Raw genomic sequence first — 57358 nt, forward strand, 5'->3', positions numbered from 1 at the left:
CCTTAACGCTTCCTCGCCGCCAAGATAATGCACCAGCGGTAAGAAAAGGGCCATCAGCAGGCATACCCCCGCCAGGTATACGGCCAGCAACAGCAAGGTAAATACCCCATACCGCCTGGCGCTAAAATATTTTGGCACCAGCCAGTAGGCAGCCGCGTAAGAGGTGCCTCCCTGGCTCACAAACCAGATCAGCGCGCCAAGCAATGCCCACCCCGGCGGCGTACCATAACTATACATGGTATAGCTGGTCCAGAAGGCCAGGTATATAACCCAAAATAGTACATGATATAATTTATAGCGGAGAAAGACGGTCATCATAGCTGGCAGGTTTACCGGTGGCGAATTTACCGGCTATCTCATAAGATAGCAATATTTATTGATGAAATAAGGCCCCATAAGGACGAAAGCCGGCCTTTGCTACACTTGTATAACCCCAGGTGGGGAATAACGCTAATTGAAGCCTTAAAAGGCTTTTCATCATATCAACCCGGCGTTATGTCAAAACATTTTTGACGCGCCGCGGCAATGCCTTCATTTTGCATCAAACACGCTTAAATCTATCATCTTATGAAACAGTTATGCGCTTCTGTTCTTTTACTACTACTGTCCATTGCCTTACATGCGCAGGATTGCCACCCCTCCTTCCGCGTACAGCAAACCGGTAAAGGCCAGCCTATGATCCTCATACCCGGCCTTTATTCCTCCGGCAAGGTATGGGACAGCACTGTGGCCCGCTTTGCCGGTAGGTATGAATGCCATGTGATCACCCTGCCCGGATTTGCGGGGCAGCCGCCTATACACTCAGATACCCTTCTGCGCACGGTAGCGCATCAGCTGGCCTGTTATATACGGGCGCATCATCTCAACAAACCGGTGATCATCGGGCATAGCCTGGGCGGTACGCTGGCCCTGCAGCTGGGCATACTCTACCCGCAGCTTACGGGCGATATTATCTGCGTAAGCGCAGTGCCGTTCCTGCCGGCTATGTCTATGGGATCCGCTATCACCGTAGACAGCGCCCGCGCCATAGGTGACAAGATCCGCCAGGCGATGGCCACCCAGCAGGCAACACAGGTAAGGGCCAGCCAGAATTATACGCTAAAGACCATGATACGCGACTCCATAAAGATCGCGGAGGTAATGGAAATGGCAGTAAGATCAGATCCTGCTACCCAGGGGCAGGCCATGTATGAGCTGTTCAGCACGGACCTGCGGCCCGCATTGTCCAATATCCACAGCCGTATACTGGTGCTGGGCGACTGGATCGCTTACCGGCAATTTGGCGCCACGCATGATAATACGCTGGCCAATTTTCAACAGCAGTTTAAACAAGCCCCTAAAGTAACGATCGCCCTCTCCGATTCCGCCAGACATTTCATCATGTTTGATGAGCCCCAATGGTTCTATAAAGAGGTGTCACAGTTCCTGCAGCTGTGATACAGTAATATGCTGCAGCATATTTGAGGCAACGCTGCAATAAAAAGGCTCCGGAACATTATTTCCGGAGCCTTTGTTATATGGGAACGGTGTGGTTCTCAGGTACGTGAAAAAAGATAAATACCAATAGCCATGCTGATCAGGATCATCAATATAATGATCATAAGCGCCCCGCTCTTAGGCTTACTGATACTATTACGCAAGCCCCTGGCATCCAGTAAAGCTTCTACTTCCCCCTTGGCAGCTTTTAAGGAATAGCTGCTGCCCTGCTCCTTTGTTTTCTCGTCCTTATAATATTTAATACCGGCAATGAGGCCTTGTTGCAGACAGATCTGCGCCGTTTTTTCCTCCAGGCTACCGCCGATAACTGTTGAACGTTGTTGCATACACTTATGTTTATGAAGTTAAAGCATACGGCCGGCGGCACGTATACAGTAACCAGTCTGATTAATAAACCATCTCCCGGTTAAAATGATTACGATAACCCAGCGGCGACATACCCGTAATGCGTTTGAACACATCGCGGAAAGACTTCGTATCATTATACCCGGTATCATACATCACTTCATTAATATTACGCACGCCGCTTTCCAGTAGCTTCTTGGCCGCTTCCACTTTTACCATCTGGATGTATTCCACCACAGACGTAGCAGTGGCCACCTTAAACCGGCGCTCAAAATTGCGGCGGCCCAGGTTCACCATACCGGCCAGCTGGTCTACCGTAAGCTTTTGCTGATAATTGGTCTCAATAAATTCCTGCACCTGCAGCACGCTTTCGTCCTTATGATTTTTATACCCTTCAAAGATGATAAAATGTGATTGCTTCTGACGGTCCACATCAATCGCAAATACCTTGGCGATAAACACCATCACCTGGTGGCTGGTGTATTTATTGATCAGGTACAGGATCAGGTTCAGGTACGAGTAGGCCGCGCCGCTGGTATAAATCCCTTTTTCGTTGGTCATGATCTCATCCTTTACCAGCTCCGCATCCGGGAACAAACGCCGGAAATCGTCTGCATGCGCCCAATGCGTGGTGCATTTCTTACCATCCAGCAAACCAGTAGAGGCCAGCAGGAACGCGCCGGTACAAAGGCTGATGACCTCTGCCCCATTGCGGTATTGCGAAATTATCCAGGGGATAAGGTCTTTATTGTGCTCCATATTCCCCAACACATCGCCATGCAGGGCGGGTATGATCAGCAGGTCCGTTTTAAAGTCTTCTGTAATAAGGCGGCTGGGGTGTATGCTGAAGAAGTTCTCCTTTAGCTGGTTATTGCTCCGTTTCCCTACCAGCTGAAAGAAAAAGGCCGGGGGTTTGCCCTCTTTCATCACAGCTTTATTGGTCTCTGCGAAGATATGATGGAGCCCTTCCACGTTACTGAGGCTGATATCCCCCTCGGGGATAAGGACGGATACGTATTTCATGTTATAAAGATAATAAAGTACGCGTAGCTTTTTAGCGTTCCGTCAGAACGCCTCGCCCAGGTTAATGTAGAAGATACGGGCGTCTTTGCTGATACCATAATCCAGCGCAATATTGGTATTGGAGCGTTTGTTGAATTTAATGCGGAGCCCTGCGCCAGCGGCTGGGTGGAAGGCCGTAAACCGGTATTTATCCGGCTGCGTTACGGTGTTCATATTCATAAATACGGCAAAACCCAGTAAACCATTATTGGTAATATCGCGGCGGTATTCCGCCTCCAGGTTAATAAGGCCCTTGCCGCGGTACCGGTTCTGATCTATCCCCCTGCCGCTCCGGTTATTAGGGTCCCAGCCTATGCTGGGCAGATCCAGGTATGGGGTTTTATTGCCGATGGCAGTCCAGTAAAAGCCCCATAAGGCCAATACATTCTGCATCCACGCAGGCCCGAAATGGAAATACCGGCGGTAGTCTACATACAATGATTGCCAGTTATCATTGCTGCCCAGGAAAGTAGGATTAAAACGCAGCACTGCATTTACATAATAGCCAGATTGTGGGTTGATGGAATTCTGCCGCGTATCATTCAGCACGTTCAGGGATACCCCGGAAGACACCGAGTGTTTGCCGGGCGTAGTGCCATACTTATATTTCACAAAAGTAGGCAGGTCCATGGAATCATTATCCCTGATCCTGATGGCAGAATGCCAGTCCAGATGATAGCCCAAACCAGCCAGTAGCCCTGGCCTTATCCTGCGTAAAAAAGTCTGGTAAAGGCGGAAATAGTTATTCCCTACCAGCTCCCGCTGACCATCCGGCACACCCTGGCCCAGGCCCCAGGTATACATTGGGTTTACTATAAAGCGCATATCCCCTACTATGTTACGGTTGTTGCCCTCCAGCCACAGATTGGAGTGAAAGGAGAACGAGAACCGGCCCTTAAAGGAAAAAGAGGGCGCAAATGACACATTGGATAAGCGGGTGGTGCGCCGGGGCCCCAGATAAAAAGCCGCATTGGTAGAGGTAATAAGCGCATTACCACCACCGGGAATATTAGTTGGCACGGGAATCAGCGAATAATAGATCTTTCCCCGCTTGGTGGGGACTTTTTTAGACTTAATGTGGAGTATATCCTTCGCCAGGTCAATAACATCCACTTTAGGCACTGTATCTTCATCCGTATCGTAAAAGGGACGCCTGACCGTATCCGTGCGCTCCTGCCCCCAAAGGTAGCAGGGCAACAGGAGAAGCAGCATCAGCAGCCATTTACTTATTTGTGGTAACAGTTGTTTGCGGGTGGTCATGCTCCGGGTATCAGTCAAATTTTTATTATTGATTAATAAAATATTGTGCCAGAGCACTAGAGGGATTGCCGTAATTTATTTATATTCATACATCCTTTACAACACGTTATTCACACGTCCATAAACTTACACTACCATGAACATCTCCAGAAGAAATTTCCTGCGTAATGGCGCGTTTGCGCTGGCAGGTACCACGTTATTGACCAACAAGCTCTTAGCCGCCCGGGGCGCCGCAAAGGAAGTACTGGGCATCCAGCTATATTCCATACGGGATGACATGAAAAAAGACCCCTCCGGCACCCTTAAACAGCTGGCCAATATGGGGTATAAATATGTAGAACATGCCAACTATGTAGGCCGTAAATTCTATGGCTATTCCGCGCCGGAATTTAAAAAGCTGCTGGCAGACCTGGGCCTGTCCATGCCCAGCGGCCATACCGTTATGGGCAAACAACACTGGGACGCCGCCAAAAAAGACTTTACAGACGAATGGAAATATACCGTGGAAGATGCCGCCACCGTTGGCCAGCACTATGTGATCAGCCCCTGGCTGGATGAGAGCCTGCGCAAAACATATGACGACTTTAAAGCGTATATGGATGTGTTCAACAAAAGCGGAGAGCTGTGTAAAAGATCCGGCATGAAGTTCGGTTACCACAACCACGACTTTGAATTCAGCACACAACTGAACGGACAGAAACTCTTTGACCTGATCCTCCAGAATACAGACCCTTCCCTGGTGGCACAACAGCTGGACATTGGCAATATGTACCATGCCGGCGGCATTGCGCTGGATATCCTTAAAAAATATCCTAACCGCTTTGAGCTCATGCACGTAAAGGACGAGATCAAAACAGACCATAAAGAAGGTGGTATGTCCGGCAACTATGAAAGCACTGTGCTGGGCGCCGGTATCATCCCTGTAAAAGAAGTGATTGACCTGGGCCGTAAATCCGGCGGCACCAAATACTTTATCATAGAACAGGAATCTTACCAGGATAAAACACCCCTGGAAGCCGTAAAGATCGATCTGCAGAAAATGAAGCAGTGGGGTTACTAACCTGCTGCCATTAAATAAACAACATGGCCTGGAGATAACTCCGGGCCATGTTGTTTTACGCAATATGCGCATGGCACGGTTTTTTATCTCCGGAGTAGGACCAAACTCCTGTTACTATGCAGCCAACCGATAAAATAGCGCTGGCCCGTAATTATATGGCCGTCTGGAATGCAGGCCAGGACAACCGGCTCGATACTTATGCGCACCCCAACATCAGCATTTATTATTCGCATTACCCCCAGGCTTATGAAGGCCTCGAATCCTGCCGGCAAATGCTATTGGCCACCTATTCTTTTTTCCCGGATCTTAAAATAGAACTGCTGAATATTATACCCGCAGATAGCGCGGTAACAGTATACTGGGAATACACCGGCACGCACAAAGCAGGCAACCTGTTTGGCAAGACCGCCACGGGGAAAACGGTACAGGTAAAAGGCATGACGGTATTGGAAATAGACGGAGAACGGGTGATAAAGGAATATGGCGTGGTAGATAACCTGGCGGTGCTCACAGGGATTGGCGCACTACAGGTATAACAGCGTATTTATGGTAGCGCCCGCAGGCTAAACGAATTATACAAACATCCCCCAAACCTCCGGCGACCGCTACAGCAGCGGGCTGGCACAGTTTTTAGTCCCTATCCATAGTAAACCATTGCTATCATCCTAAAAAAATTTTTATGGAAAATCTATTCAATGAGACGCACGAGGAAGGCAAAGTAGCAAAAGCCATTGAGGAGCAAACTGCCAAATTACCTTCTGATACTTTTCTGTGGGCTGCCGTGGCTGCTATGGGCGTATCACTGGCTTTCCAGTGCCTGCGCAAAAAACATACTAGCCTGTTCATTGGGCAGTGGGCGGCGCCTTTCCTGCTTATGGGCATCTACAATAAAATTGTAAAAACAGAAGGACATGATTGATCCTGGCTGCTGAGATGGCACATAGGGGGATAAAAAAGGCTGCTGCAGTATGTTTTCTACATGCTGCAGCAGCCTTCTCTTTTATTGGCCGTTTCGGCCATGACAGCATTTATGCCGGCCTTTCTATTAGTTCTCCGGCCCCATCAGCATCCGGAACTTTACCCCGGGGTCATCCCTTTGTTGCTCCGTAAACACGTGCAGCACATAATACTTACCCTGCGACCAATCCGTTACTGCGTTATCATAATACGGGCTGCCAGGGTTACCGCTTTGTCCGCCGGGATAGATACCATATGCTTCCGTTGTAGGGCCCAGCTGCACTACCATCCGCCAGGAAGGGCCATGCGTTTCCTTGGTAGCGTTTACAATATGCGTGCCGCCGCCGGTGCGCAGGTGCATGCGGCTAAAAGCAGGCAAGCTGCGGGTCAGATGGCGGATATCCGTACCGCGGAAAGATCCCCATTCCAATTGCAGGTGCTGGTCCAGTTTCTGGGCGGAGTCTGCCACCCAGGCAAAGGATTGTTGCACCAGCTCCGTTAATGTTTCTTTTTGCGGTGTATGTACATCATCTATAAAATGCATGGAGGAATCGCGGATCAGCCATAACAGGGAGGCATTATCCTGGGGATATACCAGTGTGGCGCTGTCCGTACGGTTCATCAGCTCATCGTCCCAGATCCGGTGTTTAAGATGCTCCCATAACAGGTAAAACAAGGTAGCGCCTTTACTGTCCGGGCTATTGGTCTGGTTCCAGCTCTTCAGCTGCTGCCAGTACGGTTGTTCTGCGGCTGTAAGGCTTTGCTCCGGCAGGTGCGCGCGCAGCAGCGGCAGGGCCGCCCTGGCAAAAAGATTGGCGTTATCGTTCTGCAACTGCATCATATCCTGCGGCGTGATCTGGTTCATGGCGCTTAGCCGTTCGTTAATACGCTTGCCACGGAACATATCATAATATCCAAAATAATAATAAGGATAAGTGCTGTCAGTAGGCTGCTGATTAGCGGAGCTCACAAACCCACGGGCCGGGTTCCTGATATGCGGGTTCTCTGTTTGCGGTACATAACCCTGCCAGGCAAAACTACTGTCGTCCCCGGGCATGACCCATTTACCCTGGTCTTTCCAGCGCATGGGGTACTGTCCGTTATGCCACAGGGCTATATCGCCGGTCTTGGATGCGTAGATGAAGTTCTGCGCCGGACAGGTGTAATGCTGCAACGCGTCCAGGTAGTCTTCATAAGTACGGGCATGGTTCAGTTTATAGAAAGTAAGTATTTCGTTAGAGGGATCATGGGCCTTCCAGCGCAGGGCCAGCGTAGGCTGACCAACAATACCGGCGCCGGCGGGATAGCGGTCTTCATACATCACCGGGCCCCAAACGGTATAGGCAACCGTATCATAATAAGACTTTTCACCACGTACTTTGATCTCTTCTATCCTTAGCTGCGCATCGTGGTACTGCCCATTGAACAGGTATTGTTTAACGCCGTTGCGGCACTGCACGGCGTAATAATCCTTCACATCTTCAGAGCCATTGGTAACGCCCCAGGCGATATTATCATTAAAGCCTATCACTACGCCGGGCGCACCGGGCAGGCTTGCGCCGTACACATTCATAGTAGGCGTATGCAGCTGCACTTCATACCAGAGGGAAGGCAGGCTAAGGCCCAGGTGGGGATCATTGCAGAGTATGGGCGCGCCGCTGCGGGTTTTGCTGCCGCTCACCGCCCAGTTATTGCTGCCATTGTCCGGGTCTGGTTTGTCCTGTTTAAAATGCAGCAGGCTGGCCACATGGCGGATAGCGCTGTCAGAAGGCATCACGGCGTTCTTCACCGGCTTGTCAAAGGCAGTGCCTTTGGGGATCACCGGGTCCAGGCTGTCGTTCCGGTCCGGGTACATATTATTGAAATCCGCCGCGCTGAAAAGCCGGCGTGCATTGGTATATTCCAGGTCGTCTACGCCCCCGGCCAGGTCGTAAGACATATATTTAAGCAACGCGCCTGTTTTTACCGCAGACCAGGGCTCCGGGCGATAGTCCAGCAGTTTATATTCCACGGCCAGCTCATCGTAAGACAGCCCTTTGATATAGGCGTTTATACCGGCCGTATAGGCGGCTATCATCATACGCGTGCTGCTGTCCTTTAACATCTCCTTCGCCGCCGCTTCTGCAGCGTAGCCCATACCCATACGGCGTTGCTCGCGGTCATAGCCCAGCATTTTACTGCCTAAGATCTCGGAAAGACGGCCCTGGGCAGCCAGTGTCTGGAGCTCCATCTGCCAAAGCCGGTCGCGGGCATGCAGATAGCCTTCCGCATAATAGGCATCCGCATCCTGCTGCGCAAAAATATGCGGCACCATACGGTCATCCAGCCACACCTCTACTTTGCCTTTGAGGCCCGGCAGGGACAGCTCATCGTTATAGTCTTTGCCTATAGGCTCCGCATTCTGCCAAAAGCCGGTCTGTGGGCTTAAGAATTTACCAAGCGGAGGTAATGGGCCCCATTTGCGATTCAGGGCGCCGATCAACAACAGGGTAATTGCGGTGGAAACAATAAAGGGAAGAAATCTCATAGAATGTGCTGATATGCTAAATATGCTGATGAAGTTAGGATAAAAAATGCAATTGAGATCAACTGCCTGTCAGCACATTTACACAGCGGTCCACTTCTTCTATGGTATTAAAGCTATGTAATACAATACGCAGGCGCTCCTGCCCTTTGGGCACTGTAGGATGCAGGATGGGCCTTATATCCAGGCCAGCCTCCTGTAAGGCACCCGCCTGTTTGCGTGTATACTCATTACCCGGCGTTAGAACGATCTGGATAGGCGTTTCACTGGGCAGCACCTGTAACGAGCGGGTCCCCTCCCGGAAATGCCGGATAAGCCCCTGCAGCTGCTCCCTGGCGGCCGTCATGTAGGGAAACAGGTTATAGCTGGCCATAATGGCCGCTATAGCAGTAGGCGGTAATGCCGTGGTATATATAAAAGACCTCGAAAAATTCAGCAGGTATTGGCGCAATGCCTCTGATCCCAATACAATAGCACCATGGCAGCCTACGGCCTTACCAAAAGTATGTACCCTGGCAAAACAGGCGTCTGCTAACCCTGACGCCTGTACCAAACCTTCGCCCCGGGGACCTGCTACGCCGGTAGCATGGGCTTCATCCACTATCAGGTAAGCTTCTTTTGTGGCACAAAGGGCGGCTATGGCCTTTAACGGGGCCATATCCCCATCCATGGAGTATACGGATTCAACGGCTACGAAGACCCGGCCACTGGTACGTTGCAGCTTTTTTTCCAGGTCCTCCACATCATTATGCAGAAAAGAAAAGGATTGCGCCCTGCCCAGGCGGATGCCATCCCGTATGGAGGCATGTATTAGCTGATCATAGATCACTGTGTCCTCTTTCTGTGGCACACAGGAAAACAGCCCTACATTGGCATCGTAACCGGAGTTGTAGATAAGCCCCGCGGGCGCGGCATGAAAAGCGGCCAGGTTATTTTCTGCTTCCTCTATCCAGGCATAGTTACCGGCCAGCAGTCTGGAGCCGGTGCTGCCGTGCATATAGGGCCTTTCTCCCAGCAAGGTATGTACCGCCTCCTGCATGGCGGCGCTACGGGCCAGCCCCAGGTAATCGTTAGAACAAAAATCTACCATATGCGGCGCCGGCAGCTTCAGTTGCCGTAAAGCCTGTTGTGAGCGGCGCTGCTCCAGCTGCGCGAGCAGAAAATCATCTTGCATGGTCCAAAGCTAAGAAAAAGTCAATAGTTCATAGATACTCCCAGCCGTAATTGCGCAGCGCATTACCGGTACGTGTGACCTTGTGGCTGCATACTGCCAGCGATTCCCTATTTTTGCCGCTGAATTGACTGAGCTTATGTCCAAAGTTTCCATCCTTGGCCTGCAATTGCCTACTGATCCCCGTTGGGTAGACCTTGCCTCCATATCCCTGGAGGCCGTATTGACCGATCATGCCTTCTGCGAGCAAAAGGCCGCTACCGCCTGTATATCACTGATACAACGCTACCCGGAAAAAGACCGGCTGGTAGAGGACCTGGCGCCCATCGTTACAGAGGAATGGGGTCATTTCAGGCAGGTACTGGCAGAGATGAAAAAACGTGGTTTTACCTTAGGCAAACAACGGAAAGACGCCTACGTAAATGCCCTGATGCAATACCAGCTGAAAGGCGGTACCGCAGAAGGCCAGCTGCTCGATAAACTGCTGGTATGCGCCCTTATAGAGGCCCGCAGCTGCGAACGTTTCCGCCTGCTCAGCGAAGGGCTGGAAGATGATTACCTGCGCGATTTTTACCGCAAATTCATGATCTCAGAAGCAGGGCATTACCGCCTGTTCATCGACCTGGCAAGGGAATACGTAGCAGAAGAGAAAGTAACCCAACGCTGGCAGTACTGGCTGCAAACAGAGGCAGAGATCCTGAAGGAAATGGAAGTGCGGGGTGACCGGATGCATTAGAAATTAAACCCGATATTCACATAGAACTTTAACCTGCCATCCTGGTCGCTATACATCAGCGAGGCTTCCATGGGGCCCAAACGGGAGTTATAACCAGCTGTAAGGGCATAACCGCTTAGGTAATTATATTTGGCCTCCACATTGCCGTTAAAGTCATATACACCCAGCCCTATGCGCGGCAATACAAATATGTTCCTGAACATCTCATACTGGTAGGCCAGTTGTACTACCGCCGCGCTGGAGGTCATCACCTCTCCCTCATAGATACCGGGAAACAACAACTGGTGATGGGCTACATTGTTTAAGCCGCCCAACAGATAACCATTCATGAGCGGCTGGTTGTAGTTGAAATTAATGCCTGCGCCGGCGTCAAACTCCAGGGCGCTTTTCCTGCCAAATGGAAAATAATATTTCATCTGCATCATGGCATGTTTGTAATTAGGGAAGGTGAAGCCCAGGGTATCCAGCGGCACCTCATGATCTCCCCGCCAGGCGCGGAAACCGGGATGCTGATTATATACATAGCCCGCCTCCAGCTGCATATCCATGCCCTTACGGGGATAGATCTTACGGTCCAGCGAATTAACGCCGTAGTAGAAATAGGTATTCCAATGGTTGCTATTACCTTTTATCTCCTCAAAGGCGTCAAAACTGGGCCGGTAGTTCAGGTACTCCCAACGGCTGCCTATACCTATGGTCATTACGCGGTTCAGCGCATATTGCATATGGATGCTGGCATTGGCATACTTGGTACGGTACTGCTGCTGGCGCAGAAAATTCTGGTATACATTTAACCCGTTATTCTCAAAATAAATGCCCATACCAAACCCAAAGCTCCTCTTCAGCCCCAGGTATTTAAAGTACTCCCCTGCCACCCGCGGGTTCTCGCTAATGGCCACGGAAACAAAGGAGCGGGAGTTGGGTACGATGAAATTACGTTGCGTAAGGTTTATAATGGCGCTGGCGTTGGTGAAGGTGTTGTACTGCAGCGCAAACTTCACATATGTAAGCGGGTTCTCCTCTACATGTATATCCATATGCCCTTTAGCCGGGCCTTGCGGGACAATATCATAAGTGATCTGCTTATAAAAGCGGGTGCCAAATACGTTCTGCACCGCCAGTTGCATTTGCTCCGGATTGTAGCAGCCGCCGGGCTTTAGCCCCAGGCGGCCCCGGAAGAACTTTTCATCAGAATGTACCAGGCCATGTACCGTAATGCCGGTCAGCTCCACATCCGGCGTAAAAGGCAGGCGGTTCTTTTTAAAAGGCGGCATGGGATACAGGGCATTCAGCGAATCTGCCAGGTGTTTGAACACCGGGTACATCTCCCGGCCTTTGCGCCTGCCTATTTCAATGATGGAGTCCACACTGCCAAAACTGGCGGCGGAATAGTCTTCCAGGTCATGCCGGATATAGATATCACAGGCTTTACGGGCCGCTTTAAAATCAGCCGCATCCTTGTAAAAGCCCAGCTGGTAAATAATGTCAAAAGGGGTGGTCAGCTGGTCTGCTTTGCGCAGCCCGCCTGCTACATTGGAGCCAATAACTATATCTGCCCCCATCTCCTTGGCGGTGATCACCGGAAAATTGCGCACCACGCCGCCGTCTACCAGGCTGCGATCCCCTATCCGTACGGCCGTAAAAATAGACGGGATGGCCATACTGGCCCGTACGCTGGGAACGATCTGGCCGGTGTCCAGGGTAACAATATCACCGGTGGCCACATCCGTGGCAATACATTTAAAGGGGATATTAAACTGGGAAAAATCGCGTATATCCCGGGCCGGCCAGCACAACCGGGCCAGCTCCAGCCATAACTGCTCGCCGGTGATCACCCCGGAGGCCAGTTTGGGTTTGCCATATTCAAAAGGGATCTCGATGATGTATTTGCCGTATTCGCTTTTTTCTTCGTAGGCAATATCTTTCAGCGGGGGTTGGTTGGCAAACAGATTATCCCAGTCCAGCTGGTGGGCCAATGCTTCTATGGTATCGCCGGAATAGCCCATGGCATACAGGGCCCCTACGATGCTGCCCATGCTGGTGCCGGTAATGTAATCGATCTTCAGCCCCGCGCTGTCAATAGCTTCCAGGATGCCGATATGGGCCAGCCCTTTTGCACCGCCACCACTGAGGGTTAATCCGATCTTAGGCCTGCCCTTGTCCGATTGCGCCAACAGTCTGGCAGGGGCTGTACAATATCCAAACAATAAAACGGCTAGTATTACGCTATAAACCCTCATGCTAATGTCCTGATGTCCTGTTGTGCTGATAGGCTAATGTGCTGACCTGCTGATGATTAAGCCGGGATGTGTGCCGGCGCATCAGCCATTGGGCCCATTATCCAGTTTACTAAAGTTAAATGATTCACCTGACAGTAAAGACGCTCTTGTGCCTTGTTTCCCCTATAAAAGATCAAAATAGTATAATATTTTTTTACTATCTTCTCGGCCTTTTGTAAAGTGATGAAGCCGGGAAAATTCTATGGTCCTATATTAAAGACAACCATCTACGAATGAAAAACACACAAAATGTTCAAAACATCTGGCAGGTGATCTTTGCTTCGTCTGCCGGCACTTTAATTGAATGGTACGATTTTTACATCTTCGGCAGCCTGTCAGCCATTATCTCAGAGAAATTCTTTCCGCCCAGCAACCCTGACCTGGCCTATATTGCCACCCTGGCCACATTTGCGGTAGGTTTTATTGTGCGGCCTTTTGGGGCCATCATCTTTGGGCGCCTGGGTGATCTGGCAGGGCGTAAATATACCTTCCTGCTTACCCTGCTTATTATGGGCGGCTCCACCTTTGCCATAGGCCTGGTGCCGGATTATGCCAGCATTGGCATACTGGCGCCCATTATCGTATTGCTGCTCCGGCTGTTACAGGGCCTGGCCCTGGGCGGTGAGTACGGCGGCGCGGCCACCTATGTGGCGGAACATGCGCCGGCCCACCAGCGCGGTTATTATACCAGCTTTATCCAAACCACGGCTACCCTGGGCCTGTTCGTATCCCTGGCCGTTATACTCGTTACGCGTAATGTGATGCGCCCGGAGGACTTTAACAGCTGGGGATGGCGTATCCCCTTCTGGCTGTCTGTATTCCTGGTGATCATGTCCTATTATATCCGCATCCGGTTAAAGGAATCGCCGCTGTTTGCGCAGCTCAAGGCAGAGGGCAAAACCTCCCGTAACCCGCTTAAGGAAAGCTTTGGCAAAAAAGAGAACCTGCAGCTGGTGCTGCTGGCCCTTTTTGGCGCTACTATGGGCCAGGGCGTGGTATGGTATACAGGTCAGTTCTATGCGCTCTCCTTCCTGCAAAAGACCATGCAGCTGGAGTTTGTACAATCCAACGTGATCATTGCCATTGCGCTGGTACTGGGTACCCCGTTCTTTATCTATTTTGGGCGGCTGTCAGACAAAATAGGCCGTAAAAAGATCATGATGGGCGGCATGCTGCTGGCGGCGCTGGCTTATTATCCTATTTACCGCGCTATGGATAATAGCGTAAACCTGCAGCATAAACAGGAACTCGCCGGTCAATACCATATAGATAGTAACATCAGCAATAATAAAGGCGTAAGCACGGAAAGGACCACCCGTACCCGTGTTTATGATGACGGTACACAGCTGAAGGAAACCACTACCGTTACAGCAGGTAAAACAGAAATAAAGAAAGAAGTGGTGGTGAGCTATCGTACCCTCATCTGGCTGGTGCTGCTGGTGTTTATACAGGTGCTGTTTGTGACCATGGCCTATGCGCCTATTGCCGCATTTTTGGTGGAACTGTTCCCCACGCGCATACGGTATACCTCCATGTCACTGCCCTATCACCTGGGTAATGGGGTTTTCGGAGGCTTGTTGCCCACGATCTCCACCCTGCTGGTTACGCAAACAGGCAATCACCTGGCGGGGCTTATCTATCCTATCGCTATTGCGCTGATATGCTTTGTGGTAGGTATGCTGTTTATTAAGGAGAAAGGCGTGAATGAGTATGAGTTATCTAATGCCGTGCAATAGTGAGCATGATATTATTAGAAAAAGATCCCCGGTCCGTAATGGCCGGGGATTTTTTATTTTCCAGTTGAGTTTCATTATATAGGGTATGCATTATTGAAATACCGCAATAACTCCCCCCACTCCAATTGCGGGTGCTGCAACTGCAGCTGTTGCACTTTCCGTGCGTAGGTTTGCCGGAACTGCTGATGCTGGGCGCTATCCCGGTTAAAGGGCTTATGGCGCGCCGCACGGTTAATATCTGCCACCGCATGTAACAGCTGGTGGCTCTCCGGATGTATGCAGCTGTTCACAAAATGCTCCCACACATAATTTACCGCCGTTTCGTTAGGATGCACCAGGTCATCGTTATAAAAGCGGTAATCCCGCAGATCGTCTATGACCAGCTCATAGGCCGGGAAATAAAAGAGGCGGTCAAACTTATTCACCATGTGATGTACCGCCTGTAACATTATAGCTTTGCTCAGGTTATTCTCCACTACCCCATCCCGCACATACCGCACCGGGCTAACGGTAAACAGTATATTCACATGCCGGTTCCGGAAAAACAGCCGGTGCATCATATTGTCCAATGCCGTAATGATCTCCTCTGCGGTGAGCAGCTTTTTATAGAAAGCGGCCATGGGCACTTTATGGCAGTTACCTACCAGCTGGTTGTTTTCCTTTAAAACATAGGCATGGGCAGAGCCCAGGGTGATCACCAGCCAGCGGGCCTCTTCCAGGCGGCGGGCTGCCCGTTCCTGCACCTTGTTGATGTTGTCCAGCATAATGGACGGCGTGCGCGCGGAAAAACGGCTATGATGGTCCCAGCTATGCCAGAGATCATCGTGTTTAAAAAGGTCTGCTTCCGTATACTGTTTATGATCCAGGTAACTATTTAAGGCCCTGGTAATGCTGAGGGGATTATACAGGATACCGTGCGGGTTCATTAGCGTGGGAAATAGATGTTCCTGCAGCCTGTTACCCATCTCCTCCGCAAAACAGGAGCCCATCAGCAACAGCGGATCGTTATACGTGAGGGCCGGCTCCAGCGGCGCAACCGGAAAACTTAGACGAAAATGCATGGTGAATTAGCTTTTAGCCGTTAGCACTTAGCTCAAATATTCTCTCCGCCATCCGTTGGGCGGCTTCCAGGGAAGCCTGGTTAAGCGATACTGCTTGTCCCTGCTCCTGGAAGAACCATAAGAGGTTTTCAGTGGCCAGGTTGCCTACCAGGTCATCCTTGGCCATGGGACAGCCGCCTATGCCTTTGATCGTGCTGTCAAAGCGGCGGCAACCCTGTGCATAAGCGGCCGACACTTTCTCTTCCCAGTTATGGGGGGCGGAATGGAAATGCGCGCCAAATTCTACCTGCGGATAGGCAGGTATCAGGGTGGCAAACAGCTTCGTAATAATATCCGGTTCGGCTACGCCCACGGTATCCGCCAGGGAGATAATAGAGACATCCATTTTTGCCAGCTCATCTACCCACTGCATAGCTACCCCGGCGTCATACGGATCGCCATAAGGATTACCAAAACCCATGGAGATATATACTACCAGCTGCTTACGGTTCTTGATGCAAAGTTCCTGCAGGGTTTGCACCAGCTCCAGCGACTCCGCAATGGTCTTGTTGGTATTACGTAACTGAAAAGTCTCTGAAATAGAGAAGGGATAACCCAGGTAATTCACCTGTTCAAACATCACCGCTTCCTCCGCGCCACGCTGGTTGGCCACAATAGCCAGCAGCTTACTGCCGCCGGCGGGTAGCTCCAGCTTTGACAGCACCTCCGCCGTATCCGCCATCTGGGGAATGGCCTTGGGCGATACAAAACTGCCAAAATCAATGGTATCAAAGCCCACCTGTAATAAGGTATTCAGGTAATCAACCTTATCTGCCGTGGAAATGGGATGATGCCATCCCTGCATTGCGTCGCGCGGACATTCGATGAGTTTCATCCGGTTATTTTTTGTCTTTTATGCTTCAGATGCCCCGTTGCTTCATGGCTTCGTATAAAATGATGCCCGCGGCTACGGATACGTTGAAAGACTCAAAATTAGCGCTCATAGGTATACGGAAAAGCATATCTGACGCCTTGATCAGGGCCGGGTATACCCCCTTATCTTCTGACCCCATGATCACTGCTACAGGCTCCTTCAGGTCACAATCATACAGTTTGGAAGTAGCTTCCATTTCGCTGGCCATTACCTTGATCCCATTCAGGTGCAGGGTATCAATGGCTTTCAGCAGGCTATTTACCCGGCAAACGGCTATTTTTTCCAATGCGCCGGCAGAGGATTTAACGGCCTCCTCATTAAGGGCGGCAATCCCCCGGTCCGGGATGATCAGGGCCTGGGCGCCGCAACAAACAGCGCTACGGGCAATGGCGCCTATATTACGTACATCTGTAATACCATCCAGGATCAGGAACAGCGGGGTTTGCCCCTGTTCTATGGTATGGGAGATCACATCCTGCAGGTCGAGGTAGCTCACCTGCGCCGAAATAGCAATACAGCCCTGGTGGTTGGCCTGTGAAAGGAAATTAAGCTTTTCCACGGGCACCAGGTTAATAGGGATCTGATATTGTGCGGCTAATTGTTTGATCTGCGGAATAATATCCCCGGTAGCATTGCGCAGGAGATAAATGCGCTCTATGGCCTTGCCGGCCTGTATAGCTTCCACTACCGGCTGCCGGCCTATCACCATGGCAGATGCTTTAGGCTTGGGCGCTGCCGGCCGGCGGACAGCGTTTTTTCGAAAATCCATGCTGCAAAAGTAGGGAAAATTGATGTGCTAATGTGCCAATATGCTGATGTGCTGCTCATCAATGCATTCACCCATCTGCATATTACAACTCGTTTTCCAGCATCATCAGCTTTATCTTCTGGATAGCGGCAATTGACAATGAATCCGTGATCTGGTAGGTCTTTACCAGCCGGTAAGCCTCCTCAAAGGGGATCTTCTGTACGGTCAGCTCCTCCGTTTCCTCCGGCTCGGCCGCCTGCTGCTCCAGGCCGCGGGCAAGGTATACAATGCCAACTTCGTCAGATACGGAGTTGGAAAGGTGCATTTGTACAATAGGCTTCCAGTGCCGGGCCACCAGCCCCGTTTCTTCCAGCAGCTCACGTTTGGCCGTATCCAGCGGATCATCATCCAGCGGCCCGCCGCCTTCCGGTATCTCCCAGGAAAACTGCTCCAGCGGAAAACGGTACTGCCCTACCAGGTAAATATGCCCTTCCTCATCCAATGCCACCACCCCTATAGCCAGGTTCTTAAAATGTACCACGCCATAAATACCAGGGCCGCCATTGGGATTAAGTACCTGGTGCTCTGTTACCTGTATCCATTTGTTGTCGTATTCCACCTTGCTGGACAGGATCGTCCAGGGATTATGATGCACTGTTTCCATGCCGTAAAAATATCAAACGCTGAGATAATAATAACAGTAATCCAGATCTTTCTGGAATCCCAGCTTTTCGTAGAGGGCTTGCGCGTTAGTATTATGGTGGTGTGTCTGCAGCATGATCCAGCCGGAAGCGGTGGCTTTCGCCAGCTGTTCTGCCGCTGTTACCAGTGCGCGCCCCACACCTTTGTTGCGATGGTCTGCCAGCACATACAGATCATTCAGCACCCAGGCGCGTTTCATGCCAATAGAGGTAAAGAAGGGATACAGCTGTACAAAGCCGATGAATTGCTCGCCCTCCATGGCCACATAGATCACACTTTCTTCATTACGGAGACGTTTGGCAATAAAGGCTTCAGCAGCCGGCAGATCCGCTGCCTGCTCATAATAGCAGCGGTATGCATCAAATAAGACCGCTATAGCGGCAGCATCATGAAGGGTAGCCTGTTTAACTGTCATAGATATAAATGTAAGGTTTATGATCCAAAAAAAAGATGCCCGTACCGGTAAACACCAGTGGGCATCTGCTCTATACTTCTATCTAAATCGTAAGGTTAAATCTCTATTTGCAGCTGGTGCAGGTGATGATGCATATGATCCAGGTAGTCTGCTACCAGGTACTCCAGCGTAACAGGCGCATTGGCGCCTATCTTACATACCTGTGGCAGCATCTCTGCCGGTATCCGGCGGATCACATGTACCACATGCCGGTTCACGGTTTCCCATAAATAGATAAGCGCCTGCCAGTCCATTTGCTGGTACCCCTGCGCCTGTACCCAAAAATCCTGCTCATACCCCGGCAGCTCCAGCGGTCCGCGCTGGGCGCGTACAAAGCGCTGATGGTTATTAAGCGCGGAATCTACCAGGTGCCCCAGTATTTCCTTTTTACTCCATTTGCCGGGCGCCGGACGCATCTCCGCCTCCGCGGCAGAGATGTTGCGCAGCTGGGGTAAAGCGGCGGCCAGTGTTTGCTCCAGCCCTGCGGCTGTTGCCTCTAAGGAAGTAGTGTCAACTAAGCTCATAAGTTGCTTTGCTTTTATTTACCGCCGTATTCACCATGTACACACCTGTAAGCGTAACCAGGCAGGATAAAGCGGTGGTCAGGTTCAGGTGCTCGTCCAGGATCATCCAGCCCAGCAATACAGCTACTATCGGGTTGATGTAGGCGTATACAGCGGCCAGGGAAGGCGGCAGGTTATTTAACGTATATACATAGGCGGAGTAGCCAAGTATAGATCCAAAGAAAATAAGATACAGCAGGCTACCCCATAGCTCCGGGGTAAACTCCGCATGGCGGACCTCGCCGGTCACAAGCATGATCGCCAGCATAACTATGCCGCTGAACAGCATCTCAAAGCCCGCGCCATACAGATAGTTCACCTGCAGCGCCCATTTGGCGGTGAGCACGGAGCCCATGGACCAAAAAAGGCAGCTGATCAGTACCAGCATTATGCCAAACCGGAAACTGGGGTTCACCAGGTCCGTCAGGTAGTCTGAGAAAATGCCCATCACTCCCACCAGGCCTATCACCATGCCGGCAACCAACAGGGGCGTAATACGGGATTTCTGTTGTACCAGGAAGAAGCTGAAGATGGTCATCCAGATAGGCACCGTTGCTGCTACAATAGCGCCCAGGCCACTGGGAATATAAGTGAGGGCCCAGGTAAGGAGGCCATTAGCACCCACCAGCATCAATACCCCAATGATAAAAAGCCGGGATAAGATGGCTTTGGATGGGAGCTTGTACCCCCTGAGCAGGAAAAAGCCCACCAGCAGCGCGCCTGCAATGCTTTGCCGCAGGCCGGAAAGCATGAGGCCATGCATATGGCGTACCCCTATCCTGGCAGCCAGGTAGGTAGTGCCCCAGAAGATGCTTACGATCATCAGGGCTATATAAGCTTTTGTAAGATTAGATTTGTTCATAATTGTTGTTGAATATAGGCGGTCAATTAAAGGCTGATTGCTTTCAGTGTCATGGCCTGTTCTATATCCTGCCAGGCCTGGTACACATCTGCTACGGTCGTACGCCAGTTTACAATGGCCGCACGGATAGCGGGCGTATCCTGGTAGACGGTAGGCGTCATAAATACCACACCGTTCTCCGTAAGCGTTTCCAGGAAAGCGGCGGTAGCCGCGGCCAGTGTTTCCGGCGCTCCTTGCAACGTAAAACATACCACGCAGAGGTTTACGGGGGCCAGCAGGTGGAAATGGGGGCTTTCATCGATCAGTTTCCCCAGTAACTGCGCCTGTTCTATATTGGCCTGCACAATATCACGGTACCCCTTTGCCCCATAAGCCTGCAGCGAATACCAGGCCGGTAATGCCCGCAAACGGCGGGAGTTTTCCGGTACATGATGGATAAAATTGAAGTCCTTTGCAGGATCGCCCAGGTAGGCCGCCCCTACGTTTTTGAACACAGCCGCCTGCAGCTCCGGATGACGGCAGAAGATCATGGCGGAATCATAAGGCACGTTCAGCCATTTGTGCGCATCAATGGTGATGCTGTCTGCTACCTCCCAACCTTTAAGCAAATGTTGATGCTGCGGGCTGCAGGCGGCTAATCCGCCAAAGGCGGCGTCTATATGTAACCAGAAATTATAACGCTGTTTTAAGCGGGCCAGCGCGGAAATATCATCAAAATCAGTGGTGTTGACCGTTCCGGCATTGGCCACATAGATCACCGGCTCACCGGGATGCTCCTCCAGCCAGGTTTCCAGCGCGGCAATGTTCACAGACTCCCGTGCGGGCAAAGCAGGCAGCTTTACCAGCGCATTCCTGCCAAAACCCAGCATAGACAGGCATTTGATCACACTGGAATGTGGCACGCAGGAGAGCACCCGGGCATTGGGCAATGCGGCCAGTCCTTCCTCCCCTATATCCTTGCCATGTTGCAGTCCTAACCACTGCCGGCCTATAGCCAGCCCGGTAAAGTTGGACATAGTAGCGCCAGTCACAAAAGTGCCGGCAAAACTATCCGGCAGCCCAAATAGCTGGCGGAGCATATGTATGGTTTCCAGTTCAATGTTAAAAGCAGCCCCGCCTTTATCGGCGGCATTCATATCCACCGCGGCAGCCACCCAATCCCCCGCCAGCGCAGCCGGCGTAACGCCGCCTGTTACAAAGCCCCAGTAACGCGGACCCGCGCCCGCAGCCAGGTAAGGACCATACTGATCCCGGAAACGGTGTAATGCGCCCATGGCGCCTATACCTTCCTGCGGTAATGCTGCCGCCGGCGGTAAAGGCATGGCCTTACTGGCAGGCAATGTATCCAGCTGCGATAAAAAATCTGCGCAGAAGGCTTGCGTGGCGGCCAGTAAATCGTCCAGTTTTGTCAGGTCTTGTTTTAGGTGGGTGTTCATCTTCCAGGCTTTTTTGATACTACATGGTTGAGACAGCAAAATTGAAACAAAAAATGGGATTAAAACAGATACAGTTCTGTTAATATTGACCAGATCAGATTAAGTCGTTTTCCATACATGTTGGCATACACAAGATAAGTAATAGTATTGGAGGCAGACGATCCGTTACGCTCAAAATAATTCCTGCGTACCATATCTGTATTTCCACTCATGTTCCAGCAACCATTTCTTTCGCCAGATGCCGCCTCCAAAACCGGTCAGCGAACCATTACTGCCTATTACCCGGTGGCAGGGCACCACAATAGGTAAATGATTACTGCCATTGGCCGTGCCCACCGCCCGTATGCTCCTGGGGTTATTGATCTGTTTGGCCAGCTGCAGATAAGAGATGGTGCTGCCATACGGTATGGTTAACAGTTGTTGCCACACTGTTTGCTGAAAATCTGTTCCTGCCTGCTTTATGGGGAAAGAAAAAGCCCGTCTGCCACCGGCAAAATAGCTATCCAGCTCCTCCATACACTGGTGGAAAACATCCGGTAACGTATCCATCGTAACAATGCTACGTGGATCAAAGATGATCGCACTGATATGATCATCCGTGCCGCTGAGCCCCAGCGGGCCCACGGGCGATTGGTACGTGTGATGATAGATATCCATAATGTTCTTAACTCAAGCTTCTCCATAAATAAAACGTGGCATACGCCGCATGCTGCCGCCAATGCTGTGTATACTCCTTTACCGCGGCCAGGGATGGCTTGGCGTCCAATTGCAGCTGCCTGCGCAAGGCATTATGCAGCCCGGCGTCTTCCAGCGGCAGTGCTTCCGGAAAACGGAGGTATTTCATCAGCACGTAATTGGCAGACCAGTTGCCTATGCCCTTCCATTGCAGGAGGTATGCCCTGGCAGCCTCGTACTCCATTTGCTGCAGCTGCGCATTGTCTAAACGGCCATCCGCTATGGCGGCGGCTATCTGTATAATATATAACGCCTTACTCCGCGAAAACTGCATACCCGTCAGATCTTCTGGTTGCAGCCCGGCTACTACTGCCGGGTGCGGATAGGTATAATAATCTTCCCAGCCTATCCGCTCATGATAACCAAATGCTTCTATAAACCTTTTCCGCAGCGTATAGGCAAAAGGTAAACTGATCTGCTGCCCGGTAATGGTCCAGGTAATGGACTCAAACAGGTCCGGTATACCAACAAGGCGCAGGCCCTTATACTGTTCTACCAGGGGCCTCAATACTGCATCTTCCGCGGCAAACTGGTAAAATGGCTGCAGGTCCGCATCCAGGTGCAGCCAGTGCGTAACAAACCTGCGGATATTGTCTTCGTCAACCGGAATGCCCCAGTTATTTACCACAGCTACCTCCAGGGCTTGTTTGCCGGCTGCCTCGCGGATATTAAGCAGTAAAGGCGCGCCGTCCTGTATGATCAAACGCTCCAGGCTGCCATTACGCACAAAATGCAGGCATTCCCGGTTGGAGCGGTTCAGGAACTGCAGGCTCTCCGCAAATGAAAACTGGTGTGGGTGTAATATAGGTATCCTGATCATGGTTTGCAGCGTTTACAGGCGCGGAAGCCGTTTTTAATAGCTTCATCGCGGGTACCGTAAAAGATCACGTTATCCGGCCGCGGGTTTGCAGAGCAGGATGGTTTGCAGAAAATGCCGGTGGTCTTTACAGCGTTAAAGAAGCGGTTGTCAAAATCCTTATCCTTGCTCAGCATGGCCTGCAGCATAACAGGATAGGTAAGCGGAGCTCCTTTTTTATACGTAGCACGCTCCAGGAACACGCCATGATCATTGCGCAGTGAGCGGCGGTCCTGGTTCAGGTAAACCTGCAGCCAGTCCTTCAGCTGGTAGAACGCGGTCTTATTCAGATATCCATAACGTTCCCTGCCGGCCTGGTAAATGCGTATCCAGCCACTGTCTTCCAGTACGCTCAGGTGTTTGGAAACCGCCTGCCGGCTGATGTCGCTGAAATGCTCGTTGATCTGGTTCACATTCAGCGGCTGTTGCAGCAACAGCTCCAGGATCTGTCTGCGTACCGGATCAGCAAGCCCTTTAAACAGTTCATCCATATGCGCAATTAAAAAGTTGCATGAAAATAGTGCAACTTTTTAATTGCGCAAAATATAATCCGGCAAGATAATTACAGGGGCTTGTTGATGTGGTAGGTTATTTGCCCATGCACAGACCATTTGCCGGGCTACAGCTGTTGCAACAATTGTCTGGCGGTAAATAAGCCCGGCGCCTGGTACTGTGTGCGCAAACGTTCAGATAAAGAAGTATACAGCATAAGGGCGGAAGGAGGTAAAAAATTAATGGCTGCAAAATAAAGGCTTTTGCCAGGACCAAAACAGATACAGTTTTACTAACTTTGACCAGATCAGATCCAGTATGCCATGTTAAAGACTGCCGAACACTTGTACCTGCAGATAGCAGACCGCATAGAACAGATGATAGAGAAAGAAGTACTGAAGATCGGCGATAAGCTGCCTTCCGTGCGGATGCTCAGCAAAGAGCAGGGCGTAAGCCTTAGCACGGCCTTTCAGGCCTATTATCACCTGGAAGCAAAAGGGTTGATAGAGCCCCGGCCAAAATCCGGCTACTATATCCGTTTTAGCCCCCGCAAGGCGCGGGACCTTCCCAAGACCTGCGAACCGGTTAAAAAGGCGTCAGAAGTAACGGTGAACGATATGATCTCCCGCGTGTTCACCCACATGACGGCGGATAATATCCAGAAATTCTCCATCGCGGCCCCGGCAGACTCCCTGCTGCCTTCGGCAAAAATGGCCAAATCCATGATCCAGGCTGTCCGGCAGCTGCCATACAATGGTATAGGCTACGAATCCCTGCAGGGCAATATAGACCTGCGGCGGCAAATTGCCCGTATGAGCATTCTCTGGGGCGGCGTTGTTAGCGAAGACGATGTAGTGACCACCCATGGCTGCTCAGATGCGCTCACCCTCTGCCTCTGCGCCGTTACACAGCCCGGCGATACCATCGCGCTGGAAAGCCCCTCCTATTACGGCTCCCTGCAGCTGGCAGCCAGCCTGGGCCTTAAGGTACTGGAGGTGCCTACCAACCCGGTTACCGGCGTAGACCTTGATTACCTGGATAAGGCCATTCCCCGCTTTAACATTAAGGCCTGCCTGTTTGTGACCAATTTTAACAACCCCCTGGGCTCCTGCATGCCCGATACCCATAAACGGGAGCTGGTACGCATCCATGAGAAGTATGGCATTCCCCTCATAGAAGATGATATTTACGGCGATATCTATTTTGGCCGGGAACGCCCCGCCCTCTGTAAGACCTTTGACGAAAGCGGCATTGTGCTGGCCTGCAACTCTTTCTCCAAATCGCTGGCGCCGGGTTATCGCGTAGGCTGGGCATTACCGGGCAAATACAAGGAGAAAGTGCTGCGGCTTAAACGGAACCACTCCATTGCCTGCGCCTCCCTGCCGCATGCCGCCGTAGCCCATTTCCTGGAGAACGGCCGCTATGAGCACCACCTGCGCGGCATGCGTAAACAACTGCATACCCAAAGCCTGCGCTACCTGCAGGCCGTAGCAGACTACTTCCCGGAAGATACCCTGGTCACCCGCCCCATGGGCGGCTTTGTGGTGTGGCTGGCCCTGAATGAGCAGATAAACACCTTTGAATTATACGAGCTGGCGTTGAAACAAAAGATCAGCTTTGCGCCCGGCCGCATCTTCTCCCTGCAGGACCGCTACCGCAACTGTATGCGCCTTAGCTATGGCAACCCATGGAACAAACAGGTGGAAGAAGGCATCAAGACCCTGGGGAAACTTATCCGCAAGCTAAAAACCTGATATATTTAACAATAACAACATCCTGCAAATGGGTTATATGTGTATTTTGGGTTTTCATATATAATCCATCAACCCATGTCATTTTTATCTTCTCTATTCGGCGGCAACAAACCTGCTGACAAACAGCAAGTGTTAACAAAAGCGGAATTTGCACAGTTTTACATGGCCGCACTGGAAAATGAATATCCACAGGCCAGCTTTACCCTGCAGCCAGACCTGACCATCCACTCCAATTACGGGGGCACAGAAGGGAACCATTATATTGACAACGCCTTTATGGCCTATGAGGGGGAGCCCGGACAGCTGCAGGAGATCATTAACAGGTACCTGGCCGCCTGCGCCCACCTGTACCAGGAAGAGGACACGCTGCTGCTGGAAAACGTGGTGCCTGTTATCAAAGCCGGCGACTTTGGCGAGGGGTTAACCACCGGTGGTGACCAGGCGGGGGAAATCTCCCTGGTAAAGGAACAGTATAATGATGATCTCGTAATTGCTTATGCAGAGGATAAGGAACACGCCCTTGCTTATCTTACACAGGGCAGGCTGGCAGATTGCCAGATCAGCCTGGAATCGCTGCGCGAAATTGCACTGGGTTACCTGGAGAATTTACTACCCAATATAGAAAGACATGGCGATAACGGCCTTTATATGGTCACTGCCGGCGGCACTTTCGAGGCCAGCCTGATCCTGCTGCCATCGATCTGGACACAGGAGAATTTCCCGGTTGACGGCGAGTTTGTGATCATCATCCCCAACCGCGACCTGCTTTTTATCACCGGCAGCAATAGCCCGGAGCATATTGCGAAAATGAAGGACATGGCGGAAGAGAGCTACCACAACGGCAACTACCCCGTATCACCGTTCCTGTTTAAATGGAATGGTGAACGGTTTGAAAGATTTGACGCGTAAAAAAGCCGGAACAGGATTATTCCGGCCTTTGCCTAAACCTACAACTGTTACATTGTAACAGCGATACAGACTTTTATGATGTTTTGCGGTAGTTGAGGATGGCCACGCCATTCATCACCAGCGCATATGCCAGCATGATCAGCAGATAAGATTGTATATTGCCCCAATCGCTGCCTTTGAGCAGCACCATACGGATCACCTTCACGAAATAAGCAATGGGGTTGAACCAGGTAAGCGTTTGCGCCCATTGCGGCATATTCTCCACTGGTGTAAACAACCCGCTCATCAACAGGAAAATGATCACAAAGAACCAGGCAATGAACATGGCCTGCTGCTGTGTTTCCGTAAAAGTGGAGATCAGCAATCCCATACCCAGCATCACCCACAGATAAACAGCTGCGAACAGGAAGATCAGCCACAGGCTGCCCCCTATAGGCAGGCTGAATACAAGTTTCCCGATCAGTAATCCAAAGGCCAGCTCAAAAAGGGCTACTATCCAGAAAGGGATCAGTTTCCCCAATATAAAATGATGTTTACGTATGGGGGTCACATTTAGTTGCTCTATGGTGCCTATTTCTTTCTCTTTTACGATGTTCATACCGGAAAGAAAGGCCGCGATCATGGTGACCAGCGCCACCAATATACCCGGTACCATAAACACCTTATAATCCAGCCGTACATTGAACCAGTTGGAATAAGTGACATCTATCACCGCAGGGCCGCTGTGTTTGTCCATCGCCAGCCACTCCGTACGGATACCCTGGTTAAAATCCCGGATAATGCTGTTTGCATAACCATTGGCCAGCCCTGCCTTGCTGCCGTTAATGGCATTTACCAGCAGCTGCAGGGTAGCCTCATTCTCCCGTACCAGATCCCGCTCAAAGTGCGGGGGTATCATCAGCACAATATCTGCCTTATCCAGTTCCAGGTCCTCGAAAGCGGCTTTCCGGTCAAAGCTGTGCCGGTATATCTTAAAATAACCGCTGGCTGTAAGTTTGTTTACCAGCCGCTGCGACCAGGCGGAATGATCATGGTCCACCACATCAATCGCCAGGTTCTTTATCTCGTAATTGGCAGCATTGGATAATACCAGCAGCTGCACAATGGGGATCACCAATATGATCCGCAACATGGATTTGTTCCTGAAGATCTGCAGGAACTCCTTCTGTAATATGAAACGGATGGTACGCATCAGCTTAAACGGATTTTGAATTTACGTATGCTCAGCACAATAAAGAATATGGTCATACCCGTCAGCAGCAGGGTTTGCGGCCATACCTCGCGCAGGCCGGAGCCTTTTAGCATAATATCTTTGAGGATGATGATAAACCATTTGGCAGGCATTATATTGGACAGCCATTGCAGTGGCTTTGGCATACTCTCAACAGGAAAGATGAAACCGGATAATAATACGGTAGGCATCAGCAATCCCATCATAGAGGCCATCATGGCCGTTTGCTGCTTATCTGTAACTGTAGAGATGAGGATCCCTAACCCCAGCGATGTTAATACAAACAGCACACACTCCGCCAGCAACAGCACTACGCTGCCTTTAACAGGCATGCCAAAGATCCATACCCCCATAGCCAGTATCACCAGCGCATTAATAAAAGAAAGCACAATGTAAGGCACTACTTTACCCATCACGATCAAATGTGGCGGCAAAGGGGATACCAGCAGTATCTCCATGGTACCCAGCTCTTTTTCCCTGGCAATGGTGATAGAGGTCATCATGGCGGATACCAGCAATAAGATAAGCGTCATTACGCCCGGCACAAACAGGAACACACTTTTCAAAGCGGGGTTATACTGCATGCGCACGGTGGTGTTGATGGTAAGCGGTAAGGCTGCCGGCCCGTTCAGCTCCTGCTGATAGTTGCCGATAATAGCCCGGGCATAGTTCACTAAGGTAGTGGCGGTATTGGGATCGCCTGCGTCTGCCAGCAGCTGTACCTGCGCTTTACGGAGATGGAAGAAATCCTGGCCAAAACGGGGTGGTATCACCACCGCCATTTTGATGCGCCCTTCCCGGAAAGCGGCTTCAATAGTTTTAGGCGTCTGCAGGTTACGGTCTATCCGGAAATAACTGCCGGCCGTAAGCTTTTGTATCAGGCGGGCGCTATAGTGATCTTTTGACTGGTCCAGCACGGCAATGTCTGCATTTTTGATCTCATTGGTAATGGCAAAACCAAAGATGATCACCTGCACGATAGGCATACCAAACAATATCAGCAGGGTGCGCCTGTCGCGGAAAATATGGTAGAACTCTTTTCTGGCAAACACGAAGAACTGACGCATAATGATCAATTAAACAATTATCAATTACAGATTACTTTCCCCTGGCAAGTTGCAGGAACACATCGTCCATAGATTCCGCCCCGAATTGCGCTTTCAGCTGCCGCGGGGTGTCCAGCGCCTGTATGCGCCCATCCACCATAATGGATACGCGGTCACAATACTCCGCCTCGTCCATATAATGGGTGGTAACGAATACTGTTACGCCCCGGTTGGCGGCTTCATAGATCAGGTCCCAGAACTGGCGCCGCGTCACAGGGTCTACACCGCCGGTAGGCTCGTCCAGGAACACAATAGATGGATCGTGCAAAATGGCTACAGAAAAAGCCAGCTTCTGCTTCCAGCCCAGCGGCAGCGCGCTTACCAACTGGTCTGCCTCTGCTTCCATGCCCAGCTTTTGCAACAGGCGTTCTGTCTTCTCTTTTATCTCGCCATTACGGAGCCCGTAGATGCCGCCATAGAAACGGATGTTCTCCTTTACCTTCAGATCTTCGTACAGGGAGAATCGTTGGCTCATATAGCCTATATTCTGCTTCACTTTATCTGCCTGGGTATACACATCATATCCTGCTACTTTGGCCGTACCGCTGCTGGGGCGTAACAGCCCGCACAACATGCGCATGGCCGTGGTCTTACCCGCTCCGTTAGCGCCCAGGAAACCAAAGATCTCGCCTTGTTTTACTTCGAACGTAATGGCGTTCGTGGCAATGAAGCTGCCGAATTTTTTGGTAAGCGCGTTGGTAACAATTGGTTGCATGTGTTATTGCTGTTTTTCGCTTTTCATCAGTTCCATAAAACAGTCTTCTATACCGGCTGTTATGGGAACCATATCAAACTGTTCATGCCCTTTGGGTTGCAGGTAAGCGCGTAGTTTATCCACATCTGCCTCCCCGTGTTTAAGCGTAAGATGCAGGTATTCGCCAAAGGCATAACAACTATCCGTGTCTTCAAAACTCCGCAGGTCCTGTATAAGCCGGTACATTTGTTTGGCCTTCACCGCCCATAACGGCTTACTGAATTCCCGGGTGATCTGCTGCGGCGTATCTATCTTTAGCAACGCGCCATTCTGTATCAGGGCTACGCGGCCGCATAATATTGCTTCATCCATATACGGTGTGGATACCAGTATGGCAATACCCTTTTGCCGCAGGCGCTGCAACATCTCCCAGAATTCCTTGCGGGATACAGGGTCCACGCCGGTCGTAGGCTCATCCAGGAACAGTACTGTGGGTTTATGCACCAGCGCGCAGCACAGGGCTAGCTTCTGTTTCATACCGCCGGAGAGTTTACCGGCCGGGCGGTCTTTAAAAGGCGCTATCTGCACATAGATCTCCTCTATCAGCCCGTAGTTTTCCTTTACCGTGGTATTAAAGATGGTGGCAAAAAAATCCAGGTTCTCCTGTACGGTAAGGTCCTGGTACAGGGAGAAACGCCCCGGCATATAACCTACTATCTTACGGATGGCCTTATAATCCTTCACTACATCCAGCCCATTTACGGTGGCCTTGCCTTTATCCGCCAGCAACAGCGTGGTAAGGATGCGGAACAGGGTGGATTTACCCGCGCCATCCGGACCAATCAACCCAAACAGCTCGCCTTCATTCACGGTAAAGGAGATATCGCGCAGCGCCTTTACTTCGCCAAAATTCTTGTGCACCTCCTGTACTACAATGGGTGTTTGCATGTGTTACTGTTTTGCCAGTTTTAGCTCTGCGGGCATACCTATCTTCAGGCTGCCATCGTTCTGCACTTTTATCTTTACCGCGTATACCAGGTTAGTGCGCTCCTCTTTGGTCTGTATCTCTTTAGGGGTGAATTCCGCTTCTGCAGAGATCCAGGTGACGGTACCGGTCCACTGGCGGTATTTACCTTCCGGCAGGTCCGTGCGCACGGTGACTTGTTGTCCCAGCTTTATCTGCCCCAGCTGCTCCTCTCCTATATAGGCCCGCAGCAACAGGGATGAGAGGTCCGCTATTTTATACAGCGCCTTGCCATAGGTCACCACCTCTCCCCTTTCTACATATTTGGTCAGCACAGTGCCGCCTACGGGGTTTATAATACGGGATTGTTTTAGCTGGTCGTTCAACTGTAACACCTGCGCTTCCAGGGGCTGGGCTTCGCTGCTATAACCGCTTACCTGCGTATTAAGGGAGGAGGCCAGGGAGCGGTATTGTTTTTCCAGTACCGCTATTTGCGCATTAATATCATCCAGCTGTTTGGAGGTAGCAGCATTAGCCTTCAGCAGGTTCTGCACGCGTAATTGCTCCCTTTTCTGGGTGGCTATCTGTTCACGGATCACTTCCAGCTGGGGAGCCGTCTCCGGGATCTTACTCAGTACGGCGCGGATATTGGCCTTTACCTGCGATTTTTTCAGGGATAGCTGTGTAGAGTCTATCCAGCCTACAATGGTATCCGCAGGCAGTCGCATGCCTTCTTCCACCATAAAGGAGAGCAGTTTGCCGGTGCCTTCGGCAGATACGACGGTCTCCACTGCTTCAAAATTCCCAAAAGCATCTGCCTCATCTTTATTGGAGCGGCAGGCCGGTAATACGGCCATGATCAGCAGGGTCGCCACGGCGGCGCGTATGGTAGCGGTGTTCTTAAGTACGGGTAGCATATGTTTAGTATCCTTTTATAAGTTGATAATTGATACGCGCCAGGGCCAGCTGCACCTGGTGGGTACTTTGGTCTACGCGGGCCTGCATAACGGCATTCAGGTCTGTAATGTAGTCATGCACGGTCAGCACCCCGTTATCCAGCTGGGCGGCGCTGGCGTCCTTTACGCGCGCACGCAGCACAAGTATATCGCCGTCCTTTTCCAGCGTTTGTTGCAGGCGGCCTATCTCTGTTTGCTGCTGCGCCAATTGTACGCGGGTATTAAGGGTAAAACTGGCAGATTGCTGTTCCACATTCCTTTGCTGCAGCTGCAATATTTTTTGCTCTGTGCGGTTATACCGCCAGTTCCAGAGCGTCCAGTTCAGCCGGATACCACCCATATAAAAGCCGGCAAAATCGTTGTTGAGCATATTAAGGCCCGGCCGGCCATAACCGCCCTGTACAAATGCGCTTACACGGGGCATAGGTTTGGTGGCGGTTAATTTAGCCTGTTGATCCAGGGAGGCAGATTGTAAACGGTAGAACTGTAATTCCGGGCGCTGCAGGGTATCTGTACCGGCATCGTTAACGGCCTGCGGCATGGCCAGCTTTATAGCGCCGCTGGTATTAAAACCGGTTAGTAATTGCAGAGTGGCCAGGCTGGCGCTACGGGAGGCAGCGGCAGATAGCTCCTGTTGTTCAGACCTTAACAGTTCCGCTTTCAACATATCTACATTGGATGGTAGTACGGTGCCATTCTGTACCCCGGCGTCAAGCCGCTCTATCCGTTGTTTGATATCTGCCTGGGTAAGGCGGGCCGCATGCACATATTCCTCCGCCAGCAGGCCGTTGAAATAGCTCTGGGTCACCTGTTGTTTTACTTTATACAGCTCCACCTCTACCCGCTGCGCCTCCGTTTGCTGCTGTATATGCTGCAGCTCCCGCTGGCGCCGGGTAGCGCCGCCATCGTACAACAGTTGTTTTACGTCGATGGTGGCCCGGTACTGGTCTTTGGCAAATTCCGGGATGTTGATCCCTGGCACCTTAAACGGTATTTCTGTGACCGCGCTTTGGTAAGTAGCTTGCCCGTTCAGCTCCGCCTGGGGCAGGTAAGCGGTATTGGTATTTTTTACCTGTAGCTGCAGCATGCTATCCAGCACCTGCTTTTGCTGTAGCAGCGGGTAATTGTTCCGGGCCAGTTCCTGGCATTGCTCCAGGGTAAGCAGTGTGCTATCCTGCGCAAACAAATGCGGGGAGGCGAACAGCAATACCCAAAAGATCTTCCTCATATTTTAACTGGTTTATTTAACTAATTGGTTAATTGATGGGCAAAAAAATATTACGGTGTTAAAGCGGCCATTATAAAATCGCCAACAAACTGCTTGCGCTCTTCTATTATCAAGCGGAACTGCACTTCATCTACCCCTACTATCCCCTGCAGCAGCGGCTTTGCTACAAATGGGAACACACACATACCCAGAATGTTCAACAAAAGTTGCACGGGACTTATCTTTTTAATAATACCTGCTTCGGAGGCTTTGGCAATTTCTACCAGGAACTGGTGCAGGTCCGGAAAATCCGGCCTGGACTTGAATTTCGTGATCAGCAGTTCCGGCTGTTGCTGCAGCTCATTCAATACAAACAAAGGGATGTGAGGATTCTCCACCAGCCCTTCTATATAGCTGCGCACAATACCCCGGATCTTGTCTTCCAGCGGCATATTGGTGCGGATCATCTGACCCAGTCGCTGGATCAGTTTACCCAGCGCCTCATCAAACACGATATCAAATAACTTCTCCTTGCTGCGGTAGTAATAGTGCAGCATGGCCTTGTTGATGCCTGCTTCGTCTGCTATATCCTGCATTCTTGCTCCTGCCAGGCCTTTTTGTATAAATATCTTCTTGGCGGCGGCGATGATCTGTTCTTCCGTATTCCTTTCCTGCGACATAACTTAGGTTAAACCATTTGGTTAATGCAAAGGTAGGGAAAGTGCGGAGAGGGCCAAAACTTTTTTTGGGGAAAGGAATGTTGAGTGGTGAAGAAAAAAGCGTTAACGGGAGGATGGTAACGGGGGATATGGTATTACCGGATGAGCAAACCTACAAATATAAGCCAAAGCAACTATTGAATTATGATACTATTTTAACTAAAGCGGTCGATTATACCTTAAGCGAACCTAAAGCGAACCTAAACCGAAGGAAAGGGCTTAGCAAAAACTGGTAAGATAGTATCAGACAAGAGGCGCCCGAAACATTTTCTGCTTCAAGCCCCCCTCTCTGTATTTATTATTATGGCCATCTGTTATGCCTGCATGAGCGGATGCACAGTAAGCCCGCCATCAATCGCTACTTCTGTACCGCTTATATAGCGGGACTCGTCAGAGGCCAGGAAAGCCACCAGTTTGGCCACCTCGCCGGCATCGCCCACGCGGTTCAGGGGTACAGATTTGGATATCTGTTCACGGAAACCGGCTGCCGCTTCATCGCTAAGCCCTGCTTTTTCGAGGATGGGCGTCGTGATCGGACCAGGATTCACCGCATTCACACGGATCTTACGGCCGGCCAGCTCCCGTGCCAACACCCTGGTAAGAGAGTTCATGGCCGCTTTGCTGGCACTGTATACGGCACTTCCAGGCATGCCAGTGGTGGCATTGATAGAGGACAGGAAAATGATGGAGCCGCCATCTCTTAATAAGGGCAGCAGTTTCTGCACCGTAAAGAAGGCGCCTTTGAAATTAATATCCATGCCTTCATCAAACTGGGCCTCTGTAGTTTCCTCAAAAGAGCCCAGTATGGCTACGCCCGCGTTCACAAACAGGATATCTGCCTTGCCATATTGCGCCTTTACATGCGCCGCCAGTTTATCGGCGTCTTCCAGGCTGCGCTGATCCGCCAGAAAGCCCTCCGCATTGGCTCCCAGCGCTGCTGCCGCCTGGTCTACCGCATCCTTTTTACGACCGGTGATCAGCACCCTTGCGCCTTTTGTTAAAAACTCCTGTGCTGCAGCAAAGCCGATCCCACTGTTTCCACCGGTGATAATAGCCACCTTGTTCAATAACTGACTCATAGATTAATTGTATTTGTTTGTATATAGATGTATTTAAAATTATCAATGTATTTAGGCGCGGTCATTCCATCACTTCATAAAAGCCGGCAATAGTCAGCGGTTAAAGTACCAGGCCCGACTCCATCTCCCTGGGGGCTGATCAGGATTATTGTGCGTATAAAATGCGATGTTATTGATCCGCTGCAGCTTATACACCAGCGTCTCCTACCGTCAATATTCCAAGATCCATTCCAGGCATGCCTCTCCCCCGGCCCATTACAGGCCAATACATAGAAACATTTAAAACCATCAATGTATTAGGGCAAAAAAAAGCTAGCTTAGTTTCAGAAAGAACATAGACAGGTGTTTCATCATCTCCCTGTTGATCGTCAGCTGCACCGTTCTACCTGTTTTGTCATAGATAAGCACCCCCGCATCCACCAGTATCTTTACATGGTGGGAAATGGTCGGTTGCGATAACCCCGTTAGCTCTGTGATATCCCCACAGAAGCAATTACCCTTCCGGGCCACCTCCATCAGGATCGCCAGCCGGTTTTTATCCGCTATCGCATTGGTTGCTTTTTCTATCATCAACGCATCCATGATACAAAGGTAGGAAGTTTCTGATACATCGACAAATTTCGATGTTTAGATATGACAGGTTTCCGGCAAAAATGGCTTATCTTCAGAAGGCAGAGAAAAAGGGTTAACAAACAATGTTTTAGCGTGCGTTTACGGCGGGGGCCGTTTACGTTTTGGGGTTACACATATATGCAGAGATAAGTAGTAGCCGTTTTACAGTACAAATTTACTATCATCCGGAGGGGGAAAACAAGCGAAGTAACACGTTAAAAAATCAGGTATAAATACGTGTTTTTTCAGGCAATTCTACGAACACCCTTACCAGAGATAACGGCTAATTTGCAGCTCAGTTCACCAAAAAACCTCATAAAATGAAAAGAAACCACTTTGCATGTGTTGCCGCGCTGCTGGTAACCGTCTTGTTCAGTGAATGCCAACAACCACCCCAAAGAGGCCCTATTCCGTTTGACCGCCAGAAAGCTGCGGTGCATGTTATCAAATTAAGGGATGGCGCTGTTCTTACCAGTAACTTCATTGCCGCCCGCACGCGGTTGTCTGATATAGTTGCCAGAACGGGCGATAGTCTCAACAGGATCCTGGACTTTCCCAGTGCGGAATCTTTTAACCGGGACGCCTTCGCGGTGTTATTGAACCAGAAGGACGCGCAGGGTATCCGTATTTATTACGGCGCAGGCAGGGATGGCAAGGTAAGACTGGTGATGGTGCCTATCGACTCCAAGGGCAACGATATTGAGACCCGCCTGCTCACGGATGATAACAAGACGGTTAGCATACCGGGTATCTCCAACGCAGTTGCACAGGACGAGGACGCTGAGGGTATGGAGAACGGTCAACATTGCCCTTGTAAGATCAGCAAGCTGAACCCAAACGGTATCTAAATAACCTATTATCTCTACCTGCCAGATGCTTTCTGATCATATTATCAGGTTCCTGCTAAGCGCAATCGTATTTATACCCCTGATCATCGGGGTGGTACGCTATTTCAAAATGGATACCAGCTACCATCCTTTTATCTTATTATTGCTGATGGCTTTCACTTCGGAAGTCATCAGCTTTATATGTATCCACTACCTGGAAACCGACAATGCTATCACGTTGAACTTCTATGTGTTGATCGAGTGCGTGATCCTCCTGTTCCAGTTCCGGGCCTGGGGATTCCTCCGGCGCAAACCGCGGTTGTTCCTGTTCCTGATGGTGATCCTGGTGATCATATGGATAGTGGAGAACCTGGTATTTTATAAGATAGAGACCTATAGCCCTTTCTTTAAAGGCGCTTACTCTTTTGTGATCGTGCTGCTGAGTATCAATGAGATCAATTATATGATCGTACAGGATAACCGGCAGCCATTCTGGAATGCGAAGTTCCTTATCTGCCTGGGATTTATTATCTATTTCATCTACCAGATCATCCTCGAGGCCTCGTACTATGTACTGGAGACGGATAATGCGTTGGTGGTAGCAACTAAGATCGTAAGCATGTTCGGATATATAAACGCTTTTGTAAATTTGCTTTATGGCGTGGCTACGCTTTTAATCCCTGACAAAAAGAAGAATCTTCATTTTAACAGGCACTTTGACTAAGCCGGAGTATGCAGCAGGCCGTCGTATTTCCCACAGCCTGCTTTGTACCCCATCATATAGCAACCAATGGGAGATAAGATCCTTTATACAACCGCCTTTGTGTCACTGCTTATTGCAATCATCATCATCTTTTTCGTGGTCTCCATTATCACGTATCACCGCCGCTATATAAGACTGCAGCGGGAACGTATCACCGCGGAGATCACTATCCTGGAGAATGAGCGCAAACGCATTGCTACAGACCTGCACGACAGCGCAGGCCCCCTGCTGTCTACCGTAAAGCTTATCATTAATAGCATAGAGGTACAGAACGATCATGACCGGCAGATCGTTCAGCGCTCCAGCAAATACATTGACGATACCATCCGCAACCTCCGCCAGATCTCCCATAACCTGCTGCCCAATGCCCTGGAGCGTAAAGGGCTGATAGAGGCCACCCGCGAATTTATCCAGCAGGTCACCGAAAGCCAGTCGTTACAGATAGACCTGCGCACCAGCGGTGATATCCACATACAACCGGAAAAATCCATCCATATCTTCCGTATCATCCAGGAAATCGTACAGAATACCCTTAAACATGCCCAGGCCCATCAATTGCAGATATCCCTGAGCCAGGAAGACGGCCTCCTGTTGTTGTATATTCGGGAAGACGGCGCCGGTTTTGACGTTAAAAAGGCCAAAACAACCTCCACGGGCTTAGGGATGAAAAGCCTCGAGATCAGGACAGATATCATGCGCGGCTCCCTGGTCATCGAATCTTCTCCGGGACAAGGCACCAACTACCTCATAAAAATACCCGCCTGATCATTCCATTATAATTTGCCCCCTACCTTGCGGATAATTTGTATATTTACGCTTGCAGGAGGGAGGCACTATTCACCCCAATATCTCAACAAGTTCGCAGTATGCAGTAGACAATTTCAGTCAATATTCCTGTACTGCAAATTGCCAGCTGCCGATAGCCGCTTGTCGTTGGGAAGGGTTTGGCAGTACCACGCTTAAACCACGGGTTTCAATTATTACTTCGGAACAGAATGAATCAACAAATCAGACTAATGATCGCGGATGATCATGAGATCTTCAGGGACGGACTGGCATTGATGCTTTCCAGGCAGGATGATATACAACTGGTGGGACAGGCTTCCAATGGCCGGGAACTGATTGAACTACTTGAAAATACGCAGGCTGATATTGTCATGACCGACCTTAAGATGCCCGGCATGGACGGCGTTACCGCGACCCGTATACTGCTGCAGAAAGACCCTGCGCTCAAGATCATTGCGCTATCCATGTTTGATGAGGAAGACCTGATCGTGGAAATGCTTGAAGCCGGCGCCAAAGGATACCTGCTCAAAAACGCGGATAAACAGGAAATACTGGAAGCCATCAGCCAGGTATATGATGATAACATCTTCTACTGCCGGCAAACATCCGCCAAACTGGCCTCCATGATCGTAAAAAGCCGGTTTGATCCCTACAAGGAAAAAGAGCGGATCACTTTTACAGACCGGGAAAAAGAGATTATACGGCTTATATGCCTGCAATATACCGCCCAGCAGATAGGCGAAAAGATCTTCCTGAGTAAACGCACCGTAGAAGGGCACCGCACCCGCATCCTGGAAAAGATGAATGTAAAGAACGCCGCCGGCGTTGTGGTGTTTGCACTAAAAAATAACCTGATAAAAGAAGAAGACCTGCTGTAGGACTGCCAGGCGCACCGCACTGTCAAAATTTCAATCATTGCTGCTCATGTTGACATGATACTGCTGTAAAAATTTCAGCAGCACCCAGCCGCCTGCCAGGTGGCACACCACTTGCATAAGCCCAATTGTTATATTGAGTAATTGTAATTAACAACTGTCAACTATTAAAAACGGAGGTAATTATGTCACTCATGAAAAGAAACAACGATTATTTCCCCACCCTTTCAGGTATGTTTGATGACCTTTTTAACAGGGATATGTTTAATTGGGGCCAGTCCAACTTCTCCTCTACGAACACTACCATTCCGGCCGTTAACATTAAAGAAACCCCCGAAAACTTCGAGGTGGAAATGGCTGCGCCTGGCATGCGTAAAGAAAACTTTAAAGTGCAGCTGGAGGGTAACACTTTGACTATATCTGCGGAACACCAGCAGCAAACGAACAATGCCGGAAACGATGAGAAGTATACCCGCAGGGAATTTAGTTACCAGGCTTTCCAGCGGACCTTTGTGCTGCCAAAAGACGTGGTGGATGAAGAGAACATACAGGCAAGGTATGAAAACGGGGTGCTGAAACTCGTGGTTCCCAAACGCGAAGAAGCGAAGAAAAGGGGCCCGAGACTAATTAACATCTCATAAAAACTACAGTTCAGGGTGTATCAGGCTATTGATACACCCTTTTTTTCGATCCGGAACAGCGCCACTGGTTGCCATCTGGTCATGCTGATTGTTTTACCGTACCGGCTATCACCTCCAATGCCGGCAACAATTCCGGTGAATCCCATACCGCGCCGGCCGCTATCCGTATGAATTGCTGATTACCCTCCGCAGAAAAATCTTCACTGCTCATTACCTCAATCCCTTTGCTGCGCATATCCGTAGTAAATGCGCCTGCTTTCAGATGGTCCGGCAGCTGTAACCAAAAATGGTAGCTACCTGGTACAATATGGTAGGTGAGCCCCTGGAATATGGGCGCTATTTTTTCATACAGCGCCACCCCTACCCGTCTTTTCTCCTCGATCACCGCCGTCAGCGATCCCTGCATCAGGTACTGCGTAAAGGCATTGAACAATGAAGAGCTGCCACTGCTGGTGATACGGATAATACGGTCCATGCCATCCAGCAAACCCTTCGGATAAAGGACATAAGCCATCCTTACAAACGGGTTGAATGTTTTGGAAAAGCTGCATATATAAATGGTACGCTCCGGCATCAACTGCAAAATAGCAGGCGGTGGCGACGGATGCAGAAAACGGTAGGCGTCATCCTCAATTACATACACATCCTCAAAGGAGCGGATCACGGCCACAGTGTCCTCCCGCCTTTTCAGGGACATTACGCTGCAGGTTGGGTTATGCACGGTGGGTTGCAGGTATATCAGCTTGCTTTTGCCCTGTTGAAGATGCTGGGCCAGCGCCTGGGGTATCATACCTTCTTCATCGCAGGCAATACTTTCCATACGCACGCCCTGGTCCAGCGCAGCCAGCTTTAGATTGCTGTAGGTGAATTCCTCTACCCCTACCGCCGGGTACGCCGCTTTCAGGTAAGCCAGTATGCAATACACCGCGCTGTTACCGCTGCAGGTGGTCTTTACATCCATATACCGTTCCATGTCGCCCGCCTCCATTTGCAGCCACTGCCCCAGCCGCTCATGTGCCGCCGCCCCGGGGGTGAATGGGTCCGGGGATAACATGGCATAACGCGCCTGCTCCCCTAATGTATCCATATACTGTTTAAATATAACTGCCTCCTGTTTTACGGAAGGATAATTGAGCCGCAGATCCAACATACATTTAAAATTGCCGTAAAAATAAAAGATTTGCGTTATACGGTTAATTTTAAATAAAAGTGTTATAATGACATTTATTTTTTCTTACTTTTACTTTGCATGGAGATCGCGTTATGTAGTACTGTCAGCCAAGGACCATATTAATTAACGAAGTATCAAAAAATTCCCGTATGGAAAGACCTTTCCTCAGCCCCCTTTTTGACTCCAGGTGCATAAATACGCTGTTACATACAGCTGTTCAAAAGCCAGGAAATAACCGTCAGTCCGTAATCAAACCAGTTCAACCAGGCATCGTCCCTGAAAGGGAACCGCGTAACACTGTATGTTTTACATAGCGGTCAGTTAAACATAGCAGTATTATAACCTTATTCCCGGCGGATGATCGCCGGAGGGCATCGTATTCCGTGTACTCTTCAATTCTATAAACCCACAGTTATGAAATCACTATTACACTTCTTACACAAGAAGCGGCTGATAGCATGCTCCCTTGCGTGCATGCTGTTATGCCTGCTGCATCCGGCCTTTGCGCAACAAGGCGCCCAGCAAACATACAGGGGAACCGTTACAGACTCCAGCGGTGCGCCAATACCCGGCGCCTCTGTTATTTTAAAGAACACCACACGCGGCGCCATTACCGGTCAGGATGGCTCCTTTACGCTGCAGGCGCCACAAGGCAGCACCATCGTTATTACCAATGTGGGTTTTGAGACCCGCGAGCTGGTATTAAGCGGCGCCAGCGCCCTGCATGTGCGGCTGAACCAGCTGGCCAGCAGCTTAACAGATATTGTAGTGGTAGGTTACGGCACGCAACGTAAAGCCACCGTAACCGGCGCCGTAAGCGCGGTAAAATCAGAAGACCTGGTACGAACGCCGGCTACTACCGTATCCGCTGCGCTGGTGGGTAAGATGCCCGGCCTTACCAGCCGCACGCCGGATGCCCGGCCCGGCAGAGGCACCAATATACAGATCCGCAATATGGGTAATCCCCTGTTTGTGATCGATGGCGTGCCTTATACCGGCAACACCAATACCACCGCATTTGGCTTTACACAAGGCTCCGGACAGGATGTATTCAACAGCCTGGGCATAGAGGATATTGAAAGCATCTCCATCCTCAAAGACGCCTCCGCCTCCATTTACGGCCTGCGCGCTGCGAACGGCGTAGTATTGGTGACGACCAAAAAAGGCAGGCGCGGCGATAAACCTGTGATTAACGTATCCGGTTACTACGGCCTGCAGAACTTTACGCGCTATCCCCAACCGGCCAACGCCGGGCAGTACGTACGCGCCCTCGTAGAATCTGAGCAGAACCTCGGCCGGGACCCGGCCAATCTCTACTCCCGCGAAGAGCTGGCCAAATGGGAAGCCGGTACAGAAAAAGGCTATAAAAGCTACGACTACCATAAAGAAGTACTGCGCCCCAACGTGCCGCAATATTACCTCAGCGCAAACGCATCCGGCGGTAGCGAGCGCTCCACCTACTACCTCTCTGTAAGCCGCATAAAACAAGACGCCATCGTGCGCGATTTCAGCTTTGAGCGCACCAACCTGCAGGCCAATATAGAAAGCAGCCTGGCGCGCGGTTTAAAAGTAGGCACACAGATCAGCGCCCGCCTGGAGAAAACGCATAATGTAGGCGTACCGGGTCTGGATGATTACTTCAATCCTTTCCTGAGCATCTTTAGTATGTGGCCCACAGAAAGCCCATATGCCAATGATAATCCCAACTACATTAATCAAACGCATAATGTGAACGTAAACCCTGCTACCTATAGAGATGATGTAACCGGGTACCTGGATGACTGGTGGCGCGGCATCAACGTAAATCTGAACGCGCAGTACGATTTTAAGTTCGGGCTCACCGTAAAAGGCGTTTACTCCTACAATTATATGAACGAGGACTACGATGGTTTTGAATATACCTGGGACGCCTACAAATACGATCCCGCCACTGACAGTTACCTTACCCAACCCGGCTTTGGTAACCAGAACCCCTGGCGCGAACGGCATAAGCGGAACGTGATCTCCCGCTACGGTCAGTTCCAGCTAAACTATAACAAACAGTTTGGCCCGCACTCCATATCAGCAGTAGCCGCTTATGAGCGCTCTGATTATGACAACTCCTATTATGTGGTGCATACCATCCCCACCAATAACTATATACCCACACAATATCTTTCTGAACAGGATTATCTGTCAGACGAGTGGACCACAGAAGCAAGGGCCGGCTATATAGGCAGGCTTAACTATAACTACAAACAGAAATACCTGGTGGAGCTGCTGGGCCGTTATGACGGCTCTTACCTCTATGCAGAAGATCACCGCTGGGGCTTTTTCCCGGGCATCTCCGCAGGGTGGCGTATCTCTGAAGAGCCTTTCCTGAAAGATAAACTAGGCACGTTCCTTAATGACCTGAAGATAAGGGCCTCTTATGGCGAGACGGGCAGCGAAATAGGTTTCCTGAACGGCAATGCGCCAGACGCCTTCAGCTATCTGCCCGGTTATAATTTTAACCAGGGCGGCGCGGTGCTGAATGGGAACTATGTGATAGGTATCCGGCCCAGGGGCCTGCCCATTACGCAGCTGTCCTGGGTAAAGAACCGCTCCACTAATATTGGTATCGACTTTACCATACTGGACAACAAACTCACCGGCCAGTTTGATATATTCCAGCGTAAACGCAGCGGTCTGCCCGCTGCCCGGTACGATGTGCTGCTGCCCACCGAAGTAGGTTACGCCCTGCCCAACGAGAACCTGAACTCAGACGCCATCAAAGGCGTGGAAGGTATGATCACCTACAATGGCCAGGCAGGCCCGGTAACCTACTCTATTGGCGGTAATGCTACGCTGGCCAGGGTAAAAAGCGTGAGCACCTATAAACCGCGTAACGGCAATGCCTGGGAAAAATACAGGTATGGCGTGGAAGACCGCTGGGGAGGCCTCGTGTACAATGATCAGGGCGCATGGATAGGATCTACCTGGGGCTATCATGTAATAGGGCGTTTTGAATCACAGGCGGAGATCGATAACTACCAGATCAATAACGACGGGCAGGGCAACAAGACCCAGCTGCCCGGCGATTTTAAATACGAGGATGTGAATGGCGATAAGATCATCAATGATCTTGACCAGCGGCCTATTGGCTATGGCCTGGAGTCCCGCCCGGGTATACCCGCGCAGCCCATGCTCAGCTATGGCATTAATGGCAGCGTGGCCTGGAAAGGTATTACCCTGCGCTTTGACTTTTCCGGCGCGGCCATGCAATCCTACCTGCGCGATTGGGAGCTGCGGTACCCATTCCAGAATAACGGTTCTTCGCCGGCGTATATGTTTACAGACCGCTGGCACCGCGAAGATCCCTATGATCCCAACAGCCGGTGGATAGCGGGCACTTACCCGGCCATCCGTAAGGATAATACCACGCATGTGAACTACCGCACCAACGATTTCTGGCTCACCAATGTGCGTTATATACGGCTGCGTAACCTGGAGCTGGGTTATAATTTCCCTAAATCATGGCTCAAAAGGTTAAACATAAGCGCCTTCCGTGTTTACGTAAATGGTACCAACCTCTTCTCCATCGATAACCTGAAGGAGTATGAAATTGACCCGGAAATAAGCGCCACCAATGGCCTGGTGTATCCGCAGCAACGGCTGTACAATTTTGGTTTTAATCTCTCTCTCTAATGCTGACTGTTATGAAAAAACAATATCTATATAAAAGCATGCTGCTGGGTATAACCCTGTTACTGGCCGGCGCATGTAAAAAGGACTGGCTGGAGCGGCAATCGCGCACCATATTGCTGGAAGAACAAGCCTGGAACGATCCTAAACAGGTGGTGGCGTTACTAGCCAATTTCTACGACCGCCTGCCGGTACAAACAGGCTTGCAGGATATCAACAACACCGGGGCAGATGGCCGTATTGCCCAGTGGCGGGATATGGCCAATTTCGATGACGCCATGTGGTCCGGACAATCCAATGAAGACGGCCGCAATAATATAGCGGCCTATGGCTTTGACAACTGGCGTTTGTGGAACTACTCCCTCATCCGCGATATTAACCTGGCCCTGGAGAATATGATGCTGTATGGCACTAAATTATCCGATGCCCAGAAAACACAGTTCTCCGCAGAACTGCGCTTCCTGCGGGCCTACGATTATTTTGAGCTGGTGAAAAGAATGGGCGGCGTACCGCTGATCACCAAACAGCTCATCTATGACTATAGCGGCAATGCCTCCGCCCTGCAGTTCCCGCGGGCAAAGGAATCAGAGGTGTATGATTTTATTGCCAGCGAGATGGACGCCATCAAAAATGAATTGGGTAATGATGGCAGCGTTTCCCGCGCTAACCGTTATACCGCCATGGCCTTAAAAAGCAGGGCCATGTTATATGCAGGCTCGCTGGCTAAATACAATAACCTGATGGCCGCGCCCATCACTACGCCCGGCGGCGAAGTAGGCATTCCTGCGGGCAGGGCTAACGAGTATTATACGAAATCGCTGGAGGCCTCGAAAGAGATCATCAACAGCGGGGTATATACATTATACAGGGCCAACCCTGATCCTGGCGAGAACTTTTACGAAGCCATCACCGCAAAATCCGGCAACCGGGAAGTTATTTTCGTGAAGGATTTCCTTACGCCGCAGAAGCGCCACTGGTTCTCCTATGACAATATCGTGCGTGGCATCCGCGAAGACAACCTGGGCTCTTCCTCCATCAGCCCTTCCCTTAACCTGGTGGAGAGTTACGAATACCTGGACGGCACGCCCGGCGCATTGAAGATACGTACGGCAGATAACAGCGATTTTATCTACTACGATAATCCGCAGGATATCTTCGCCAATAAGGATGCGCGTTTATACGGCACTATCGTATACCCCGGCGCCAACTTCAAAGGCCTGCCGGTAGGTATACAAGCGGGCGTAATGGCCTGGAACACGGCCACTAACAGCTATACGGTGGTCGAAGGCAGCGATCTTAATACCACCTATACAGATGGTAAGCTGCTGACAGGCAGCTCCGGCCCGCACCGCTCCATACAGGAAGTATCCAACACGGGCTTTTACCTGCGCAAGTATATAGACTCCCGCGCCCGTACCAGCACCCGCGGCGTACAAAGCGATGTATGGTGGGTATGGTTCCGCCTGGGCGAGATCTACCTCAATGCCGCAGAAGCCGCCTTTGAGCTGGGCCAGACAGGCGAAGCGCTCACTTATATAAATGCCATCCGGGACAGGGCCGGCTTTGGGCCTAACAGCCTTACCACCCTTACCACAGACCGTATCCGTAATGAGCGCCGGGCAGAGCTGGCCTTTGAAGACCACCGCCTGTGGGACCTTAAACGCTGGCGTATTGCAGACCGCGTTTGGAATGGCAACGTAAGTAATCCAAATGCCATGATCTACGCGCTGTACCCATACCGGGTGGTGCGCCCCGGCGATGCCGCCCGCAATGGCAAGTACGTATTTGTGAAGATGATAGCGCCGCGGTTCCGCTCGCCCCGCTTCTTCCAGCTGGGTAACTATTATTCTTCCATCGATCAGCAGGTGTTAAACAACAATCCAAAGCTTGTAAAAAATCCTTTCCATTAATTGAATCACTATGCAACGCTTCATACTATCATCCCTGATCATAGCTATTATCGCTATCACCGGATGTAAAAAGGACAACTATAAACCGCCTACCTCCATCCTGCAGGGGCAGGTGAGCTACCAGGGCCAGCCCATTGGCCTGCGCTCCAACGGCGTTCAGCTGGAGCTCTGGCAACATGGCTTTGAGGTATTTTCTAAAATACCCGTTTACATAGCGCAGGATGGCACGTTCTCCGCCTCCCTGTTTGACGGGGATTATAAACTGGTGCTGTTACGCGGCAACGGCCCCTGGATCAACAGCGCAGACTCCATGGATGTAAAGGTGAACGGTAACACCACGGTAGATGTGACCGTAACGCCTTATTTCCTTATTAAAGACGCCGCCATTGGCCAAAGCGGTACCAATGTAAACGCCAGCTTCACGTTACAGCAGGTAAATACCAGCCTGCCGCTGGAAGCAGTGCGCATTTACCTGGGCGCTACCACGGTCGTAGACCAGGTAAACAGCGTGGCCAGCGTAGAAAAAGCCGCCGCGGATATCCCCAATATCGGGCAGCCTATCCAGCTAACGGTTAACATCCCTTCCTCGCTAAGCAGCAAGGGATACCTGTTTGCAAGGATTGGCGTAAAAACGGCCGGCGTGGCGGAGCTGCTGTACACCATGCCGCAGAAGATCGAATTGAAATAGCGCCTATCTTTGTTGCATCCGGGCAATTAAACCGCCGGAGCATAGGACATGACTGAAGAGGAAATAAAGGCGGTGGCCCTGCAATTAGGCCATCCGCAAGGTGAAGAAGGCATTAAAGTAGCCGCCAAATTACATGAGATCAATGGCAGCATGATACAACGCACCATAGATCTGCTGCATTGCCGGGACCAGGATACCGTATTGGAGATTGGCCCCGGCAATGGCGGCTATGCGCCCTATGTGCTCTCCCGCGCTGCAGGTATACATTACTATGGCATAGATATCTCCGCTACCGTGATCGAACTGGCAAAGGAGAACCTGGCGGCGGAAATAGCTGCCGGCACAGCATCCTTTATCCTGGGCAATGGCGTAGAGCTGCCTTATACAGACAATTTCTTTGACAAAGTATTTACCGTAAATACTCTCTATTTCTGGGAAGACCCGCTACAACAACTGGCAGAGATCTACCGCGTGTTAAAACCCGGCGGGATACTGATACCAGGCATCCGCAGCCCCCATTATATGAAAACACTGCCTTTTACCCAATACGGGTTCAGGATGTATGATGCTACCCAGGCCGCGGCCCTGCTGGAAAAGGCCGGCTTTAGTATAGCAGATACGGTGGAAGAGAATGTAGAAATAAAGACGGAGCGTAAAACGGAAGTGGACGAGCGTATTTATATCGTAGCTAAAAAGCCCTGAGACAGGGGCTTTATCAGCTCCCTTTCTTCAATAGCTTATTCTTCAGGATCTTCTCCAGCACGGCTTCTTTCATGCTACGTGAGATAGGTACCTGCAATTTTCCCAGCTCAATAATATTACCGCTGATGCTGGAGATCTTATTAGCGTTTACTACAAATGATTTATGCGTTTGTATAAAGGCGGGATCTGCAATACTTTCTATTACGGATTTCAGCGTGGCATGTGTCATATACCGCGTTTGCGTGGTATAAATGTTCACATAGTTTTCCATGGCCTCTATGTATACAATATCATCCCAGCTGATCCTCACCAGCTTCTCATCTGTTTTAATAAAAAGGTGATCCGGCGCGGCAGGGGCATTCTGCCGGAATAACTCATGCGCGCGGTTCACCGCTTTCAGGAAGCGATCAAAGGATATGGGCTTCAGCAGATAATCCACCGCCTCCAGCTCAAAACCTTTAAGGGCATACTGCTCATAGGCGGTAGTAAAGATCACTTTAGGCGGGTTGGGCAGGCTTTGTAACAGTTCCAGCCCATTGATGTATGGCATTTCAATATCCAGGAACAGCAGGTCTACCGGCTGCTCCTGCAACAGGTTATTCAATGCTACAGCATCTTCACAAACACCTACCAGTTCCAGGAAGCTGATCTTCTCTACATAACCCTTTATCCCTTTCCTGGCTACCGGCTCATCATCCGTTATCACGCATCTTATCTTCATAGTGTAATGTTTAATTGTGCAATAAAACTTTCTCCTTTGTCTGTAGTATGGAAGGTATGCCTGTCAGGGTACAACAGGGCCAGTCTTCTTTTCAGGTGTTCCAGCCCTATGCCGCTCCTGCCCTTTCTTTCCGGTATCTGTGCTGGTTTGGCATTACTTACCTCAAACTGCAGCTGCCCGTTATCCAGTGTGGCAGAGATCTGTATCCAATACTCCCCGCCGGCATATTTAAAAGCATTCTCTACCAGCGGCAGTAACAGCAGGGGATATAGCTGCTGGCCATCCAGCTGTTTATCAAACTCCACCCGCAACGCCAGGTGATCATTCATCCGTTGCTTTTGCAGGTTGATGAATGACTGCAGGTATTGCAGCTCCTGACGCACAGATACTGTTTGCTGCTGATCATACAGCTGGTAACGCAGCAATTCCGACAGCTCTTCTACGGTTTGTTTAGCGCGGTTCACATCCTCATCCATCTGGAAATAAACGGTATTAAGCGCATTAAACAGGAAATGCGGATGGTACTGCGCTTTCAGAAAACGTAGCTCTGCCTGCAGCTGGTCATTACTGATCTTCTCCAGCTGCAGCTGCTGCTCATAATTCTTGCGTACGGAAGCGCTGTTCCTGGCAAAGGCGTAATACAATAACCAATACAACAGTGGTATCAGGTAAATATTCACGGCGTCAAACCACTGCAGGCCATCATCCGTAAACGCTGCGATAGGGATAATGGTAAAGCTGGCAAGCAGCTCAATATACAGGGCCACTTCTGCAAACTCCCTTAACAGTGCGCCCGTATGCGGCGCGCCGGTATATTTTCGCTGATTTTTTGCCAGCTGCCGGTTAAGCATGTACATCACCAGGTAGCTGCCTGCTATACTGCTCCCTATCTCTATCGCATTCAATGTCCAGGACCGTAACCAGAACCGCGTACCGGAGATCACATCATTTACCAGGCGTATACTGGTGTAGATACACAAACCATAGATCACCGGAAATAATACCCGTGCCCATTTACTATTCATAGCCAGTTAAATTAAGCAATTATTTATTGTAATGCTATTTCAGGTAAGCGTGGCGCTGGTACTGCCACCTGCTTCTCAGCCGGTTTTGCCTCCGGCTGACGGCTTTTCATACCAAACAGTAACCTTGTAATCGCAAAGGGGCGGATAAACAGGTGATAGATCAGCATGGACACTACAAAAGAGGTACCGGCAATAAACAGGTACTTCATACCAATGGTATCATCCGTTTTCACCACATAAAAAGCAATGATCACGATCACCGTCTGGTGCAGGATATAGAAGGGGTACACCGCCTGGTTGATATAATCAAGCGCCCGGTGTTTGCGCTGCAGGTACTTCTTACCATAACCGATAATAGCAAACACCCATAACCAGGCATTAAGCGGATGACGGGCAATATAAAAAGGCGTAAGCCAGTCGTGTTCGCCAAAAGGCAGTACCTGGGTCAGCGATAGGTTATTCCAGCGGAGGTAGTTGATAAGCAGCATACACACAAACGCAAGGCCCAGCGATATACGGCGGTTACGCTCCAGGCTATCCATTAACGCCGGTTGCAGGGCGCATATAAAACCAGTGAGCAGGAACAACAGCCAGTATACAAAAAAACACCAGTCATTTACCAGGGCATGGGTTTGGGGGAACAGCTCCACCGTAAGGGAGAACCAGGCTACCGTAGGCAGCGTGAGCCAGTAGACGCGTTTGCCACGGGCCAGCCAGGACAGCCTGTCCACAAAACCTTTTGCCCTGTCAGACACCGCCCAGCCAAAAAATGGCGTTAGCAGCACATCATATACCAGCAAATAGGCAATGAACCACAGGTGATGCCAGCTGGTATTCCCCTGGGGATACGGTTTAAAACTGAATACTGAGGGGTAGAAATCCCAGAAGCTGCCCTTATACCCCTGCGTGAGCCGTTCCATATAGATCTGCGGCGGCACGATCACAAAGATCCCTACCAACAGCGGAATAAACAGCCGCTGGAACCGCAGTTTCATAAAACCGCCAGCCGATTTACGGCTCACCATAAACCAGGATACCGTACCGGAAATAAAGAACAATAAATGCATCCGGAAACGGCTGAGCCAATAGGAAAACTCTGATAGTACATGGCTGCTGGCCGCGTTGTTTACATGCCAGGGATCATCTATGGCAAAGGGCCGGGCGCTGTGAAAGAGGAGTACGCCCAGTATAGCCAGCATGCGCAGCCAGTCGAGGTATGTTTGCCGGGTAGTAGTTTGCATGTGTTTGTTTTTTACAAACGTACTACGGGGGGAGGTGTTGGGTGGGATGGTTTTGACCAAGTGCGGTTTTGGGGTGACAGGATGCGGGGGGATAACCACAATAATCTATTTGACGCAGCCAATGTCATTTTTTGGAAGCCTCAAAACTAACTTCTAATTTCGTTGAAACGTCTTTGCAAGGTCTCATAAATCACACACCTGTGGGAGGTTGCCACTACGCGCACGGTGCCTTGTAGAGACGTTTCTCTCACCCTTCATACGGCCCGCCCGGCTCTCCCCATCCCCATTTAGGCATAGGCGCGCCTTCCTCCACCGGATTAGTTTCCGCATTGGAATTGATCACCGCTATCCTGCTCCCCCACTCCAGATATCCCACCAACGCAGACCGGAACTCCGGATCACTGGCAATCCCAATTTCATCCGCAGCCTCCAGCAGCAATGCAATCCACCTTTTACGTTTAGGCTCATCCAGCATACGGCCTACATGATGCGATACCATAGATGCATGGCTGCCTTTGTCTTCCGCAGTATACAGTTTAGGTCCACCAAATACTTCGGCAATAAAATGTGCTACGTGCCGGCTATGGTCTGCAGACATATCCTTAAACACCGGGTAGAGCAACTCATCCTGCAGCACTTTGGCATAAAATACTTCCGTAAGCTTTTCCAGCGCGGCCTGGCCGCCCACCCACTCGTACAAGCTGGGTATTGTCTTTTTCTGTTCCATGATAAGAATGATGATAATGCGCTCAAATATATTTTAATACCTTCAGGTCTCCAATAGCTTACCGGATGGTAAGCCCGGTTAATACATTACTGATATGATAACGCTGCACAGTAAAACCTTCACCTGCCCTATTGATGTGAGCCTGCATTTTGTGAACGGCAAGTGGAAGATACTGATACTGTCCCACCTGCATCGCTTTGAAAAGAAAAGCTTTAGCGAAATACGGGATAACCTGCCGGGAATATCAGAAAAAATGCTTACCCAGCAATTAAAACAGCTGGAAATTGATGGCTTAATTACAAAGACGGTGCTCTCTGAAAAACCCTATCGGGTGGAATATGCGTTAACGCCGCTGGGCAGCTCCTTTGCGCCGTTGTATGAATTCCTGAGCAAATGGGGTATAACCTATTTAAAAGAAAACAGTATTGACTACCTGAAAGATCAGTCATTATACAAATAAGGGGCGTCATTTCTGCATACTGTTGCCGTACTTGCCCATCTCAAAAGTTAAGATAGACCTTGCCGTTATCTTCTGTAAGCATATAAGTAACAATCCCTTGGTTAGCTGGGCCGGCCTTTAACTCACCGGTAGTACAGTCAAACTGGGAGCCATGCCAGGGGCATTGCACAGTGCCGCATATCATCATACCGCCTGCCAGGGAACCGCCTTTATGTGTACAATGGTCGTCAAATGCCACATAACCGCTCTCTGTTTTAGCTACTACAATACGGCGGTTGTGTACATGTACCAGCTTCATCTGGTCTGTCTTGAGCTCATCAGTGGTAGCTACCTGCACCCTATCCGGCGCATTGCTGATGCGCTCCTCCTTCCATTTACCCGCGCGGGCATACCTGGGGTCTACGCCTATCTGGTTACGGTATACCAGGGTGCCGCCCAGCCAGCCGGCAATACTCAGGATCACTATACCTGCGGCTTCCATCAGCAGGATCCAGATGGCCGGCATGTAAGGATCCCGTTTCAGCAGCCAGGATACCGTAAATAACACCAGGTTCAGCACATTCAGCAGGCCATGCTGGGCGCCTCTTTTTTTAGCGGAGCTTTGAGGAGGCACGGTGAAGAAATAGTCTATTACACCAGGCACAGCCGCCAGTACGGCGCTGATAATACCGGCTGTTTGCATACAATAAGCCGCAAAGGCCAGGTCAGACCGGTTGCCGGCTACCGCCAGGATATCAAATAACAGGGTGCCTGTAAAGAAAGCAATGGGAAAAGTGACCAGGATAGGATGGAGCGGATGCCCCTTAATATGCGCTGTACTTTTCATAATGTGGATGTTTTGGTACGTTAGGTATACATCAAAAACTTTACCCATTTAGTAATGTTTATCTGGGATTATACATTACATTTAAGTACAGAAACACTTATACCATGTCCCTCATTGCAAAGATCGCCGTATTACTGGTAGCCCTGGAACATCTCTATATCCTCTGGATCGAAATGTTTGCCTGGACTACTGCCGGCAGAAAGACCTTCCGCTCCTTCCCTGCCCATTTATTTGAAGAGACCAAAGCCCTGGCGGCTAACCAGGGTTTGTATAACGGGTTTCTTTCCGCGGGTTTGATCTGGTCCCTGTTTATCTCAGACCTGGAATGGTCAAAACATGTAGCCTGCTTTTTCCTGGGTTGTGTGATAGTAGCTGGTGTATTTGGCGCCCTTACCGCTTCAAAATCTATTTTTGTTAAACAGGCATTGCCTGCTATTATTGCTATGCTGCTAGTATTGTTTACCTAATTTTATACCATGCCATATAGCGAACAATTAGCCAACAGGATCCGGGAACGCCTGGCCCAGCTTCCTAACATAGAGGAAAAGAAGATGATGGGCGGCCTCACCTTCATGTACAACGGTAAAATGTGCGTAGGCATTATCAAAGGGGAACTGATGTGCCGTATTGATCCGGCCTTACATCACATGGCCATCAGTAAGCCCGGGTGTAAGACCATGGTATTCACCCAACGGCCTATGAGCGGGTATGTGATGATAGCAGACAGCGCCATAAAAACACAAAAGGAGTTCGACTACTGGATCAACCTGGCGCTGGATTTTAATAAGCACGCCAAGGCATCTAAAAAGAAATAATGCCTCCCTGCCGCTGTTAACGCATGTAACAACTACAGGAAGGCATCAGGTATCCTGGCCGGTGCAGGCTATGCCTCCACCGTCTCTATCTTATCCTTCAACTCCTTGATCGTCATATTATACAAAATACTGTTCCTGTTCTGCACCCGCTGCACCAAATGCACATGGGCTATAAATTCCTGTACGATCTGGATCTTATCACTGGGTGTTACTACCAGCAGCTGTAAATGCAATTCTTTACACAGCTCCATCAGGTAAGTAGCCTTCTCCTCATCCTGGTTGCTAAAGCTCTCATCCACCGCTATAAAACGCAGGCTGCGGCTGTTCTTGCCTTCCCGGGTAATACCAAACTGGTAGGCAATGGCGCTACAAAGGATGGTATAGGTCAACTGGGCTTTTTCACCGCCAGACAACTGTCCCATCTGCCGGTAGGTTTTCTTGGTCTCATCATTACTGCGGTAGCGCTCATCGGCCCAGAACTCAAACCAATTACGCACATCCAGCACTTTCATACGATAGTTCTCGTTCTTATCCAGCTCATTAATGAGCGGCTGCACCCGCTGCGTAAAATGCTCAGATTTAGACTCAAAACTCTCCTGTTGCCAGTTGGCAGCCTGCGGCAGGGCTTCCAGTAATTGCTGGCGGAAATCCCTTATATCAGTGCCTGCGGCCAGCTGGCGTTTGCCCAGCTGTATGTAAGTATCCGGCAGCCGGTTAAAATTGATGCTGCCCAGCGAGTCGTTCAGCCTTTTTACGCTGGTGTCTATATCCCGCTCCCATTTGTCCAGCGCTTCTTTCAGGCCGGCTATCTTATGGGTGATGGTAACGTTGATGAAATTCTCAAAATCACGCTTATACCGGGGCAGGTTGTCTTTGGACAGTTTATCCAGCCATTCCATATATTCATTGGAATAACGGGCGTCTTCCGGCAGCTGCTGCACATCCGCCGGCCAGTCCGGGAACCGCTCCACCAGCTCATGACTGGGATTTTTGATCCGGTTGATCTGCAAGGCTACCTTCCGTTCTTCTTTTGACAAACCATCCTGCAGCGTAGTACGCTGACTTTCCCTGTGCTGGCGGAAACGCTCGTATACCGGCTCTATATTATCCAGCTGCACGGCTGCCAGCATGTCTGCATGCTGCTGCTGGAACTGCAGCAACGCGTCTTTATCCGTTTCTGTAAAGTTCTGCAGTAACAACTGCAGGTCCGATACGGACTGCCGGTATTCCCGCAGCCGGTCCTCCTGGCGGGTCTCTTCGCGCAGCAGCTCGTCCCTTTTCTTTTCTTCCTCTTCACGCTGCCGCTGGAGCTCTGCCAGCTGGTTCTTCAACGCATTCAGCACTTCGTTGCCCTTGCGGAGCTCTTCTATCTGCACTTTCAGCTTCTGAATGGTTTTGGCAATAGCAGCTACATGAATATCTTCAAAGCCTTTATGTTCTTTAATACGGGTATTAGCATAAGCTTGTTCACTCAGGCGTTTACTTTTGTTGGCACAACGGTTAATGGTTTCCTGCGCTCTTGTCAGCGCTTCTACCAGCACGTCACGTTTCTTCAGCAAAGCCTCTTTCTTCTTTTCATTATTCCAGCCTAATACATAACGGCTGGGATCATGACGGTCCGGGCGGTCATCTTTTTCATGGTGTTTGCCGCTTTTCACCAACCCGTTCAGCGTTACTGCAAACTCATAACGTTCCAGTTGTTTTTCATCCTCCAGGCAGCTATGGCGGAAACGGCGGATGACTTCCTGCTCCAGCCATTTGCCCAACGGATGATCCGGGTGAAACTCCAGTTTATCCGGCACGGTATTATCATCCGCATACTGCATAATGGCCGTTTCTGTCACGTGCTCGTATACCAGCCTGGCCCTTAAATTCTGGCTGTTCACATATTTGTTTACCTTCTTATAGTGCCTGTCCGGTACCAGCAGCCGCAATGCAAAGGAGCGTAACAGCTTTTCCAGGGCAGGCTGCCAATGCATTTCATCACTCCTTACCTGCATCAGCTCTCCTGCAAAAGGCAGCTGTGCTACATCTATATTCAACCCTTCGCAGATCCGCCTGCGCAGGTCAATAAGATGGAAGTCGATATTATTCTTCGTCTGCTGTAAACTGTTCAGCTGCTGCTCCAGCGTCTCCTTTTCTGCGGACGATTTTTTACGGATATCCTTCGCTTCAAAATCATCTTCTTCATTCTGGCGCTTTTCATCATTCAGGGATAGCAGCTTGCGGTCATTCTCCTTGCGGATCTGGTTATAGCTTTGCTCGTCCGTTGGCGCGGTTGCTGTGAGCCTTAACTGTTCGCACCAGCCCTGGAATTCCGCCAGCTCTACCTGGGCCCTGCGCTGTTTGTCCTCCCGTTCCTGTATCTGTGCTTCCAGCTCCTTCAGGCGCTGGCCGGCCTTATTATTCTGTATCTGGTAGTTGGTATCCTGTTCTTCGCGGGCCAGTTTGTCTATGTTCGTTCTGGCAGCCTGCAGCTGTTCCTGTAAGGTTTTTAGCTGCCATTGGCCTTCTGAAATAGCTGTTTGCAACAGCTCGTTGCGGGTATAGCCTTTCCACAACACGGCTGTTTGCAATACTTTGTTATTTTCTTCCATGGCGGCTTCCAGCTCCTGCAGCTTTGCGTAGTATTCGCGTAGTGGCTCCAGCAGCTGGATCTGGGCTTCGGCCTTTTCTATATTACGCTGTGCTTCCAACAGGGTGGAAAGCTGTTTCTTGAGGTCCTGGAACTCATCCTCCATATTGCGCGGCTCCAGCATATGCGTACGGATAAACTCATCCAGGTTACCCAGCACTTTAATACCTACCGTTTGGTTAAACAGCTGTAAGGCCTGCATACTCTGCATACCCAATACCTCTACCATCCTCTGCGCGTACCGGCTGGCGGCGTCAAACCATTCTACCTGCTTACGGGCTTGTTTGTTATAGCGCTGGTCCAGGCTGCGCTTCCAGTTGCCGCCCAGGTCAAATGGTTTAAAATCCTCTTCGATGGTCAGCGCCTTATGCGCCAGGCCAAAGAACTTCTTCATATCCGTTTGCTGATAATAACGCACCTGGAATAGGGTGACCAGCTGCCCGGCTTCATTGGCAAAATGCGCCAGCAGTATGCTGTAGGCTTTCTCTTTATCCTCCCGCAGGTATTCTGTTTTAGAGGTGCCGGTCACCTCGTTATTAATGGTGCCAAAACCGCCCATTACATAACTGTCCTCCGTACGGTCGCCTTTCTTTTCGCTGCCGCTGCTCTGGTTATAGAAGCGGTAACGTTTTTCCGGCACCATCAGGGTAAGCAGTGCATCCACAAATGTGGTCTTACCGCTGCCGTTGGCGCCGGTGAGCAGGCTGGTTTCGCCCATTGGCCTGATGGCATAGATCTTTTCATCAAAAGTGCCCCAGTTAAGCACTTCCATGTATTGTAAACGAAATCCACTCTTCTGGCTATCTGTGCTGAAAACACTTAATTGCATCCGTAGTTGTAAGTTGTTTGTTTTTTATTGATAGTTAAAGGGCTGTCATTGCCTGCTGCCTAATTATTGCTGAATCCCGTATCCGTACCCTCCTCCGGCTGCTGCAACTGCTCCTTTGCCTGCTGCAGCTGGCGGTAAAAATCATCCAGCTCTTCCGGGCCTATCTTTGCCTTAATGATCTTACAGATCCGGAAACGTTGCTCATCCGGCACCTCGTGGTGTTCTTCCTGGTACAGGAAGCCAAACTCCTCTGCCTTATCGATCAGGCGGTCTATCTCTTTCAGGAATTTGACGCGGCTGGCGTTTTCCTTAAAGAACAGCTCCGCATACTCCTTTATCTCGCGCCGCTTGCGTATCAGTTCCCGGCTGGTGGCTTCGCCGGTCTCAAATTCCGCCATCATCTCGCGCAGCAGCACCAGCATAATACTTTCCTCGTAACTCAGTGTACGCCGGTGCACCCAGCTAATGCCGGTTTCCTCTTCCCCGGATGCGGTATGTTTTACAAAAGCGTATCCATCCGCTTCATCCAGCACCAGCGTTAATCCTACTGACAGCAGGAAGATCTGCAGCTCATTCTTATGCTGCAACAGTTTTTCCCAGGCGCTTTTTTCCTGGTATTCCACCGGGCCTTTCAACAGCTTTATCAATACCGGTGTAAAGGGTAATAGTTTTATCGGTGTGTTCATCATCTTACGCGTTAAAGAGTAAATAGGGCACTTCCACAAATTTCGTACGGGCGGCATTCAGCGGTATCAATTCCGTAGCGTTGCCCACCACGCTTACCTTATTGGGTTTTTCACGCACGAAACGGAAATAACTTACTACTTCCGCCAATCCGTTCTCCAGCGGCACTATCTCCAGCAATTCTTTGAGGGAGATGACCTGCTGTACCTGCAATGCCTGTTCTACCTTAGCCCATAACTGCCGCCGGTCAATAAACGACGTGTTCATGATCCGGCTAAAACGTTCCGGGTCTGCTATCTGCTCTGCAGCAGTACTGGGCTGCACCACGGGCGCCGGCCCTTTCTTGGGCGCTGTTTGCAGCTTACGGTCCATGATCATCCGTATCTCTACCCCTTCATCAATGGTGATACCGGCATCCAAGTCCGGCTGGTCCATGAGGTCAAACACCATTTCCTTAATGCCGCTGATCTGGCGGCGCAGGCGCCGGTGACGGGCAATCTCCTTCTCAGAGATAATACGGCTCAGTTTTTCCGCCATCTTATCATTGGCATCGTATACCGCCCTGCCCTGTTCCAGCAGCATGGATTTTACGTTATGGATAAACGGCTCATCGGCTGGTATCTCCCGCTCCTGCAATAATGCCACCAGCTCTTCCATCAGCTCTTTCCACTCTTCCTGCCCTGCGCGGG

At 50.4% G+C, this 57358-nt stretch carries 56 protein-coding genes (2 of these 56 cut by a window edge); 20 read left to right on the forward strand and 36 right to left on the reverse strand.

Annotated features, from left to right (window positions below; translation table 11 throughout):
• Positions 1–318, reverse strand: partial view of a sensor histidine kinase gene (locus F0L74_RS24945; RefSeq protein ID WP_149840630.1) — the 5' portion only. It extends 711 nt beyond the left edge of the window; 318 of the gene's 1029 nt are visible here — the first part of the coding sequence; it begins with the start codon at positions 316–318; its stop codon lies off the left edge, out of view.
• A gap of 249 nt (positions 319–567) precedes the next feature.
• Here F0L74_RS24945 and F0L74_RS24950 point away from each other — a divergent pair, with 249 nt between their 5' ends.
• Positions 568–1437, forward strand: coding sequence for an alpha/beta fold hydrolase (locus F0L74_RS24950; RefSeq protein ID WP_149840631.1), 870 nt, complete (start codon positions 568–570; stop codon positions 1435–1437).
• Positions 1438–1535: 98 nt separating this feature from the next.
• Here F0L74_RS24950 and F0L74_RS24955 read toward each other — a convergent pair whose 3' ends face one another.
• The 3 genes from F0L74_RS24955 to F0L74_RS24965 form a co-directional block, all read right to left on the reverse strand.
• Positions 1536–1823 carry a hypothetical protein gene (locus F0L74_RS24955; protein ID WP_149840632.1) on the reverse strand — a complete coding sequence of 96 codons (288 nt, stop codon included), beginning with the start codon at positions 1821–1823 and terminating at the stop codon, positions 1536–1538.
• 61 nt (positions 1824–1884) lie between these two features.
• A complete protein-coding gene (locus tag F0L74_RS24960) occupies positions 1885–2865 on the reverse strand; it encodes a GlxA family transcriptional regulator (protein ID WP_149840633.1) in 981 nt (326 codons plus the stop codon).
• 42 nt (positions 2866–2907) lie between these two features.
• The gene (locus tag F0L74_RS24965; RefSeq protein WP_246197810.1) at positions 2908–4182 is read right to left on the reverse strand and encodes a BamA/TamA family outer membrane protein; all 1275 of its coding nucleotides are present in this window, start codon (positions 4180–4182) and stop codon (positions 2908–2910) included.
• Positions 4183–4300: 118 nt separating this feature from the next.
• Between F0L74_RS24965 and F0L74_RS24970 the strand changes: the two genes are divergently transcribed.
• The 3 genes from F0L74_RS24970 to F0L74_RS24980 all read left to right on the forward strand — a co-directional run bounded on the left by F0L74_RS24970 (position 4301) and on the right by F0L74_RS24980 (position 6143).
• A complete protein-coding gene (locus tag F0L74_RS24970) occupies positions 4301–5224 on the forward strand; it encodes a sugar phosphate isomerase/epimerase family protein (RefSeq protein ID WP_149840634.1) in 924 nt (307 codons plus the stop codon).
• A 116-nt stretch (positions 5225–5340) separates the two neighbouring features.
• Complete coding sequence (locus F0L74_RS24975) at positions 5341–5760, forward strand: ester cyclase (RefSeq protein ID WP_149840635.1); 420 nt, start codon at positions 5341–5343, stop codon at positions 5758–5760.
• Positions 5761–5903: 143 nt separating this feature from the next.
• Complete coding sequence (locus F0L74_RS24980; protein ID WP_149840636.1) at positions 5904–6143, forward strand: hypothetical protein; 240 nt, start codon at positions 5904–5906, stop codon at positions 6141–6143.
• A 126-nt stretch (positions 6144–6269) separates the two neighbouring features.
• Here the strand turns inward: F0L74_RS24980 and F0L74_RS24985 are convergent, their stop codons facing one another.
• Positions 6270–8708 (reverse strand): penicillin acylase family protein, encoded by a 2439-nt coding sequence (locus F0L74_RS24985; protein WP_149840637.1) that lies wholly within the window; start codon positions 8706–8708, stop codon positions 6270–6272.
• Positions 8709–8766: 58 nt separating this feature from the next.
• Positions 8767–9879 (reverse strand): aminotransferase class I/II-fold pyridoxal phosphate-dependent enzyme, encoded by a 1113-nt coding sequence (locus tag F0L74_RS24990; RefSeq protein ID WP_149840638.1) that lies wholly within the window; start codon positions 9877–9879, stop codon positions 8767–8769.
• A gap of 136 nt (positions 9880–10015) precedes the next feature.
• Here F0L74_RS24990 and F0L74_RS24995 point away from each other — a divergent pair, with 136 nt between their 5' ends.
• Entirely contained in the window at positions 10016–10612 is a 597-nt protein-coding gene (locus F0L74_RS24995) for a MiaE family protein (RefSeq protein WP_149840639.1), read from the forward strand.
• Here the strand turns inward: F0L74_RS24995 and F0L74_RS25000 are convergent.
• Positions 10609–12819 carry a patatin-like phospholipase family protein gene (locus tag F0L74_RS25000; RefSeq protein ID WP_213087075.1) on the reverse strand — a complete coding sequence of 737 codons (2211 nt, stop codon included), beginning with the start codon at positions 12817–12819 and terminating at the stop codon, positions 10609–10611. The two genes, F0L74_RS24995 and F0L74_RS25000, sit on opposite strands and share 4 nt — an antisense overlap.
• A 305-nt stretch (positions 12820–13124) precedes the next feature.
• Between F0L74_RS25000 and F0L74_RS25005 the strand changes: the two genes are divergently transcribed.
• A complete protein-coding gene (locus tag F0L74_RS25005; protein WP_149840641.1) occupies positions 13125–14627 on the forward strand; it encodes an MFS transporter in 1503 nt (500 codons plus the stop codon).
• A 74-nt stretch (positions 14628–14701) separates the two neighbouring features.
• Here the strand turns inward: F0L74_RS25005 and F0L74_RS25010 are convergent, their stop codons facing one another.
• From F0L74_RS25010 to F0L74_RS25060, 11 genes are all read right to left on the reverse strand, one after another.
• Positions 14702–15688 (reverse strand): GSCFA domain-containing protein, encoded by a 987-nt coding sequence (locus F0L74_RS25010; RefSeq protein WP_149840642.1) that lies wholly within the window; start codon positions 15686–15688, stop codon positions 14702–14704.
• 13 nt (positions 15689–15701) lie between these two features.
• Positions 15702–16562, reverse strand: coding sequence for a hydroxymethylglutaryl-CoA lyase (locus tag F0L74_RS25015; protein WP_149840643.1), 861 nt, complete (start codon positions 16560–16562; stop codon positions 15702–15704).
• 25 nt (positions 16563–16587) lie between these two features.
• Positions 16588–17370, reverse strand: coding sequence for a 23S rRNA (guanosine(2251)-2'-O)-methyltransferase RlmB (gene rlmB / locus F0L74_RS25020; protein WP_149840644.1), 783 nt, complete (start codon positions 17368–17370; stop codon positions 16588–16590).
• 82 nt (positions 17371–17452) lie between these two features.
• On the reverse strand, positions 17453–18013 hold the full coding sequence (locus F0L74_RS25025; protein ID WP_149840645.1) for an NUDIX domain-containing protein: 561 nt from the start codon (positions 18011–18013) through the stop codon (positions 17453–17455).
• A gap of 12 nt (positions 18014–18025) precedes the next feature.
• Complete coding sequence (locus tag F0L74_RS25030; protein ID WP_149840646.1) at positions 18026–18466, reverse strand: GNAT family N-acetyltransferase; 441 nt, start codon at positions 18464–18466, stop codon at positions 18026–18028.
• A 95-nt stretch (positions 18467–18561) separates the two neighbouring features.
• Positions 18562–19029 carry a DinB family protein gene (locus F0L74_RS25035; RefSeq protein WP_149840647.1) on the reverse strand — a complete coding sequence of 156 codons (468 nt, stop codon included), beginning with the start codon at positions 19027–19029 and terminating at the stop codon, positions 18562–18564.
• Complete coding sequence (locus F0L74_RS25040; RefSeq protein ID WP_149840648.1) at positions 19016–19930, reverse strand: EamA family transporter; 915 nt, start codon at positions 19928–19930, stop codon at positions 19016–19018. The genes F0L74_RS25035 and F0L74_RS25040 overlap by 14 nt, the downstream gene beginning before the upstream one ends.
• 26 nt (positions 19931–19956) lie before the next feature.
• On the reverse strand, positions 19957–21366 hold the full coding sequence (locus tag F0L74_RS25045; RefSeq protein WP_149840649.1) for a pyridoxal phosphate-dependent decarboxylase family protein: 1410 nt from the start codon (positions 21364–21366) through the stop codon (positions 19957–19959).
• A gap of 171 nt (positions 21367–21537) precedes the next feature.
• On the reverse strand, positions 21538–22023 hold the full coding sequence (locus F0L74_RS25050; RefSeq protein WP_149840650.1) for a methylated-DNA--[protein]-cysteine S-methyltransferase: 486 nt from the start codon (positions 22021–22023) through the stop codon (positions 21538–21540).
• 7 nt (positions 22024–22030) lie between these two features.
• The gene (locus F0L74_RS25055) at positions 22031–22921 is read right to left on the reverse strand and encodes a DNA-3-methyladenine glycosylase family protein (protein ID WP_149840651.1); all 891 of its coding nucleotides are present in this window, start codon (positions 22919–22921) and stop codon (positions 22031–22033) included.
• Complete coding sequence (locus F0L74_RS25060) at positions 22918–23448, reverse strand: ArsR/SmtB family transcription factor (RefSeq protein ID WP_149840652.1); 531 nt, start codon at positions 23446–23448, stop codon at positions 22918–22920. Before F0L74_RS25060 ends, F0L74_RS25055 begins: the two co-directional genes overlap by 4 nt.
• A gap of 324 nt (positions 23449–23772) precedes the next feature.
• Here F0L74_RS25060 and F0L74_RS25065 point away from each other — a divergent pair, with 324 nt between their 5' ends.
• Both F0L74_RS25065 and F0L74_RS25070 read left to right on the forward strand, forming a co-directional pair.
• Positions 23773–25203, forward strand: a complete 1431-nt coding sequence (locus F0L74_RS25065; RefSeq protein WP_149840653.1) for an aminotransferase-like domain-containing protein — start codon at positions 23773–23775, stop codon at positions 25201–25203.
• A gap of 75 nt (positions 25204–25278) precedes the next feature.
• Complete coding sequence (locus tag F0L74_RS25070) at positions 25279–26112, forward strand: DUF1444 family protein (protein WP_149840654.1); 834 nt, start codon at positions 25279–25281, stop codon at positions 26110–26112.
• A gap of 73 nt (positions 26113–26185) precedes the next feature.
• On the opposite strand, the gene F0L74_RS25075 is transcribed toward F0L74_RS25070, so the two are convergent.
• The 9 genes from F0L74_RS25075 to F0L74_RS25115 form a co-directional block, all read right to left on the reverse strand.
• Complete coding sequence (locus F0L74_RS25075; RefSeq protein ID WP_149840655.1) at positions 26186–27304, reverse strand: ABC transporter permease; 1119 nt, start codon at positions 27302–27304, stop codon at positions 26186–26188.
• A complete protein-coding gene (locus F0L74_RS25080; protein WP_149840656.1) occupies positions 27304–28410 on the reverse strand; it encodes an ABC transporter permease in 1107 nt (368 codons plus the stop codon). Before F0L74_RS25080 ends, F0L74_RS25075 begins: the two co-directional genes overlap by 1 nt.
• A gap of 31 nt (positions 28411–28441) precedes the next feature.
• Positions 28442–29164, reverse strand: coding sequence for an ABC transporter ATP-binding protein (locus F0L74_RS25085; RefSeq protein WP_149840657.1), 723 nt, complete (start codon positions 29162–29164; stop codon positions 28442–28444).
• A gap of 3 nt (positions 29165–29167) precedes the next feature.
• Positions 29168–30091 (reverse strand): ABC transporter ATP-binding protein, encoded by a 924-nt coding sequence (locus F0L74_RS25090; RefSeq protein WP_149840658.1) that lies wholly within the window; start codon positions 30089–30091, stop codon positions 29168–29170.
• Between the two features lie 3 nt (positions 30092–30094).
• The gene (locus tag F0L74_RS25095; protein ID WP_149840659.1) at positions 30095–31024 is read right to left on the reverse strand and encodes an HlyD family secretion protein; all 930 of its coding nucleotides are present in this window, start codon (positions 31022–31024) and stop codon (positions 30095–30097) included.
• A 4-nt stretch (positions 31025–31028) separates the two neighbouring features.
• The gene (locus tag F0L74_RS25100; RefSeq protein ID WP_149840660.1) at positions 31029–32291 is read right to left on the reverse strand and encodes a TolC family protein; all 1263 of its coding nucleotides are present in this window, start codon (positions 32289–32291) and stop codon (positions 31029–31031) included.
• A 50-nt stretch (positions 32292–32341) separates the two neighbouring features.
• A complete protein-coding gene (locus tag F0L74_RS25105; RefSeq protein WP_149840661.1) occupies positions 32342–32950 on the reverse strand; it encodes a TetR/AcrR family transcriptional regulator in 609 nt (202 codons plus the stop codon).
• A 353-nt stretch (positions 32951–33303) separates the two neighbouring features.
• Positions 33304–34068 carry an SDR family oxidoreductase gene (locus F0L74_RS25110; protein ID WP_149840662.1) on the reverse strand — a complete coding sequence of 255 codons (765 nt, stop codon included), beginning with the start codon at positions 34066–34068 and terminating at the stop codon, positions 33304–33306.
• 312 nt (positions 34069–34380) lie between these two features.
• Positions 34381–34650 carry an ArsR/SmtB family transcription factor gene (locus F0L74_RS25115; RefSeq protein ID WP_149840663.1) on the reverse strand — a complete coding sequence of 90 codons (270 nt, stop codon included), beginning with the start codon at positions 34648–34650 and terminating at the stop codon, positions 34381–34383.
• A 350-nt stretch (positions 34651–35000) separates the two neighbouring features.
• Here F0L74_RS25115 and F0L74_RS25120 point away from each other — a divergent pair, with 350 nt between their 5' ends.
• From F0L74_RS25120 to F0L74_RS25140, 5 genes are all read left to right on the forward strand, one after another.
• The gene (locus F0L74_RS25120; protein ID WP_149840664.1) at positions 35001–35528 is read left to right on the forward strand and encodes a hypothetical protein; all 528 of its coding nucleotides are present in this window, start codon (positions 35001–35003) and stop codon (positions 35526–35528) included.
• A 25-nt stretch (positions 35529–35553) separates the two neighbouring features.
• Positions 35554–36231, forward strand: a complete 678-nt coding sequence (locus tag F0L74_RS25125) for a hypothetical protein (RefSeq protein WP_149840665.1) — start codon at positions 35554–35556, stop codon at positions 36229–36231.
• 66 nt (positions 36232–36297) lie between these two features.
• Positions 36298–37035 (forward strand): sensor histidine kinase, encoded by a 738-nt coding sequence (locus F0L74_RS25130; RefSeq protein WP_149840666.1) that lies wholly within the window; start codon positions 36298–36300, stop codon positions 37033–37035.
• Positions 37036–37265: 230 nt separating this feature from the next.
• Complete coding sequence (locus F0L74_RS25135; RefSeq protein WP_149840667.1) at positions 37266–37934, forward strand: response regulator transcription factor; 669 nt, start codon at positions 37266–37268, stop codon at positions 37932–37934.
• 191 nt (positions 37935–38125) lie between these two features.
• A complete protein-coding gene (locus F0L74_RS25140; RefSeq protein WP_246197811.1) occupies positions 38126–38572 on the forward strand; it encodes an Hsp20/alpha crystallin family protein in 447 nt (148 codons plus the stop codon).
• Positions 38573–38651: 79 nt separating this feature from the next.
• On the opposite strand, the gene F0L74_RS25145 is transcribed toward F0L74_RS25140, so the two are convergent.
• Positions 38652–39722 carry an aminotransferase class I/II-fold pyridoxal phosphate-dependent enzyme gene (locus tag F0L74_RS25145; protein WP_149840669.1) on the reverse strand — a complete coding sequence of 357 codons (1071 nt, stop codon included), beginning with the start codon at positions 39720–39722 and terminating at the stop codon, positions 38652–38654.
• 435 nt (positions 39723–40157) lie between these two features.
• Between F0L74_RS25145 and F0L74_RS25150 the strand changes: the two genes are divergently transcribed.
• The 4 genes from F0L74_RS25150 to F0L74_RS25165 are packed head-to-tail and all read left to right on the forward strand — an operon-like array spanning position 40158 to position 46706.
• The gene (locus tag F0L74_RS25150; protein WP_246197812.1) at positions 40158–43409 is read left to right on the forward strand and encodes a SusC/RagA family TonB-linked outer membrane protein; all 3252 of its coding nucleotides are present in this window, start codon (positions 40158–40160) and stop codon (positions 43407–43409) included.
• Positions 43410–43420: 11 nt separating this feature from the next.
• On the forward strand, positions 43421–45316 hold the full coding sequence (locus tag F0L74_RS25155) for a RagB/SusD family nutrient uptake outer membrane protein (protein WP_149840670.1): 1896 nt from the start codon (positions 43421–43423) through the stop codon (positions 45314–45316).
• A gap of 10 nt (positions 45317–45326) precedes the next feature.
• Positions 45327–46004: a DUF3823 domain-containing protein gene (locus F0L74_RS25160; protein ID WP_149840671.1), complete on the forward strand. Its 678-nt coding sequence runs from the start codon at positions 45327–45329 to the stop codon at positions 46002–46004.
• A 48-nt stretch (positions 46005–46052) separates the two neighbouring features.
• Positions 46053–46706, forward strand: a complete 654-nt coding sequence (locus tag F0L74_RS25165; RefSeq protein WP_149840672.1) for a class I SAM-dependent methyltransferase — start codon at positions 46053–46055, stop codon at positions 46704–46706.
• Between the two features lie 13 nt (positions 46707–46719).
• Here the strand turns inward: F0L74_RS25165 and F0L74_RS25170 are convergent, their stop codons facing one another.
• The 4 genes from F0L74_RS25170 to F0L74_RS25185 all read right to left on the reverse strand — a co-directional run bounded on the left by F0L74_RS25170 (position 46720) and on the right by F0L74_RS25185 (position 50420).
• Positions 46720–47427 (reverse strand): LytR/AlgR family response regulator transcription factor, encoded by a 708-nt coding sequence (locus tag F0L74_RS25170; protein ID WP_149840673.1) that lies wholly within the window; start codon positions 47425–47427, stop codon positions 46720–46722.
• Positions 47424–48452 carry a sensor histidine kinase gene (locus F0L74_RS25175; protein ID WP_149840674.1) on the reverse strand — a complete coding sequence of 343 codons (1029 nt, stop codon included), beginning with the start codon at positions 48450–48452 and terminating at the stop codon, positions 47424–47426. Before F0L74_RS25175 ends, F0L74_RS25170 begins: the two co-directional genes overlap by 4 nt.
• A gap of 23 nt (positions 48453–48475) precedes the next feature.
• Entirely contained in the window at positions 48476–49693 is a 1218-nt protein-coding gene (locus F0L74_RS25180) for an acyltransferase family protein (protein ID WP_149840675.1), read from the reverse strand.
• Positions 49694–49940: 247 nt separating this feature from the next.
• Positions 49941–50420 (reverse strand): group II truncated hemoglobin, encoded by a 480-nt coding sequence (locus F0L74_RS25185; protein WP_149840676.1) that lies wholly within the window; start codon positions 50418–50420, stop codon positions 49941–49943.
• A 94-nt stretch (positions 50421–50514) separates the two neighbouring features.
• On the opposite strand from F0L74_RS25185, the gene F0L74_RS25190 reads away from it, so the two are divergent.
• Entirely contained in the window at positions 50515–50880 is a 366-nt protein-coding gene (locus F0L74_RS25190; protein ID WP_149840677.1) for a winged helix-turn-helix transcriptional regulator, read from the forward strand.
• A 40-nt stretch (positions 50881–50920) separates the two neighbouring features.
• On the opposite strand, the gene F0L74_RS25195 is transcribed toward F0L74_RS25190, so the two are convergent.
• A complete protein-coding gene (locus tag F0L74_RS25195) occupies positions 50921–51706 on the reverse strand; it encodes a Rieske (2Fe-2S) protein (protein ID WP_188316152.1) in 786 nt (261 codons plus the stop codon).
• 104 nt (positions 51707–51810) lie between these two features.
• On the opposite strand from F0L74_RS25195, the gene F0L74_RS25200 reads away from it, so the two are divergent.
• Both F0L74_RS25200 and F0L74_RS25205 read left to right on the forward strand, forming a co-directional pair.
• Positions 51811–52173 carry a DUF1304 domain-containing protein gene (locus tag F0L74_RS25200; protein WP_149840679.1) on the forward strand — a complete coding sequence of 121 codons (363 nt, stop codon included), beginning with the start codon at positions 51811–51813 and terminating at the stop codon, positions 52171–52173.
• A gap of 9 nt (positions 52174–52182) precedes the next feature.
• Complete coding sequence (locus tag F0L74_RS25205; RefSeq protein ID WP_149840680.1) at positions 52183–52521, forward strand: TfoX/Sxy family protein; 339 nt, start codon at positions 52183–52185, stop codon at positions 52519–52521.
• A gap of 68 nt (positions 52522–52589) precedes the next feature.
• On the opposite strand, the gene F0L74_RS25210 is transcribed toward F0L74_RS25205, so the two are convergent.
• The 3 genes in view from F0L74_RS25210 to F0L74_RS25220 are tightly spaced (at most 59 nt apart) and all read right to left on the reverse strand, a layout consistent with a single transcriptional unit that may run on beyond the window.
• Positions 52590–55985 (reverse strand): ATP-binding protein, encoded by a 3396-nt coding sequence (locus tag F0L74_RS25210; RefSeq protein WP_149840681.1) that lies wholly within the window; start codon positions 55983–55985, stop codon positions 52590–52592.
• A 59-nt stretch (positions 55986–56044) separates the two neighbouring features.
• Positions 56045–56674 carry a DUF4194 domain-containing protein gene (locus F0L74_RS25215; RefSeq protein WP_246197813.1) on the reverse strand — a complete coding sequence of 210 codons (630 nt, stop codon included), beginning with the start codon at positions 56672–56674 and terminating at the stop codon, positions 56045–56047.
• A 1-nt stretch (position 56675) separates the two neighbouring features.
• A protein-coding gene (locus F0L74_RS25220; RefSeq protein ID WP_149840682.1) for a DUF3375 domain-containing protein crosses the window boundary here: on the reverse strand, positions 56676–57358 show its 3' end. 784 nt of this gene lie beyond the right edge of the window; 683 of the gene's 1467 nt are visible here — the last part of the coding sequence; its start codon lies beyond the right edge, outside the window; it ends in the stop codon at positions 56676–56678.

The organism is Chitinophaga agrisoli (assembly GCF_008386695.1).
GTDB classification, from domain to species: Bacteria; Bacteroidota; Bacteroidia; order Chitinophagales; family Chitinophagaceae; genus Chitinophaga; species Chitinophaga agrisoli.

What these genes read in the sequence shown, in the direction of transcription:
- F0L74_RS24950 (WP_149840631.1), top strand. Translation starts at nt 568, where the DNA reads ATGAAACAGTTATGCGCTTCTGTTCTTTTACTACTACTGTCCATTGCC.
- F0L74_RS24955 (WP_149840632.1), bottom strand. Translation starts at nt 1,823, where the DNA reads ATGCAACAACGTTCAACAGTTATCGGCGGTAGCCTGGAGGAAAAAACG.
- F0L74_RS24960 (WP_149840633.1), bottom strand. Translation starts at nt 2,865, where the DNA reads ATGAAATACGTATCCGTCCTTATCCCCGAGGGGGATATCAGCCTCAGT.
- F0L74_RS24970 (WP_149840634.1), top strand. Translation starts at nt 4,301, where the DNA reads ATGAACATCTCCAGAAGAAATTTCCTGCGTAATGGCGCGTTTGCGCTG.
- F0L74_RS24975 (WP_149840635.1), top strand. Translation starts at nt 5,341, where the DNA reads ATGCAGCCAACCGATAAAATAGCGCTGGCCCGTAATTATATGGCCGTC.
- F0L74_RS24980 (WP_149840636.1), top strand. Translation starts at nt 5,904, where the DNA reads ATGGAAAATCTATTCAATGAGACGCACGAGGAAGGCAAAGTAGCAAAA.
- F0L74_RS24985 (WP_149840637.1), bottom strand. Translation starts at nt 8,708, where the DNA reads ATGAGATTTCTTCCCTTTATTGTTTCCACCGCAATTACCCTGTTGTTG.
- F0L74_RS24990 (WP_149840638.1), bottom strand. Translation starts at nt 9,879, where the DNA reads ATGCAAGATGATTTTCTGCTCGCGCAGCTGGAGCAGCGCCGCTCACAA.
- F0L74_RS24995 (WP_149840639.1), top strand. Translation starts at nt 10,016, where the DNA reads ATGTCCAAAGTTTCCATCCTTGGCCTGCAATTGCCTACTGATCCCCGT.
- F0L74_RS25005 (WP_149840641.1), top strand. Translation starts at nt 13,125, where the DNA reads ATGAAAAACACACAAAATGTTCAAAACATCTGGCAGGTGATCTTTGCT.
- F0L74_RS25010 (WP_149840642.1), bottom strand. Translation starts at nt 15,688, where the DNA reads ATGCATTTTCGTCTAAGTTTTCCGGTTGCGCCGCTGGAGCCGGCCCTC.
- F0L74_RS25015 (WP_149840643.1), bottom strand. Translation starts at nt 16,562, where the DNA reads ATGAAACTCATCGAATGTCCGCGCGACGCAATGCAGGGATGGCATCAT.
- rlmB (WP_149840644.1), bottom strand. Translation starts at nt 17,370, where the DNA reads ATGGATTTTCGAAAAAACGCTGTCCGCCGGCCGGCAGCGCCCAAGCCT.
- F0L74_RS25025 (WP_149840645.1), bottom strand. Translation starts at nt 18,013, where the DNA reads ATGGAAACAGTGCATCATAATCCCTGGACGATCCTGTCCAGCAAGGTG.
- F0L74_RS25030 (WP_149840646.1), bottom strand. Translation starts at nt 18,466, where the DNA reads ATGACAGTTAAACAGGCTACCCTTCATGATGCTGCCGCTATAGCGGTC.
- F0L74_RS25035 (WP_149840647.1), bottom strand. Translation starts at nt 19,029, where the DNA reads ATGAGCTTAGTTGACACTACTTCCTTAGAGGCAACAGCCGCAGGGCTG.
- F0L74_RS25040 (WP_149840648.1), bottom strand. Translation starts at nt 19,930, where the DNA reads ATGAACAAATCTAATCTTACAAAAGCTTATATAGCCCTGATGATCGTA.
- F0L74_RS25045 (WP_149840649.1), bottom strand. Translation starts at nt 21,366, where the DNA reads ATGAACACCCACCTAAAACAAGACCTGACAAAACTGGACGATTTACTG.
- F0L74_RS25050 (WP_149840650.1), bottom strand. Translation starts at nt 22,023, where the DNA reads ATGGATATCTATCATCACACGTACCAATCGCCCGTGGGCCCGCTGGGG.
- F0L74_RS25055 (WP_149840651.1), bottom strand. Translation starts at nt 22,921, where the DNA reads ATGATCAGGATACCTATATTACACCCACACCAGTTTTCATTTGCGGAG.
- F0L74_RS25060 (WP_149840652.1), bottom strand. Translation starts at nt 23,448, where the DNA reads ATGGATGAACTGTTTAAAGGGCTTGCTGATCCGGTACGCAGACAGATC.
- F0L74_RS25065 (WP_149840653.1), top strand. Translation starts at nt 23,773, where the DNA reads ATGTTAAAGACTGCCGAACACTTGTACCTGCAGATAGCAGACCGCATA.
- F0L74_RS25070 (WP_149840654.1), top strand. Translation starts at nt 25,279, where the DNA reads ATGTCATTTTTATCTTCTCTATTCGGCGGCAACAAACCTGCTGACAAA.
- F0L74_RS25075 (WP_149840655.1), bottom strand. Translation starts at nt 27,304, where the DNA reads ATGCGTACCATCCGTTTCATATTACAGAAGGAGTTCCTGCAGATCTTC.
- F0L74_RS25080 (WP_149840656.1), bottom strand. Translation starts at nt 28,410, where the DNA reads ATGCGTCAGTTCTTCGTGTTTGCCAGAAAAGAGTTCTACCATATTTTC.
- F0L74_RS25085 (WP_149840657.1), bottom strand. Translation starts at nt 29,164, where the DNA reads ATGCAACCAATTGTTACCAACGCGCTTACCAAAAAATTCGGCAGCTTC.
- F0L74_RS25090 (WP_149840658.1), bottom strand. Translation starts at nt 30,091, where the DNA reads ATGCAAACACCCATTGTAGTACAGGAGGTGCACAAGAATTTTGGCGAA.
- F0L74_RS25095 (WP_149840659.1), bottom strand. Translation starts at nt 31,024, where the DNA reads ATGCTACCCGTACTTAAGAACACCGCTACCATACGCGCCGCCGTGGCG.
- F0L74_RS25100 (WP_149840660.1), bottom strand. Translation starts at nt 32,291, where the DNA reads ATGAGGAAGATCTTTTGGGTATTGCTGTTCGCCTCCCCGCATTTGTTT.
- F0L74_RS25105 (WP_149840661.1), bottom strand. Translation starts at nt 32,950, where the DNA reads ATGTCGCAGGAAAGGAATACGGAAGAACAGATCATCGCCGCCGCCAAG.
- F0L74_RS25110 (WP_149840662.1), bottom strand. Translation starts at nt 34,068, where the DNA reads ATGAGTCAGTTATTGAACAAGGTGGCTATTATCACCGGTGGAAACAGT.
- F0L74_RS25115 (WP_149840663.1), bottom strand. Translation starts at nt 34,650, where the DNA reads ATGGATGCGTTGATGATAGAAAAAGCAACCAATGCGATAGCGGATAAA.
- F0L74_RS25120 (WP_149840664.1), top strand. Translation starts at nt 35,001, where the DNA reads ATGAAAAGAAACCACTTTGCATGTGTTGCCGCGCTGCTGGTAACCGTC.
- F0L74_RS25125 (WP_149840665.1), top strand. Translation starts at nt 35,554, where the DNA reads ATGCTTTCTGATCATATTATCAGGTTCCTGCTAAGCGCAATCGTATTT.
- F0L74_RS25130 (WP_149840666.1), top strand. Translation starts at nt 36,298, where the DNA reads ATGGGAGATAAGATCCTTTATACAACCGCCTTTGTGTCACTGCTTATT.
- F0L74_RS25135 (WP_149840667.1), top strand. Translation starts at nt 37,266, where the DNA reads ATGAATCAACAAATCAGACTAATGATCGCGGATGATCATGAGATCTTC.
- F0L74_RS25140 (WP_246197811.1), top strand. Translation starts at nt 38,126, where the DNA reads ATGAAAAGAAACAACGATTATTTCCCCACCCTTTCAGGTATGTTTGAT.
- F0L74_RS25145 (WP_149840669.1), bottom strand. Translation starts at nt 39,722, where the DNA reads ATGTTGGATCTGCGGCTCAATTATCCTTCCGTAAAACAGGAGGCAGTT.
- F0L74_RS25150 (WP_246197812.1), top strand. Translation starts at nt 40,158, where the DNA reads ATGAAATCACTATTACACTTCTTACACAAGAAGCGGCTGATAGCATGC.
- F0L74_RS25155 (WP_149840670.1), top strand. Translation starts at nt 43,421, where the DNA reads ATGAAAAAACAATATCTATATAAAAGCATGCTGCTGGGTATAACCCTG.
- F0L74_RS25160 (WP_149840671.1), top strand. Translation starts at nt 45,327, where the DNA reads ATGCAACGCTTCATACTATCATCCCTGATCATAGCTATTATCGCTATC.
- F0L74_RS25165 (WP_149840672.1), top strand. Translation starts at nt 46,053, where the DNA reads ATGACTGAAGAGGAAATAAAGGCGGTGGCCCTGCAATTAGGCCATCCG.
- F0L74_RS25170 (WP_149840673.1), bottom strand. Translation starts at nt 47,427, where the DNA reads ATGAAGATAAGATGCGTGATAACGGATGATGAGCCGGTAGCCAGGAAA.
- F0L74_RS25175 (WP_149840674.1), bottom strand. Translation starts at nt 48,452, where the DNA reads ATGAATAGTAAATGGGCACGGGTATTATTTCCGGTGATCTATGGTTTG.
- F0L74_RS25180 (WP_149840675.1), bottom strand. Translation starts at nt 49,693, where the DNA reads ATGCAAACTACTACCCGGCAAACATACCTCGACTGGCTGCGCATGCTG.
- F0L74_RS25185 (WP_149840676.1), bottom strand. Translation starts at nt 50,420, where the DNA reads ATGGAACAGAAAAAGACAATACCCAGCTTGTACGAGTGGGTGGGCGGC.
- F0L74_RS25190 (WP_149840677.1), top strand. Translation starts at nt 50,515, where the DNA reads ATGATAACGCTGCACAGTAAAACCTTCACCTGCCCTATTGATGTGAGC.
- F0L74_RS25195 (WP_188316152.1), bottom strand. Translation starts at nt 51,706, where the DNA reads ATGAAAAGTACAGCGCATATTAAGGGGCATCCGCTCCATCCTATCCTG.
- F0L74_RS25200 (WP_149840679.1), top strand. Translation starts at nt 51,811, where the DNA reads ATGTCCCTCATTGCAAAGATCGCCGTATTACTGGTAGCCCTGGAACAT.
- F0L74_RS25205 (WP_149840680.1), top strand. Translation starts at nt 52,183, where the DNA reads ATGCCATATAGCGAACAATTAGCCAACAGGATCCGGGAACGCCTGGCC.
- F0L74_RS25210 (WP_149840681.1), bottom strand. Translation starts at nt 55,985, where the DNA reads ATGCAATTAAGTGTTTTCAGCACAGATAGCCAGAAGAGTGGATTTCGT.
- F0L74_RS25215 (WP_246197813.1), bottom strand. Translation starts at nt 56,674, where the DNA reads ATGATGAACACACCGATAAAACTATTACCCTTTACACCGGTATTGATA.